Below are 57,671 nucleotides of genomic sequence, written 5' to 3'. Positions count from 1 at the left end.
GGATGGCCCCCTCATCGAAGAGGCCTACATCGTTGATGCGAACGGGATGGTGAGTGTGGAAATCACCGACCTGGAGGCCGCATTCACGATCAGGCGGCCCCTCGGGCGCCAATAGTTCCAAGGCCGCGCAGCCCCCTGTCAATGGGTGTGGGGACCGGATCGAATTCGATCCGGTCCCCACACCCATACGGCTCACATTAGGACGCTGAGCGCTTGGAACGACGTCGCTCCGCCAGCTCATCAACGAACACCCGCCCGGGGCGTTCGAGTGGAAGCTCGGCAAGAGAGCCTTCGACTTCACGCCAAACGCGGCCGACCGCGATGCCGAAAACCCCCTGTCCGCCCTGTAGAAGGTCGATAACTTCATCCGTCGACGTGCATTCGTAGACGGAAGCGCCATCGCTCATGAGCGTGATGGCAGCGAGATCGTCCACTCCCTGGTGCTGGAGAGACGCGACAGCTACCCTCACCTGCTGCAGCGACACACCCGCGTCGAGCAGCTTCTTGACTACCTTCAGGACGAGGATGTCGCGGAAAGAGTAGAGACGCTGGGAGCCCGACCCGCGGGCGGCGCGGATAGAAGGCTGCAGCAAACCCGTTCTGGCCCAGTAGTCCAGCTGGCGGTACGTGATGCCGGCAGCGCTGCACGCAACAGGGCCGCGATAACCCATTTCATCCGTATCGAGTCCCTCGAGCGGATCGCCAAAAAGCATGCCTTGCCTCGGTGCGGCGGCGTTCGCTTCTGCACTCACTGTGGGGCTCCTTGTGGGTGGTACTTGGTGAGAACAGGACTACGGTAGAGCACCGACGCACGGCGGTCAACGATCGTCCCGGCGAGTCTAACCTTCATGCTGAACATGAGAGTTAGTCGTCTTCGTCGGCCAGCGCCGACACGGCAACAGTCAACATGTCCCGGTGCAGCTCAGCGAACAGATCACCAAGCTCGATCGCGCGCGCGCGCGCCCGCTCCCGATCCGCTCCCCGGCCTCGTCCTCGCTGCGAGGACACCGCCTGATCGATGATATCCGCACTGCGCTCCGCGCCCTGACGCACCGCGCGCAGAACGCGCACGTCAACTCCCGCGCATTCCAGGCGTGCGATCGTCGATACGGCCTGAACACACCGCGAGGGGAAATAGCCGGCCAGGTCAGGCGTGATCAGTCCGAGGCGGGTGTAGCGCTCCAGAGCATCCATGTCCACACCGGTCAGATCCGAAAGATCACCTGCCGGAATGGCCCGCCGTCCGCCAAGGGACACAGTTTGCCCCTCCGAGGACACCATCTGCGCAACGCGGCGCCTCGCGGGCGAATGGCCAGCATCGAGCGCATCAAGCTGAGCGCGAATCACACTCAGCGGAGTGAACGAGTCCCGCTGCTCGGTCAACACATAACGCAGACGTTCGATATCCGCGGCGGAGTACTTCCGATATCCGGCACCCGTGCGTGCGGGAGACACGAGCCCCTCGCTCTCCAGGTAGCGCACCTTGGACAGTGAGATCGCGGGGAACTCTTCTTTCAGGGCGTCGACGACCCGACCAATCGACAGCTCGGGCGCGTGATCGACATCGTGTGGCCACGAGATCGATTCCGCAGCGGAATCGGATCGACGCACGCGTGCAACGGCAGCAGACACGCTAGGCATGCTTGGTTGAGGGCTGGTACGTCAGTCGGTACTTCCCGATCTGCACCTCGTCTCCCGGGTGCAATTCAACCGAGTCGACGCGCTCACGGTTCACATAGGTTCCGTTGAGGGAACCGGAGTCGCGCACGATGTGGCCGCCGCCGGAGGCGATGAACTGGCAGTGCTTACGCGACACGGTAACGTCGTCAAGGAAGATGTCGGCCTTCGGTGATCGACCGGCATTCGTTACCTCGGGATCGAGAAGGAAACGCGCACCGGTATTGGGCCCGCGCTGCACGATAAGCAGAGCCGAACCTGCGGGCAGGGCTTCCACGGCCTCGCGATCACGAGCGGACAGCGCGACGGGTGCCTCTTCGGCGTCCTCCGTTACAGGCGTCATGCCAAAGATGGAGGTTGCAGTGGGGTCGAACTGTTGATTGTCAGACATTGTGCGCTCCAAACGGTGATTTCGGTGACTGGGACAAGTGTAAACGTTCACCATCCGTCAGGCGCGGGCACGGTGACTTCCTCGCCCATTATACGTGGGGCGCTCAGTCATATGTCGCGTACTGGGGCGCGCGCGGGGTGGCGACAGAGCGGATCTCGATATCCTTGCTCGGCGTGATGCTGACAACCGCTCCCTTGGCCCTCATCTGTGCCGCCGATCCGGCCTGAATGTCGAGCGCTGTCGCGATCGTCTGTGACTCACCGATGACGTTCCACGTGTACGGCGAAGAGATGGCGGTGCCATCGACGTTGATCGCTCCGGCTTGTCCCGTAAACGCCGACCGCGTCGACAGGCGCACCCCGTTGAGCTCGATGGCCTCAGCTCCCGCGTTGCGCAGTTCCCCGAGCGTTATCACGAACTGAGTGGGGGTCAGATTCGCGCCGGGGTCCGCGACGCTGACCGATACGCCGGGGCCGTGTACGGGGATGGTTCCCGCCGCTATCTGCGCTTGGAGCGCGGCCTTTCGTGACGCCTGTTCACGAGCGTCTGCTTCGTCAGCTGCGCCCTGCAGATCCTCCAGCTCGCGGGCGAGCTCCCCGCGCTTTGTCCGCAGATTCTGCTCCTGAGTTCCCAGCTCGTCGAGGACCGTCACGAGATCCTGCTCGGACAGCCCCTCGAGAGGGTCGGAGCGTTGGGCGCGAACCTGAGTGGCCAGCGCAAACCCGAGAATCATAAAGATGATGAGTATGACGGCATGCAGCCCCCGTGGAAGCGCAAAAAACGCTCCCCTCGCTCGCTCCCACAGGTGTTTCCCACCGCGTGTCTCACCCTTCGCGTCATCGCCGCGATGGGCGGTTCGATCCTCGTGGACGGCGGGGATCTCTTCGTTCGTCTTCTCGCTCATGTCACGCCTTCAGCAGCAATCGACGGATCGATGCGGTATTGGAGAAGATGCGGATTCCCAGAACTACGACCACGGCCGTGGTCATCGCGGACCCCACTCCGAGCTGAGTGCCCAGGAAAACAAGGAGGCATGCGACGACGACGTTCCAAAAGAACGATGTGACAAACACACGGTCGGCAAAACGACCCTCAAGCCACGCGCGCCCGGCGCCGAAGAGGGCATCAAGCCCGGCGACAACCGCGACGGGCAAAAACGGCGTCAGCCATGCCGGAACCGTGGGGTCAAGGAGCACGCCGAAAACTATGCCGATGATCAATCCGATGACGGCGATCACTGAGTACCTCCTTCGTTCGGTGACGTCAGCGGGGATGCGTATTGGGGGACGGTATGGGCGCGCGCGTCCATGGACAGTGTAGCTACGACCTTCGTGGAGACGCTCATGCCGGTCACCGACTGGGCGGCCGAGAGATAATCGCCGGTGGCTCCGCGAACGAGCGCAACCGACAGCGCGTTGGAATCTCCGATGGCGCTGACCTCATAGGGGGAGGACACGGGAGCAACGTTGACGAGGATAACGGAACCCGCCTTGCGCACGAAGGTATCGGGGCCGATCCTTTGACCGTTGATAGAAATCGCATCCGCACCTGCGGCCCACAGCGCGTTGACGACCATCGCCAGATCCTGATCGCGCACGGCTCCGCTGCCTCTGCCGGGACCGCTGCGATCCGTCAACGTGACAGTGATCCCGGGGCCCGATACCGGGGTCGTGGCCGTCGTCATCTCCTGGGCGCTATCGGTAGGCGCCGCGTCCCCGGATTGCGAGAGCTGGTCGATCGCTCTACCGAGAGACTGCACGTCGGCGTTCAGCGCTTCCACCTGGTCAGATCGGGCAGATGCCTGGGCCTTCAGGTCCGCCTTCACGTCACTGGCTGGCCCTCGCAGACAAGCCGTTGCCACGATTGATCCGAAGCCGAGCGCTGCCGCAACCACAAAGACGGCAAGCTTCTCGATGCACCTGGCAGGGTGGGAGCTGTGGTCCGCGTGGTAGTGTTCGTAGCCCGCATCGAGGGGGTTTGCCAGCAGGGAGGTCAACAGGGACATCGAGGCCGCGGGGTCCACGGTCGAGGCCCGGGGCACCTGTCGTTCCTCCCCCGGTGCTTCGTCTCGATGGCCCCGGTGCGTCATTGCTCCTGCTCCCACCGACGCTGCACGCGTTCGCAGCGCTCGAACGAGTCGAGGTGCTCGATGATGATACGGCGCAGCTGAGCCGGAGCGTCTGCGTTTTCCTCAAGCCATGAACGCAGGAGGCAAACGGATTGTTCGACGCTGCCCTCGCGGTCGATGTCGATGCCCAGCGCCAGCACCCCGTTGGCGTAGCGCAGCGCCATGCCGATGGTGTGCGTCTCCCAGTAGGCGCGTATCCTCGAAAGCGCGGTCTCGACTCCTGACTCGCCTTCCCACGACGAGGCCTGCAAGCCCGCCAGGGTCGCGGTGAGGAGGTCGTTCGACAGCGAATCTGCATAGACAGACTCCCACGCGCGCCTCCGGGCGCTTTCTTCGGGCAGCGAGGAAAGCGCCTCAGCGCTCATCCGCGCAGCTTCACCCGACCCATCGGCGTCACGCCATTGGTCGATCGTCTCCTCGTGCACGATTCCCCGCGCCGATAGCGCCCGGCGCGCTCTCCACGCGATGTCAGGGTCATCTGCCCAGGCGAGCCCTTTCACCGTTTCCGCGTAGTTGTCCCCGCCTCGAGCTGAAAACTCGGCGATGAAGGCGCGCGTATACGTGCGCCGGGCATCGGCGTCGGTCGTCTCCTTCGACAGGCGAAGCATGGTCGCCATCACGCGGTCGTGGACTCCGACGCGCGCTCGTCCGGGCAGGAACGACGACAGGGCTTCCGCGACGAACAGGACGAGACGGTCGCGGATAGTGGGTTCCCTCTCCGCGGGAACGGCGGTAAGGACGGCATCGATGAAGCGGCGCGGATCGAGCAGCCCGTCACGCACTGCATTCCACAGCGACGCCCAGACAACCGCTCGCGTGATCGGCGCGTCGATGGTGGCGACGTAGGCCAGAGCGACGTCCGTTGAGCGTTCATCCAGCCGGGCGATCGCGTACGTCAGGTCATCGTCATTGACGACGACGAGGTCAACTAAAGCAGCGCTACCCGACCCCGACAGTACCCCGTCGGGGTCGATCAAGGTCCTCTCCCCCTCTATGCGCACATCGAAGACCCGAGTTTGTTCCAGCTTTCCCCCGGCCACACGCCACGTCGATACGGTTACGCGGTGGGGACGGAGCACTCCCCCACACGCTTGAGCGCTCTGGTGGAGAGTAAAGTCCGAGATGGCTCCGGCTCCGTCGATGGCTCTGGTGGCGAACAGGGTCGAAGGACCCGATGTGTCGAGCCATGCGCTCTTCCACGTTTCCAGTTCCTGCCCCGACGCCTCTTCCAGGGCTTCGAGCAGGTCGTGGAGGCACGTGGCGCCGAATTGGTGTTTCTGGAAGTACCGACGTGTTCCTTCGTAGAACGCGTCCTGTCCGACCCACGCCACCAACTGTTTGAGAACGGAGGCACCCTTCGCGTAGGTGATGCCGTCGAAATTTGTCTTGGCCGCGGCGACGTCAGGGATGTCGGCCGCGATGGGGTGTCTCGTCGGCATCTGGTCTTGCGTGTAGGCCCAGATTTTACGGTTCATAGCGAAATTCGCCCATTCGCCGACATAGCGCGTTGCCGTTGCGATCGCGCTGGCCCCCTGATTTTCTGCAAACGATTCCTTGAGCCACAGGTCGTCCCACCAGGCGGGAGTGGCGAGGTCACCAAACCACATGTGGCACATCTCGTGGAGCGTGGTGTTCGCGCGACGCTGCCGTTCTGCGAAGGTAGGCGTCGAGCGGGAAATGTAGTTTTCGTTGAAGGTGATGCACCCCGGGTTCTCCATGGCTCCGAGGTTGTATTCAGGCACGTAGATCTGGTCGTAGGACCCCCAGGGGAAAGTTACCCCGTAGCGCTCGTGATAAAAGTCCAGCCCCGCTCGCGTGACTTCGAAAACATCCTGCGCATCGAGGTAGCGTGCGAGAGTGCGCCTGCACAGCAGGCGAAGCGCCAAGTCGGTGTGTCCCCCATCGGAGGCACCGCCGCTCCACGTTCCGCCGTCGATGACCGCCCACGGACCGGCGACGATGGCCGTGATGTAGCTGGAAAGCGGCCGCGTTGCGCTGAAGTCGTGACGCACCACCTCCTCCCCGTCGACCGGCTCAGACCGAATCTCAGCGCCGTTGGAGGAGACGACCCATCGCGCGGGCGCGATCACGTGGAAGGTCCACTCGGGCTTCACATCGGGCTGGTCAATGCACGGCCACGCTCGGTGGGCATCGTTGGGTTCGAACTGCGTGTAGAGGTACACCTCCGCGTCTTCGGGATCGACGTAGCGGTGCAATCCCTCGCCGCTGCGCGAGTAGCGGGCGAGCGCACGGATCTCCAGCGTGAAGCTCTCCCCCACGGGCAGGCCGCTCACCCACACGCGGTCCTCGTCGTCTTCGAACGCATGTGCCTGGCCGTTCAGGAATACTCCCGTGACCTCCCCGGCGATATCGATAAAGCTTCGTTCCCCGCGCGAGGTCATCGTCAGCGTGGAACTCACCGGATAGGTTGCCACGGACTCTTTCTGGGCGTCTCGGACGTCAACGACGACGTCAATGGCGGATACGTCCAGCTGGGCCGCGCGATGCGCCGCCTCGTCGCGTGTCAGAATCTGCATGAGTCTCATCCTACTGTGTCGCCGACCTGACGTGTGGAGCGCGACGCCGCCGCGACGAACTACAGTGGTGTTATGACTTCAGTGACTGATATCCGCCCCCCCGTTGATCCGGTTCCGCTCTTCCGAGCTTTGGAAGGCGTCGCGATCCAGGGATTCTACGATGCTGACGCAACCGCAGGGGCAATCGATCGCACGGGAACCACCGTCAGCGGTATCACCGTCTCTTCCAACGATTGCGAACCGGGGTGGATCTTCGTGGCGATCCCGGGCTTGACACAGCACGGGGTGCGTTTTGCCCACGCGGCCGTTGAAGCGGGAGCGAGCCTCATTCTCACGGACGCGGCCGGAAGGGTGCAGGCACACGACCGAGGCCTGGGGGTGCCGGTCGTCCAGGTGGAGGATCCGCGCGGAGTTGTCCCCACGATCTGCAACAACATCTACGGCGCTCCCGCAACCCGCGTCACCACGATGGCCGTTACGGGCACCAATGGCAAGACGACGACGTCATACCTCATGCGTGCTGCGATTTCTTCTCGTTTCCCCGATGCATCGCTGTGCGGGACAGTCGAGACCAGTGTCGGTCCGATTTCCTTTGAGGCAGTCCGTACGACGGCGGAAGCCCCCGTCGTCGCGCGTTTCCTCGCCGCAACCGAACAATACGCGTGCGGTGCGGGGGTCATTGAGCTGTCGGCGCATGCCCTCTCGTTGCACCGGGTCGACACAATCGTCTTCGACGTCGCCGCTTTCACGAACCTTCAGCACGACCACCTGGACTACTACGGCGATATGGAAGCATACTTCGCCGCGAAAGCCCTGCTCTTTACCCCCGAGCACTCTCGCCGCGCGGTCGTGTGCGTCGACGACGAGTGGGGGCGCCGACTTGCGGCCCAGGCCCCCATTCCGGTTACTACCGTGTCTGCACTGACCGATGAGGAGGCGGACTGGCAGGTCTGCGACATCGCACCGGACAAGTCGATTGGGCGCACCGTTTTCACTCTCGTTGCCCCCGACGGCATGGGCCACCGCGTCGCGATGCCCATCCTGGGAGAGGTCAACGTCCAAAATACCGCGGTCGCGATTGTCAGCGCCGTAAGCCTGGGAATCGACCTTCCCGACGTCATCGCCTCCGTTGAGGCCGCCCCTCAGATTCCGGGGCGTATGGAGAAGGTCAATCCCACGCCGGGCGCCCAGCCCCTGGTCATCGTCGATTATGCCCATACGCCCGAGGCTCTTGAATGGACCCTGCGTTCGACGCGCGAGCTCACCAGCGGTAACGTCGTCATTGTCTTTGGCACCGACGGTGATCGGGACGCAAGCAAGCGCGAAGAGCTCGGGGCCATCGCCGCACGCGAGGCCGACATCTTGTGGGTGACGGACGAGAATCCGCGTACCGAGGATCCTCAGCACATTCGCGACTACCTGCTGCGCGGGATCGCATCCGTTCGCCCCGACATGCTCGATGTGTTTGAAGTGACAACTTGCCGTCGTGACGCGGTGCGACGAGCGATTCTGGCCGCTTTGCCGACAGACACCGTCGTTATTACGGGCAAGGGATCCGAGTGGTATCAGGAAATCCAAGGAATTCACCACCGCTACAACGACGTCCCCGTCGCTGCAGAGGTCCTCGCGGGTGACGTGCGTTCGCACGAATAGGAGGCATCAGGCGATGTCCTGGCGCGCCTGGCAGGCCCCATTGGGCCCGGGCGGCGCCTCTCGCCGTAGACTGGACGGGTGAAAGACATTGATGACCGATCCGATGCCCCCCTCAGCTTCTCCGAGGACGCACTCGACTGCGGCGCTGCCCCGGCCACGGCCTCGTTCGATGCGCGCGACCTAGCAGACGCAAACTCCGAGGCGCGCGCCCGCATCATGCGCGCCGACCTCGATCAGTTTGAGCTGGACGAGGAAGACATCGCGTTGCTTTCGGGCCAGGCACCGGCTACGAATGGCCACGACGTTACTGCGGGGTTGCCGGTGCTGGCAGTCGTCGGACGCCCCAACGTCGGTAAATCCACGCTGGTGAACCGTATTCTCGGCCGACGTGAGGCGGTCGTGCAGGACACACCGGGCGTGACACGTGACCGCGTTTCCTACCCCGCGGAGTGGGCCGGACGCAACTTTACCCTCGTGGACACCGGCGGATGGGAAATCGACGTCAAGGGCCTGGACCGCTCGGTTGCGAAACAGGCCGAGATGGCGGTCGATCTGGCGGACGCGGTTGTCCTCGTACTCGATGCAACGGTTGGAGTCACAGCTTCGGACGAACGCATCGTCGAGATGCTGCGGTCCAAGAACAAGCCGATTATCCTAGCCGCGAATAAGGTCGATTCCCCCCTTCAGGAGGCCGACGCAGCCTACCTGTGGAGTCTTGGCCTGGGAGAACCCCACCCCATCTCGGCCCTGCACGGACGAGGCACCGGCGACCTGCTCGATGTCGTCATGGACGTCCTGCCCGACGAGTCGGCCGTCGCCTTGGCACCACCCGCTGGTGGGCCGCGCCGAGTAGCCCTCGTCGGTCGCCCAAATGTTGGTAAGTCCTCGCTGCTCAACGCCCTCGCCGGTGGCGAACGCGTCGTCGTTAACGAACTGGCTGGCACGACGCGTGACCCTGTCGACGAGCTCATTGAGCTTGACGGCAGGCCCTGGTGGTTCATTGATACCGCGGGCATTCGACGCAAGATGCACCGCACGACGGGCGCGGACTACTACGCGTCTATTCGGACTCAGGCGGCTATTGAGAGGGCTGAAGTCGCCCTGGTCCTCATTGACGGTTCCGCCCCGCTCACCGAGCAGGATATTCGCGTCGTGCAGCAGGTGATCGACTCGGGTCGCGCGCTCGTGGTCGTCACGAACAAATGGGATCTGGTTGACGAGGAACGCCAGAAAGAGATCAAGAACCAGCTTCAGCGTGAACTCGTGCAGGTCCAGTGGGCACCGCGCATTAACCTCGCGGCCAAGACCGGTTGGCACACGAACCGGATCGTTCGGGCGCTCGACACCGCCCTGAAGGGGTGGGAGACTCGTATTCCAACCGGGCAGCTCAATGCATTCCTCGGACAGCTGGTTGCCGCCCACCCGCACCCGCTGCGCGGCGGTAAGCAGCCCCGCGTTCTTTTTGGCACTCAGGCTTCCAGCAAACCACCTCGTTTCGTCTTGTTCACAACCGGCTTCCTGGATCCGGGTTACCGCCGCTTCATCGAACGCCGCCTGCGCGAGACTTTTGGCTTTGAGGGAACTCCCATTCAGATTTCCGTGCGTGTGCGTGAGAAGCGCCGGAGGTAGACGCGTGCCCGGTGGGCTCTCCTCCCCCGCCAGGGCGTGATGTCACCGGTCACTGCCGATACATGGATCGGCAGTGCATCCACAGGGACGGGGAGCGACGCGCTCTTTTCCACAGGCTCCGGCGCTTCGCTTGACCGCGCCGATGAGGAGACGCAGGATCACATCATGAACACCTCACACAACGTTCCCGTGGGAGCGCCAAAAACGCTTGCCAATGGCCTCACGCTGTGCGATGACGGCCTGGTCCGCCCAACCTGGGCGTCCCACGACACCCTGATGCGTCTCTACTACGATACCGAGTGGGGCATGCCCGTCCACGACGAGTCGGGGGTCTATGAACGCCTGATTCTCGAGGGTTTCCAGTCGGGCCTCTCGTGGCGCACCGTGCTCACCAAGCGCGCCGCGTTTCGCGAGGCATTCGCCAACTTCCAGCCCGAACGGGTCGCCGGATTCGGCCCACAGGACGTCGAAGCCCTCATGTCGAACGCTTCGATCATCCGTAACCGTAGGAAGATCGAAGCCGCGATCTCCAATGCGCGGGCAACGTTAGCGATTCGATCCTGCGAGGCAGATGCAGCTGCCCGGGACGAGCAGCCGTCGCACCTCGGCGATCTGGTGTGGCGATTTTGCCCCACCCACGATCCCCGGCCCACATGCGCCGCGCAGGTGCCGACGCAGACTCACGAGTCCCGAGCACTCGCCGCGGAACTGAGACGGCGCGGGTTCCGCTTTGTCGGGCCGACAACGATGCTCGCCCTCATGACCGCAATCGGAATCGTGAACACCGACATCATCGGGACGTATCGGCGTCCCCGCTAAGCCGCGGTTCGCACCTCGTACGGGCCATGACATGAGGCCTCCTGCCTCGCGCAATTCTGGCATGATAGAGCTATGGCCATGTCGAAGAAGCTCCTCAGTCAGGACGAGGTCGTCGTCCGTCACATGCACACGCACGTCAAGACCCTCTTGCCCGCGATTATCATTGAGGTTCTCTTGCTCGTAGCGGCTGCCATCGGATCGTTCTACGTGCCTGCGAACGCACGTTACTGGGCGTTGGCAACCATATGGATCACCGTCCTCGTGCTGTCGATTCCGCTCTTTATCGTGCCGTGGGTGAAGTGGTCGATGACAACCTACACGGTCACGACAAAGCGGGTCATCACCCGCACCGGCGTCATTAGGCGGACCGGACACGACCTGCCGCTGACCCGCATCTCCGACATCCAGATCGAAAAGAACTTCGACGATCGTATCTTTGGTTGCGGCACTCTCGCCCTGCAGACATCCGCGAACGATCCCCTCCTGTTGTGGGACGTGCCCAAGGTCGAAATGGTTCAGGTCGAGATATCGAATCTGCTATTTCACGATATTCAGGGAGCCATTGACGCGGATCCGCGGAGTTGATCAGCAGCCGGAAAACCATCCCCTCCCCGGCCCTGGCCTCGTCGTAGCATCGTTGCACGGACGAGACCGGGGCCTCCTCTTGTAGAAGGAAGACCGGCAATAGGCCGGTGGCAGGGGCCGGGTGGAGGGTTAGCAGGTCGAAGTCATCCCCGTTGATGACTTCGACCTGTCAAACAGTTTACTCCAGCCGCGTTCGCAGAATTGATGGAGCGTACGCTTGATGTATCCCCCCTTTACCTGCGTAAACACTCGCAGGAGCGCGCGTAAACGGCCATTTACCAGGGGTAATAAAAGTGCGACATCATCGGTCACATTTCGGTTACAAACCCGACAAACAACAACCGTGAGGGACAGAGGTCCCCCACTCAGCCTTCATCCTGTGAGGGCACGCAAAAACCGCGAGGACAACCCTCGCGGCTCTTTGGTCGGGCTGGCGGGATTTGAACCCACGACCCCTTGACCCCCAGTCAAGTGCGCTACCAAGCTGCGCCACAGCCCGCAAATTAAGATCATCGCCTCGGCGACCTGTAGAACTATAGCGCACCACGAGACCCAGAAGCAAGCCGATGAGAGTGCGCCGCACCACACTGACCCGCAGGGGAATCCGCTCCTCCCGCCATTCACCCATTAATGTCCCGCATTACACCGTGAGATCACTATTGTGCTCCCAGTCTGGACTAGACTGACACGTGTTCGTCCGCTTACCCGAACGCTTGGAGTTATCGTCCCATGACATCGCACCGACTCAGGACATTCGCGGCCGCACTCGCTATCGGCACCGCCGCTATCGTCGCGCCATCCGCTCCGTCGCAGGCCGCCTCCACCTCCTCCACTACCACTACTTGTGTGGTCGCCGTCGCAGACAGCGCCCCGACTGGGCACCCGATCACAACGCCTACAGCGCAGGCGCAGGTAAGCGTTGCCGTTTCTCCCGCACGGCGCCGATTCAGGGTCCGGAACCGTCACCACGGTCCCGTGAGTCCCATCGCCGTCATCATCGCCCTTGTTGTCGGTGGCATTGTCATCTTGTTCGCCCTGCTCTTCCGTTACTTCTACCTAGGGAAAGGCAAGGCGCAGTCACGCGACATGCCCAGTTTCAACAGCCCGAACGGCCCTCAGTACGGGGTCACCGGTGGCCCCAATTACGGGCCGCAGTACCCGCAGGCTGGTACGCCGATGGGAGCTCCGCCGAACCAGGGCTACTCGAACCACGGGGGAACGTCCAACCACACACCAGGAATCGGTTAGGGCGCGAACGGTCGCAACATATCGGCTACTGCACGCGGACACGCGGCCGGTGAAGGTGTCGCGGGACCGGAGGCCACGGGATTCGAACCGGGGTGCCGACGGCGCTCTCCTGGCCATTCTCTCGCCGCTAAAAAGACCGCAGGGACACGACGGCGCGTCGACGATGCTGAGGCTAGACGTCCCGATCCGCGAGATTTTGATCCACGTACCGCATGATCGCATCGCACACTCCCTCGACGTCACGTCCGGTGGAGTCCACCGTGGCCACGCCGGGCGCAGCGACCATAAACTCGGCGACCTCCGAGTCGGCGCGATCCCGTCCCTCGACCTGCTCCCGGACGATCTCCATGTGTTCATCGGTCGCGTCGCCGTACAGCTCGAGCGTCCTCCTGCGCAGGCGCGCCTCCTGATCCGCCAAAAGAAGGATACGAACATCCGCGTTCGGACAAACGACGGTCGTAATGTCGCGCCCCTCTGCAATCATTCCAGAGCCGCTGTGGCGTGCCTCCATCATCCGCCTGCGTTGCTCGGTCGCCATCCACGACCGGACAGACAGATTGGTTGACACGTGCTTGATCGCAAGCGCAATTCGCGGCGCACGAATCTGCTCGGTGACCTCGCAGTCCCCGACCCATACGTGCGGGTCCATCGGGTCGGACACGAGGCGAAGCGGCATCTCGTGAGCGGCCCCGGCAACCGCCGCTGTATCGGCAAAGTCAATGCCCCGCTTGAGGACGTACCACGTGAGCGCGCGATACATCGCGCCCGTGTCGAGATAGCCGATCCCCAGACGCGAGGCCAGTTTCTTTGACACCGTGGACTTTCCAGAACCGGCGGGTCCATCGATCGCAATAGTGATACCAACACGAGAAATCGCATCCCGGCGCATCATGTCGTCCATGTGAACAATCTCCTTACCACAGTCATCCTAGTAGGTGATGAGACGCCATCCCCGCTCCTGCAGGTCGGCGACGCAGCGATCAGCGACCGCCGGATCAATCATGACGCGAGCGACGCCAGCCAGCGCGCCAGCAGAGTGCTCGAGGACGAAATCCTCAATATTGATAGAAGACTCCCCCAGTTCGCTGAACAAGCGCCCTAGCGCACCCGGCTCGTCCGGGATCAAGACCTCGATCTCACGATAGCGGGACGGCGCTCCACCGTGCTTGCCCGGAATTCTCGCAACTCCCCGGTTACCGGCGGTCATCACACGGTTGATCGCCCCGACGCTTCCGCCGCGCAACGGCCCCAACTCGGCCGCTGCGTCCAGGTGAGTGAGTAGGTCATTGAGGTCGCCGCGCAGATCGCGCAAAATCGAGGCGACGGGCCCCGCGTTACCGGCCAGGATCGTCGTCCACAAACGAGGGTCAGACGCAGCAATTCGCGCGGTATCACGCAGGCCCTGACCGGCCAGACCCAGAGCCTGCGCGGGAGCATCAACGAGGCGCGCCGCGAGCATCGAGGACACCAGCTGCGGTACGTGGGATACGAGCGCGACGGCGTGATCGTGCACTCCAGCGTTCATCTCCAGCGGGACCGCGCCCGCGTCTGTGGCCAACACGCGCGCCGCAAGCACCGCGCGTGGGGACGTTGATTCGTGGGCGACAATCACCCACGGCCTGCCGTAAAACAGGTCAGCATCCGCAGCTCCGGCGCCGCTGCGCTCGCGTCCAGCCATCGGATGAGAGCCCACGTAACGAGAAGCATGATCTGTTTGTCCGGCCTGGTCCAACGCAGCCAGGACATCGGCAACCACGGTGCCCTTCACCGATGCCACATCCGTGACGATCGCGCCGGGGAAGCGCAGCAGGGAATCGACGATAACGCGATCCGCCACGTCGGGAGGGGTTGCAACGACAACGATGCGCGGTGCCTCGTAGCCCGGCGCGGCCCCGCCTAATTCCTCCCGCGCAATGCCCGCCTCGTCCATCACGTCCGCGAACGGGCAGCCGGCACCCACGTCGGAAGCCAAACGGAGAGAGGTGGGCGATGCATCCTCCAGATAGACGCCCACTCCCCCGGCGCGCAGTGCCAGTCCGAGTGAGGCGCCCAGCAGGCCCGAACCGATAATCAGCACAGGACCAACGGTTGACACGACGCGAGCGCCGACGCCGCCACCTGCGGTGCTCACAGTCCGACGGCCCCGTACAGGGCGACCAGGGCGTTGCCCTTAACCCGACGCGTGGTCCCCTGTTTCAGGTGATCGAGCGTGACCGGACCAAATCCGGTGCGCACGAGTTCGCGCACCGGATACCCGACCGCATCCATCATGCGGCGCACCAGGCGGTTACGTCCCTCGTGAATAACGATCTCGACGGTCGTAATGTCTCCATACGTATCGACGACGCGGAAAGAATCAACCGCGATCGGCCCGTCCTCAAGCTCGATACCGGCGAGGAGCCGACGCCTCACCCCGGGCTTCACCTCACCGTGTAGGCGCGCCACGTAGGTCTTACGAATCTCGTATGACGGGTGCGTCAGGCGATTCGCGAGCTCCCCGTCATTCGTCAGCAGGAGCAGGCCGGAGGTATCGATGTCGAGGCGTCCCACGTGGTACAGGCGCTCAGGGTAGTCGGCGATCAGATCGGCGATCGATGGCCGCCCCTCCGGGTCGCGCATCGTGGAGACGGTGCCAATCGGTTTGTTGAGAGCCAACACGATGTGTTTCGTCTCATCCAAGATGAGGCGTTCCCCATCGACGTGAATCACCTGATTCGCGGGATCAACGCGAACACCCTGGGTGCGCACGATCTGTCCGTCGACGCTCACCCGGCCATCCGCAATCATCTGCTCGGACGCACGCCTGGATGCGACACCGGCCTGAGCGAGCACCTTCTGCAGGCGCACTCCACCCTCAGTGTAGGGGTTAGCCCTCATAGTTCTTCCTCCAATTCAATCAGCGCATCGGCGTCCGGCAGGTAGGGCGCCAAGGGTAGCAGCTCGGAAAGGCTCGTCATCCCCATTTTCTCAAGAAACTCCCCGGTCGTCCCGTACAGTCGTGCCCCGGACGGTGTCGCGCCCGTCTCTTCGATGAGTCCCCGCGCAAGCAGGGTACGCACCACACCGTCGACGTTCACGCCACGGATGCGGCATATGCGCGCACGCGAAATAGGTTGACGGTAGGCGATGACGGCCAGTGTCTCGAGCGCGGCCTGGGACAGTCGCGCGTGGGCAGAACCCACGACGAAACGCCCCACAACATCGGCGTAGGCGCGCGAAGAATAGATGCGCCACCCACCGGCAACCGCTCGCAGCTCAAAGCCGCGGGCAGGAGAGCCTGTCCGTCCCCTGTACTCGTCGGCGAGGACATGCAGCTGAGACTCGACGTTTGACGCGTCGACTCCCAGGACCGCCGCCAACTCCGACGGTGTAATCGGCTCAGACGCTACCATCAGGATCGCCTCAATGGACGCGCGCAGCGTATGTTCACTCATCGTTCGCAGTGCCTTCCATCGCCGTCGTTACTCATCTTCGATAAGGCCGTGACCGCGTCGGCTAGGGCCTCCTCGTGACAACCAGCGTCCACGTCGATGCCTCCAGCTGCGCCGCTCCACGTTATCGACAGCTTACCGAGCGCCTGCTCCTGCGTGAATTCAACCGCTCCTTCGCGATACAGCTCCAGCAATGCCAAAAAACGGGAGACGACCACGGCGCGGGAGGAAGCGTCGCGAATCAGCTCGCGAAAGGTCATCTGTTTGGCCTCGGCGAGCATCGCAGAGACGATAAGTGCCTGCTGACGGACGGGCACGACCGGATCATGCAAGTGCGCCACCTCGATCGTCGGAGTCGAGGACGAGAGGGCGTTGGAAGCCATGCGGGCGAGGTCCTTAAGGCCTGTGGTCCATGAAAGCTCCGGCAGCAGGGCCGCAAAGTGAGGCTCGAGGGGAACGTTGCGCGCGACGTATGCGCCGAATTCCTCCATCCGCTGCGCGATGTCCCGCGAGGCCTCCTTGTACGCGCGATACTGCAGCAGCCGAGAGAACAAAAGATCGCGTGCTTCCAGGTCCGCTTCGCTGGTGTTGTCCTCGTCCTCCACGTCAGGAAGCAGTCGCGCGGACTTCATCTCGAGCAGCATCGACGCGACCACCAAGAACTCGGTCGTCCGCGACAGGTCGGGCGATGCCCGCATGAAGGCGATGAACTCGTCGGTCACCTGCGCGAGCGCGACCTCGGTAATGTCGAGCTTCTTGCGCGCGATCAGCGAGAGTAACAGGTCGAAAGGCCCCTCGAACACGGGCAGCGAGACAGCGAAGAGATCAAACTCCCCCTGGACCTCGACTCGTTCAGGCTGCGTCGCCACGGGCGACAACTTCCCGCGCCAGACGGCGATATGCGTGAGCCCCCGCGTGGTTCGGCGCGTAGGAAATGATGGGCTCCGTCGCAACGGACGCATCCGGGAACTTAATCGTCCGACCGATGCGCGTGTCGAATACGAGATCGCCGAAAGCCTCCTGGAGCCTCTGCAGGACCTCGCGCGAATGAAGGGTGCGACTATCGACCATGGTAGCCACGATGCCGTCTATCTTCAGACGCGGATTAATACGATCCCTGACCGTTTCGATCGTCTCAACGAGCAACGCGACGCCTCTCAGGGCAAAAAACTCGGCCTCGACCGGGACGATAACGCCGTGAGCGGCGGTCAACGCATTGACCGCAAGCAGGCCCAGCGAGGGCTGGCAGTCAATCAGAATCACGTCATAGTCGGACTCGACATGACGCAGCACGCGGGCCAGCGCGCTCTCGCGCGCGACCTCGTTGACCAGCTGAACTTCCGCCGCGGACAGATCGATATTGGCGGGAATAATGTCGAGGTTTTCCGTGACCGTATGGCACACGGTCGCGCCGACGTCGGCCTTCGGATTCATGAGCAGCGAATAGATCGTCTGCTCCATATCCAACGCGTTAATCCCCAGTCCCACGGAGGCCGCACCCTGCGGGTCAAAATCAACGATCAGGACGCGACGCCCGTACTCGGCCAACGCGGCGCCAAGATTAATGGTTGTGGTCGTCTTGCCGACGCCACCCTTTTGGTTGCACATCGCGATAACACGGGCGGGACCGTGCCCAGCCAACGGCGCGGGCACGGGGAAATCGACCGACTCGTCAGGCAGGTCGGGCGTCAGCGTGGGATGCGATTGTTCGGTCACACCTCCATCCTAAATCATCGTTTCTCAATCTCATTCGTGCCACGCGCTCTGGGGTGCGAGAGAGTAAACACCTCGCGCAACGCAGCCGCCGTGACCTGCGTGTAGATCTGGGTTGTCGCCACCGTCGCGTGTCCCAGCAGCTCCTGAACCTCGCGCACGCTGGCCCCTCCTTCCAGCAGGTGTGTCGCAAACGAATGGCGCAGGGTGTGGGGCGAAACCCGGTCCACCAGGTGCGCAGCCTCGGCGGCGCGACGGATCGCAGTCCACGCGCTCTGGCGGGACAGAGGAGCACCGCGCGAGTTCAGGAAGAATGCGCTCGAGCCTCGACCGCGCGCTGCCAGCGCCGGACGGGAGCGAACTCGGTAGGCCTCGAGCGCGTCAACCGCAAACGAACCGACAGGGACAATCCTTTCCTTTCGGCCCTTGCCGAAGAGCCGCGCGACCGGCATCTGCCCCGCAAGATCCAGGTCATCTGCGCTCAGCGAGACTGCCTCGGACACGCGCGCGCCCGTCGCATACAAAAGCTCCAGCAGCGCGGCGTCACGCAGTCCAACGGGCGAATCATCGGCGTGGGCTGCCTCAAGCAGCCTCCCCACCTCACCAACCGACAGGGCTTTGGGCAGGCGTCGTCCTTGCCGAGGAGCGTGCAGCTGCCCCGTAACGTCGGTTCCCACCACCCCTTCGTTCAGGGCATACCTGTGGAGGCCACGGATCGCAGCTAGGGCGCGCGCCACCGACGAGGCCGCGGCGGGGCTTCCCGATACCTCGCCGGATGCAAGCCGCATCATGTAATCCTCGATGTCTCGGCCAGCCACCTCGTCCAAGCTCAGCGCTCCTCGCTGCTCCATGCTGCGCACGTATCGAGTGGCATCCCTGCGATAGCTCGACACCGTGTGAGCGGACACCCCCTTCTCGACGCGCAAATAGTCCGCCCAATCACTCACGAGGGCATCCATGGAAGTCATAGCGCCAGCGTATGCGAGAAACCGGCGAATGCGTGGGAGCGCTATCCGAGCGCACACAATTTCGCTAGACTGTGACACGGTAAACCTTTTCAAGCCCCAACGCTGGGGCCCAACAGCTGGAGACCGACGTGACACTACAGTGGGACCACATTGACGACGAAGCGGTGAAGACCGCGAAGATCCTGGCGGCGGATGCTGTCGAGCAGGCCGGATCGGGCCACCCCGGCACCGCCATTTCGCTGGCACCCGCAGCCTATCTTCTCTACAACAAGGTCATGAACGTCGATCCTGCGGATCCGCGGTGGATCGGCCGCGACCGCTTCATCCTATCGGCAGGACATTCCTCCCTCACCCAGTACGTTCAGCTCTACCTCACGGGCTTCGGTCTCGAACTGGAGGACATCGAGAAGCTGCGCACCGCCGGCTCATTGACCCCCGGCCACCCCGAGTACGGTCACACCAAGGGCGTTGAGATCACAACGGGCCCCCTCGGAACTGGCATCGCCTCTGCCGTCGGTTTCGCCATGAACGCGCGCCGTGTCCACGGCCTGCTGGACGCCGATACGCCGCTGGGCGAGTCCGTCTTTGACCACCACGTCTACGTGATCGCCGGAGACGGATGCTTCGAGGAAGGCGTTTCCGCCGAGGCGTCCTCGCTGGCGGGTACCCAGGAGCTGGGCAACATCACCGTCATCTGGGATGACAACCACATCTCGATCGAAGATGACACCTCCATCGCCTTCAACGAGGATGTGCTGGCCCGCTACGAGTCCTACGGCTGGCACGTCCAGCGCGTCAACTGGCTCTCCGAGGACGGCTCTTACGACGAGGACACGGTTGCCCTGAGCGACGCGCTCGACGCGGCCAAGGCTGAGACGACGAAGCCATCCCTCATCGCGCTGCGCACCATCATTGGCTGGCCCACCCCCGGCAAGCAGAACACCGGCGGTATCCACGGGTCCAAGCTCGGCACCGACGCGCTCAGGGGCCTAAAGGAGACCCTGGGAGCTGACCCGGACAAGATGTTCGACGCTGACGAGGCGCTCGTGACGAAGGTACGCGAGCGGGCCGCTACCCGCGCCGCCGAGTATCGTCGCGACTGGGACGCTCGCTTCGAGGCGTGGAAAGGCTCGCACCCCGAGCAGGCCGCGCTCCTTCAGCGCCTCGCCGAGGGACGCCTGCCCGAGGGCTGGGCGGACGCCCTGCCAACCTTCGAAGAGGGAAAGGCAATCGCCACCCGTGCCGCCTCCGGTCAGGTCCTCAACGCGATCGCACCCGTCCTGCCGGAACTGTGGGGGGGCTCCGCCGACCTGGCAGGATCGAACAATACCTTCGTCAAGGGCGAGCCGTCCTTCCTGCCCGCACACCGCTCATCGAGCGCGTTCAGCGGTAACGAGTTCGGCCGAAACCTGCACTTTGGCGTGCGCGAGTTTGGGATGGGTGCCGCCCTCAACGGCATCGCCGCCGACGGCTTTACTCGCGCCTACGGCGGCACGTTTTTCGTGTTCTCCGACTTCATGCGCGGGGCAGTGCGCCTGGCCGCCCTCATGGACCTGCCTGTCACCTACGTGTGGACCCACGACTCTATCGGTGTCGGCGAGGACGGGCCGACCCACCAACCCATTGAGCACCTCGCGTCCTATAGGGCGATTCCGAACCTCGCGGTTGTCCGCCCCGCAGATGCGGCCGAGACGGCCGCCTCCTGGAAGGCGATCCTTGAGCAGTCCCACCCCGCGGCCATCATCTTGTCCCGCCAGAACCTGCCCAACCCCGCGCGCGGCGAGAACACTCCCCTGGCTGGAACGGAGAACCTCAACAAAGGCGCCTACGTCTTGGCGGACACCGAGGGAACGCCCGACGTGATCCTCATGGCGTCCGGTTCCGAGGTAGCCGTCGCGCTGGAAGCGCGCGAGACCCTCGCCGCCGAGGGCGTCGCCGCCCGCGTCGTATCCGTCCCCTGCCTCGACTGGTTCGAGGCGCAGGATCGCGACTACCGCGACGAGGTCCTGCCGCCCTCCGTGCGAGCACGCGTTTCCGTCGAGGCTGGCATCGCCCTGCCCTGGTACCGTTGGATCGGAGATGCCGGACGCGCGGTATCGATCGAGCGCTTCGGGGCGTCCGCACCTGGCACCGTTCTCTTCGAGGAATACGGAATCGACGCCAAGCACGTGGTTGCCGCGGCGAAGGAGTCCATCGAGGAGGCTGCCCGGTCGTGACTTTCTAGTCACAAGAAGTCGAGGAGGGGCTGCTGGCGCGCAAGGAGCGCGTCAGCAGCCCTATTCTCTAAGTCATATGGGTCTGGCCCCACCTCCCAACAGGCCTCGGGGCCACGGCCTCGTCCCCCGAGCGAATGGAGGAAGATTCGTGGCCAGCAACATCCCCACCCTGCGCGACCCCGAAGACCGCAGGCTCCCGCGCATCTCGCCGCCCTGTGGCCTCGTCATCTTCGGCATCACCGGCGACCTCGCACGCAAGAAACTGCTCCCCGCCATCTACGACCTGGCCAACCGAGGCCTGCTCCATCCGGCGTTTTCACTGACCGGATTCGCTCGGCGCGATTGGAGCCCCCGGGACTTCGAGGAGTACGTGCGGTCGTCTATCGAAGCCAACACTCGCACCGGTTTCAGCGATGGGACCTGGAACCAGTTGCGCTCCGGCCTGCGTTTCGTCTCCGGCACCTTCGACGATCCAGGCGCCTACCGTCGGCTGGCGGACACCGTTGCGGAACTGGACCGCTCGCGCGGTACGGGCGGTAACCACGCGTTCTACCTGTCCATCCCGCCCTCGTATTTTCCCGTCGTCGCGAAGCACCTGTCCGATACGGGCCTGAACAGGCGCCGCGGCCGGGAATGGCGCCGGGTCATCATCGAGAAGCCCTTCGGGAACGATCTCGATTCGGCGCGCGTGCTCTCTGCCGTCATCTCGCAAATTTTCAACGAGTGCGACGTCTTTCGTATCGACCACTACTTGGGCAAAGAGACGGTCCAGAACATCATGGCGATGCGCTTCGCGAACGCCATGTTCGAACCCCTGTGGAAAGCGAACTACGTCGACTCCGTTCAGATCACCATGGCCGAGGACATCGGTATCGGAACGCGCGCCGGATACTACGACGGCATTGGCGCGGCCAGGGACGTCATTCAGAATCACCTGCTTCAGCTCATGGCCCTGACCGCCATGGAGGAACCCGTTCACTTCACGCCCGAAGAGATCCGAGCTGAGAAAGAAAAGGTCCTCTCAGCGGTGCGCCTGCCCGAAGATCTGGCTTCCAGCACCGCTCGCGGACAGTACGCGGGCGGATGGCAGGGCGGCGCGCAGGTGCGCGGATACCTGGAGGAGGACGGTATTCCCGCCGATTCGACGACGGAAACCTTCGCGGCCATCAAACTGTACGTCGACACGCGCCGCTGGGCGGGCGTGCCCTTCTACTTGCGTGCGGGCAAGCGTCTGGGTAAGCGCGTCACCGAAATCGCCGTTATCTTTAAGCGCTCCGCGCACGTTCCCTTCGCTAACTCCGACCTGAGCGAATCTTTCCAGAATGCCCTTGTGATCCGCGTTCAGCCCGACGAGGGCCTGACTCTTAAGCTCGGCGCGAAGGTACCGGGCACGGAGATGCAGGTCCGCGACGTCACCATGGACTTCGCCTACGGCCACGCCTTCACCGAAGATTCCCCCGAGGCCTACGAGCGCCTGATCCTCGACGCGCTCGTAGGTTCCGCTCCCCTTTTTCCGCACCAGCGCGAGGTTGAGGCCTCATGGACAATACTCGATCCTATTCTCTCCTTCTGGGAATCCCAGGGGCAGCCAGAGCCCTACGCGCCCGGCACGTGGGGGCCCAGATCCGCACGCGACATGCTGGCCCGTGACGGCCGTTTTTGGAGGCTTCCGTGATTATCACCCTGAAGAACACAACGTCCGCGAAGGTCGCGTCCCGAATCATCGAGTTGCGCGACGAGCGCGGATCCGCCGCACTGAGCCGTGTCCTGACCCTGCTCATCTGTGTGCCCGACCTCATTGACGTTGACAACGCGATCGAGGTTTCGGATGCCGTTTCGCGCGAACACCCGTGCCGCGTGATCGTTGTGGTCGAACCATCATCCACCCATGGTGAGGCGCGCCTGAACGCCCAGATTCGCGTCGGGGATGCCGCCGGGCTTTCGGACATCATTATTCTAGAGCCGCGCGGCGAGGCCGCGTCGAACATCGATTCGTTGGTGGCGCCGCTGCTGCAGTCGGACACGCCCGTCGTCACCTACTGGCCGGTCACCCCTCCGGAGAATCCCGGCCAGCACCCCCTGGGGCGCCTCGCGGTCAAGCGAATCACCGACTCGCGCGCGACCAGCTGCCCGATGGAGACGCTCGTTGCGCTGTCGGCGGTGTACACGCCCGGAGATACCGATCTGGCCTGGGCGGGCGTGACGCTGTGGCGCGCTCTTTTGGCCGCGATCGCCGAGGACTTCGACCGTCCGCCGACCTCAATCCGGGTCTCGGGCAACGCCACGCACCCATCGCCTTTCCTGGTCGCCGCGTGGCTGCACCACCAGTTGGGTGTTCCCGTGGAGCGGGTCGTGGACCGCGATGCTCTCACGATCACGGAGATCACCTTCTTCTTCGACGATGACACCACTGTGTCCCTGACGCGCAGCGTCTCCTCATCCGTGGCGCGCCTGTCGCGTCCCGGCCTCGAGGATCGAAACGTGAACCTCGCCCGCCGTTCCGTTCGAGATTCTCTCATGGAGGATCTGCGTCGCCTCGATCCGGACGTCTACTACGGGGAACTGCTCACCGGGGAGATTCGGCCCCTGGCCACGTGCGACGAGGACCAGTGATATGCCGCAGATCCACACGCTCGCAGTGCGTGAGAGCACGCGGGAGCTGAACGAAGCCGTCGGGCGGGCGTTTCTTCACCGACTACGTGAGCTGGTTGACGAGGCGGGGCCGGGCAACAGGATCAACCTCGCGATCTCCGGGGGCGGCATCACCACCTCCGTCCTGCCGTCGCTGCTCCCGCGCATCGGCGACGTCGATTGGTCTCGCGTGCGCGTGTGGTTGGTGGATGAACGCTACGTTCCCGCGGGCGACCCGGAGCGCAACGACGACCAAGCCTGGGACGGATTTTTCCACGCGGCAACGGGCGTCGAGTTTGTTCACATGCCGACCTCGGACCAAAGCGCCCCGGGCGCCGGATCTCTGGATGATGCAACAGCAGCCTATGGCGCGACGTGGACGAAGCTGATGGGTGAGGAATCCTTCGACATCGCCCTGATCGGCATGGGTCCCGACGGGCACATCTGTTCACTGTTCCCCGGACGCGTCGATTTAAACGCCTCCTCCCCCGTCCTGGCCGTCCGCCATTCGCCCAAGCCCCCTCCCGAGCGCATCACCGTTTCCATGCCCGTCATGCGCCGCTGCCGCGAGGTGTGGCTGGTCACGACCGGAGCCGCCAAGGCCGACGCACTGGGACGTGCCTTCGCGGGAGCATCGCCTCGCGACCTGCCCGTTGCCGCCGTCCTCTCCCCCACGACGCGCGTCTACCTCGACGAGGCCGCTGCGGCCCACATCGATCCGGCGCTGCTGTGATGCCGGTGGTTGCCGGCGCAGATGCTGTCTTTGCCGACTATGCGAGGATCGTTCGCACCGCCCGTGGGCGCCACCAAAATGGCTCCCCACACGTGAGTGGGGAGCCACGAGGCGGTATCGTCCGAGGCAGTCAGCCGCCGAACTTGGCCAGGAGCGCGTATCCGATGATGCACACCAGCCAGATGAGCAGGGTGCCCAGCGTAATGCGGTTCAGGTTGCGCTCGGCCACGCCGGATGAACCCGCAGAAGAGGAAATGCCGCCACCAAACATGTCCGATAGGCCGCCACCTTGTCCCTTGTGCATGAGGACAGTGAGGGTCAGCAGGATGCTGGTCAAAAAGATCAGCACGATCAGCACGTTGTTCAAAATGGTCACGGTGAATCCAACTTCTATCGCAGTTTCGCTCCGTACCGGAGCACACACGGTTTCATTTTAACCGAGAATGCCGGTGGGGCCAACCGGCACACCGGTTGGCCCCACCTCGCGTCCGCTCCGCCCCCGTCATCCGAGGAGACGGATCCGCGCGTCATTGCATCTCAGGCGTAGAAGGTCGCCATGGCGGCGAAAGAGTCGGCCTTGAGGGACGCGCCGCCGACGAGACCGCCGTCGACGTCGGGCTGCGCCATGAGTTCCTTGATGTTGCCGGGCTTGGCGGAGCCGCCGTAAAGAATGCGCGTGGCCTCCGCGGTCTCGCTGCCGAAGTCCTTCGCGAGGGCGGCGCGGATGGCTCCGCAGACCTCCTGCGCGTCCTCGGCGGACGCGGTCTCGCCGGTGCCGATTGCCCAGATGGGCTCGTAGGCGATGACGATCTTGGCGACCTCTTCGGCCTTCCACCCGGCGAGGGCGGCGCGAATCTGGCCGAGCACGAACTCGACGTAGGTTCCAGCCTTGCGAACCTCGAGGGCCTCGCCACAGCACAGGATGGGCGTCATGCCCGCGTCGAAGACCTTGCGGGCCTTGGCGCCAACCAGTTCGTCGGACTCGCTGTGGTATTCGCGGCGCTCGGAGTGACCCATCACGACGTACGCGCAGCCGAGCTTGGTGAGCATGTCGGTAGAGATCTCGCCGGTAAAGGCGCCATTGTCGTGGACGGAAACGTCCTGAGCGCCGTACTTGATGCCGAGCTCGTCGGCGTCAACGATCGTCTGGACGGTGCGGATGTCCGTGAAGGGGGGGATAACCAGGACCTCGCACTTGGAGTAGTCGTGACCCGCGTCGGACAGGGCCATTGCCAGGCCTTGGACGAGGTGGTTGGCCTCGAGGTGATCGAGGTTCATCTTCCAGTTACCGGCCATGAGGGGGGTACGTGCCATGAGTCAGTCCTCCAGAACTGCGATACCGGGCAGCACCTTGCCCTCGAGGAGCTCGAGGGAAGCACCGCCACCAGTGGAAATGTGGGAGAAGGTGGACTCGTCGAAGCCAAGCAGGCGCACGGCTGCGGCGGAGTCCCCGCCGCCGATGACGGAGAACATGGCGCCCGTCGAGAGGGCTGCGGCGACGGCGCGGGTGCCACCGGCGAAAGCATCGAACTCGAAGACTCCCATGGGGCCGTTCCAGGCCACGGTCTTTGCGGTGGCGATCTTATCGGCGAACAGCTTGCCCGACTCGGGGCCGATGTCGAGACCCATCTGGTCATCGGGAATCGTGTCGACCGTCACGACGGTGGCCGGAGCGTCGGCCGCAAACTCGGGAGCGACGACCACGTCAACGGGCAGCACCAGGTCAACGCCGCGCTCGGCGGCCTCAGCGATGTAGCCCTTGACCGTGTCGATCTGGTCTTCCTCGAGGAGGGACTTGCCGACGGAGTACCCCTGGGCGGCAAGGAAGGTGAAGGCCATGCCCCCGCCGATGAAGAGCATGTCGGCCTTCTTCAAAAGGTTGGCGATGACGCCGAGCTTGTCGGAAACCTTGGAGCCACCGAGGACGACCCCGTAGGGACGCTCGGGATCGCCGGTGACCTTGGACAGGGACTCGATTTCCTTGAGAACGAGGAGGCCGGCAGCGGAGGGCAGAAGCTTCGCGATGTCGTACACGGAAGCCTGCTTGCGGTGGACGACGCCGAAGCCGTCAGAGACGAAGGCATCGCCGAGCTTGGCGTACTCACGGGCCAGTTCCGCGCGCTCGTCGTCGACCTTGGAGGTCTCGCGAGCGTCGTAGCGGACATTCTCAAGCAGCGCGATCTCGCCCTCGCCGAGGGCTGCGACGGTCTCGGTTGCGGAGGGGCCAACGGTATCGGCGGCCAGCGTCACCTTGACTCCGGAGAGCTCGGCGAGGCGCGTCGCGACGGGGGCCAGCGAGAACGCCGGATCGACCTGGCCCTTGGGCCGACCGAGGTGTGCGAGGATAACGACCTTCGCGCCGGCGTTGGTGAGGGTCGTGAGGGTAGGCAGGGCGGCGCGGATGCGACCGTCGTCGGTGATGGCGCCGTCCTTGAGCGGAACGTTAAAGTCGGAGCGAACCAGGACGCGCTTGCCGCGCAGGTCGCCCAGGGTGGAGATGGTCCTCATGAGAGGGTCCTTTCGATCGAAGACGTTGGCGACAGACGAGATGCCCGTGCACCCTCGTGCACGGGCATCTCGCTGATCAGCTCATGGCTGGGTTGTCAGCAGCTCAGGCGAGCTTGGAACCGATGAGAGCGGTGAGGCGAACGAGAGCGTTCGAGTAGCCCCACTCGTTGTCGTACCAGGACAGGACCTTGACGAGGTTGCCGATGACCTTGGTCTCGTTGGCATCGAAGATCGAGGTGTGCGGATCGCCCATGATATCGGTGGAGACGATCGGATCCTCGGTGTACTCCAGAACACCCTTGAGCTCACCCTCGGCGGCGGCCTTGACGGCGGCCTTGACGGCCTCGACGGAGACCTCCTTCTTCGCGATGAAGGTGAGGTCAGTGAGAGAGCCGGTGGGGGTCGGAACGCGGACGGCCAAACCGTCGAACTTGCCCTCAAGCTCGGGCAGGACCAGGGCGACGGCCTGGGCGGCACCGGTCTTGGTGGGGATCATGTTCAGGGCGGCGGCGCGAGCGCGACGAAGGTCCCCGTGGGGGGCGTCGAGGACGCGCTGGTCACCGGTGTAGGAGTGGATCGTCGTCATGATGCCGCGCTCAATGCCGAAGTTCTCTTCGAGAACCTTGGCCAGGGGGGCGAGGCAGTTGGTGGTGCAGGACGCGTTCGACACGATGTTCATCGTCGCGTTGTCGTACTTGTCCTCGTTAACGCCCATGACGAAGGTGCCGTCAACGTTCTTCCCGGGGGCGGAGATAACGACCTTCTTGGCGCCACCCTCCAGGTGAGCCTTGGCCTTCTCGCCATCGGTGAAGAAGCCGGTGGACTCGACAACGACCTCAACGCCGAGCTCGCCCCAAGGCAGGTCCGCGGGATTACGCTGCGCGAGCACCTTGATGTGCTTGCCGTCGACGATGATTCCCTCGTCGTCGTAGGAAACCTCACCCTGGAAACGACCCTTGATGGAGTCGTACTTCAGCAGGTGAGCGAGGGTCTTGTTGTCGGTCAGGTCGTTCACGGCAACGATCTCGATATCCGCGCCCTGCTCGATAGCAGCGCGGAAGAAGTTGCGGCCGATGCGGCCGAAGCCGTTGATGCCAACGCGGGTGGTCACTATGTTCCTCCTGCTCGTGCCCACACGGGACACGCTCTTCGATGCAACCGGGCTCGCGGGTTGCCAGCCCGGCCCGCAGATGTCTGCGGTTCCAGCAGTCCCTAATTTACACCCGGAAGCGGATTCTGTCACACCCCAATTTCAGAATTCGCGCGTGGGGTAATTCTCGTTTAAAACGCGACGAATAACGCCGAACTAAGGACCTCAGTCCTCGTCGAGCATGTCGAGCGTGAGGGCGGATTCGGTATCGGGGATCCCGCGTTCGTGCGCAACCTTGTCGGCGAGCGCGAGCAGCCGTCGAATGCGTCCCGCGACGGCATCCTTTGTCAGCGGCGGGTTCGTGTGCTTACCCAGTTCCTCAAGGGATGCCTGCTTGTACTGCAGACGCAGCGTGCCCGCTTCGAGCAGGTGCGTCGGCACGTCGTCACCCAGGATCTCAAAAGCGCGCTCGACGCGCGCGCCCGCTGCGACGGCAGCCCGCGCCGAACGTCGCAGGTTAGCGTCGTCGAAGTTCGCCAGCCGATTGGCGCTGCCGCGCGCTTCGCGTCGTTCGCGGCGCTCCTGCCACGCCTCGAAGGTCGTCGGTGCACCCATTGCAGAGATCAACGTGCCGATCGCATCCGAGTCGCGCACGGACACGCGGTCGGTGCCACGCACCTCCTTCGAACGTGCTGCGGCGCCGAGCTTACGCGCGCATCCGACCATCGCCAGGGCAACCTCGGGCCCCGGGCAGGTGATCTCGAGAGAGGAGGAACGCCCAGGTTCCATGAGGGAGCCGCGCGCGAGGAAAGCGCCTCGCCAGATCGCCGCCGCCTCGGCGGTGCCCGAAGCAACCAGAACGGGAGGCAGGCCGCGTACGGGACGGCGAAGCGAGTCGACCAGGCCGGTGAGCCTAGCGAGCTCATCGGCTTTGTGGACAACGCGCACGACGTATCGCTTGCCTCGGCGCAGGGAGGACCCGGATACGACGACAACCGACGAGTCCGCGTTGAACAGGGCCTGGAGATAGGTACGCAGTCGCCGCGCAGCGACGGGCGAGTCGAGTTCTGCTTCGACGAGGATCCTCCCGCCGACGAGGTGCAATCCACCGGCGAAACGCAGCGTCGCGCTCACCTCGGCGGCCACCTCGGACGGGGTGGTGATGACGGCGCGCGCGAGTTCGTCCTTCATGTCTGATGTCAGGGACACGGATTCCCCCTACGGTGTGATGTCGTGAATCGGCGGGCAACAGGTTCTAGGGTAACCACGTTTCGGGCTGGCCAACCTCGCCAAGGAAGCCGTCGAACGCGTCACGCAGCGCCGCCGCAAGACGGAGGGGGTCGTGGTGGGGCGCCCCGTCCCCGGTGCGCACCTGTCGCAGCAGGACCCTGGCCCCGAGCTCCTCAGCAGCCACGATGAGGTCATCGATATCGTCGCAGGCGGTGGGGTCCGCGACGACGACGTCTAGCTTGAGCATGGGGGCATACTCGCGGAGGACCCGCACATGGTCCGCCGTCGACATGAGATCCGTTTCGCCGCGCTGGCGCGCGAGGTTGAGCACGAGCGCGCGGTGCGCGTCGGTCGTCGCGAGCGCGCGATTGATGTGAGGCACCAGCAGATGCGGGATGACAGAGGTGTACCACGATCCGGGGCCGAGGACGACCCAGTCGGCTTCGGAGATCGCCTCTATGACCGCGCTGGGCACATCGGGAGCTTTAGGGGTGATACGCACGTGTTCGACGGTGCCGGGCGCCACGGCTACCTTGGATTGCCCGGAGACAACGTATCGGCGCTCGCCGTCCAACATGTCGGCTTCGATGTCAATGGGCGTCGCCGACATGGGCAGGACGCGTCCCTGGGCGCCCAGTAGCCGCCCAACCCAGTCGAGTCCCTCAACGGGATCATCGAGGAGCTGCCAGAGTCCTGAGATGAGCAGATTACCGAGCGCATGACCGTTGAGGGGACCCGTGGTATCTAGGCGCAGCTGCATGACATCGCGCCATGTAAGCCCCCATTCGGATTCCTCACATAGGGATGCCAGGGCCATGCGCAGGTCGCCGGGAGGCAGGATCGGCATCTCTTGCCGGAGCCGACCGGAACTGCCCCCGTCATCGGCGACGGTCACCACGGCGGTCAGGGCGTGGGTGATGTGGCGCAACGCCCGCAGTGTCGCGGACAGGCCATGACCACCGCCGAGGGCGACGATGGACTGGCCGGATTCTCCTCGTTGAACCCAGCCGGCTGCATCAAGATAGGGCATCAGTCTCTCCCAATGTCACGGTGCATCACTCGAACCGTATGTCCGTGTGTGCGCAGGCGTTCAGCGATGGCCTCGGAGCAGGCAACGGAACGGTGTTTACCGCCCGTGCAGCCGACGGCGATCGTGACGAATGGTTTCAATTCTGCCAGATACCCGGCCAGCATGGGAGCCAGTAGATCGGCATATCCCAGCGCGAAGTCCCGCGCCCCCGGCTGGGACAGGACGTAGTCGGCGACGGCCTGATCTCTTCCGGTCAGGTGTCGCAGCTCGTCCACCCAGTACGGGTTCTTCAAGAAGCGCACGTCCACCACGTGGTCCGCGTCCAGGGGAAGCCCGTGCTTGAACCCGAAGGACTCGACGGTGACCTGAAGGAGCCGCTCCTTGCCCGCGACGATGTCGCGAATCCTGCGGGTCAGGTCATGGACGCTCATATCCGAAGTGTCGATGACCTCGTCTGCGCTGCGACGCAGGGGGGCGAGCAAGCGTTCCTCGGCCTTGATGCCGTCCATGAGGGTTCCCTTCCCCTGGAGGGGGTGTGGGCGACGGTTCGACTCGTAGCGCCGGACAAGGGTTTGAGCATCGGCCTCGAGGAAGAGCACGCGGTAGGCGATCCCGGCCATCTTTAGCTGGTCAAGCGTCGAGGACAGGTTCGCGAAAAACGTGCGTGAGCGCACGTCCACTCCAACAGCCAGGCGATGGACGCCGACGGCCGGATCATTCGACATCATGCCCACGAGGGCTGGCAACATCGTCGGCGGCAGGTTATCGACGACGTACCAATCGAGATCCTCCAGTGCGCGCGCCGCGCCCGTTCTGCCGGCGCCCGAGTAGCCGGTGATAATGAGGACTTCGTTGGATGCTCGAGGTTCGTGTTTCGCCGCAACGATGTCGCGCGCGGGGATGCCCTCGGGGAAGGTGGGGGGATTCTCGTCGTCCATTGACGTGGCCGCGGCATCGACTGTGCCGCGCGCATCGTTGGGTGCGTGGTCGGGCATGGTGTCCTCCTGGCGGATTGTGTGAGCGGGTGGTGGGCTGGCTTATGCGGCGGGCGCAGCGAGGGGTCCCATATGTCCTCGTGTCCTCCCGCGCTCCTCGGCCGCGATCAGCGTCTCGGTGACGATTGCCTCGACCCCGGGGACGATCGGGTTAATGTCGATGTCGTCGAGGACGTCGCGAGAGGTCTGCGGGCCGCGCATGTCACAGACACGGGCAGAATCCGCGACCTGCATCGCGGAGGCATTCGGGCAGGAGTCGCACGCAATGACGGTGACGCCGCAGCGCCTGAGGGCGATGCCCGGTTCCTCGCCGAGTTCTCCGGAACCCAGCAACAGGACACGCGCGGGCAGCGCCGTTGGTAGCGTCGCTGTCATGGTGTTTCCTCCCTCAACGATGTGTGTAGCCTATCGTGGATCAGCTGGGCCAGGAGGACTCCCACGCCCGCGACTTGCGCAATCTGCTCGGGCGTTGCCTCACGCAGGCGCTTCACGGAGCCGAAGTGTTTCAGCAACGCGGCCTGTCGCGCCGGTCCAACCCCCGGGATGGAGTCCAGGACGGAACGGCGCGTCGCCCGCGAACGACGCTTACGATGCTTGGTGATCGCGAATCGGTGCGATTCGTCGCGCAGGTACTGCAGCAGATAGAGGGCCTCGGAGGTACGCGGTAGGATCAGGGGGAATTCGTCTCCGGGAATCCACACCTCTTCAAGGCGTTTGGCCAGCCCGACGACCGCCACATCCGCGCCCACGGCGTCGAGCGCAGACCGGGCGGCGTTCACCTGGGGAAGACCGCCGTCGACGACGACCAGGTCGGGTCGGTAAGAGAATCGCTTGGGGCGTCCCGTCGCCGCTTCGATGGGGCCCGAGGCGTAGGGGACTCCGTCTTCGTCCTCCCCCTCAAGGCCCGCTTCCTCGGCGAGAAGGCGGCTAAAGCGTCTCGTTAAAACCTCGCTCATCGCGCTCGTGTCGTCGGGGGTTCCCGTGCCGTCCTGGCCGCGAATGTTGTAGGTACGGTACGCGTCCTTGCGCGGCATGCCGTCCTCGAAGACGACCATCGAAGCGACCTGGTTCTCACCCCCCGTATGCGACACGTCGTAGCACTCGATACGCAGCGGCGCTCCCGGCAGATTGAGACTCTCCGCCAGCTGTTCGAGGGCCTGTGAGCGGGCGGTAATGTCCCCGGCTCTCTTCGTGCGGTGCAGGGTCAACGCCTGGCGAGCGTTCTCCGTGACGGTGTCCATGAGTTGAGCCTTCGGTCCCCGCCTGGGAACGCGAACCGCCACGGAAGCGCCGCGCAGCTGTCCCAACCACCGTGCGATGAGTTCCTTCTCCTGTGGATCAACAGAGACCAGCACCTCCCGAGGCACAGCGGAAGTGGGGGTATGGGCCACGTCGTCCACGCTGACGGCTGCCACCTTCTCCGCTTTCCCGGCCTCGGGCTGACTACCCGAGGCTAAGGAGTACACCTGCTCCAGCAGTCGCGACATGAGGGCCGCGTCGTCGGCCTCGTCCACGCGTTCAATCACCCATCCTCGCGTGCCCCGGATACGCCCGCCGCGCACATGGAACACGTGGACGGCTGCGTCCAGCTCATCGCTCACCAGGGAAAACACATCCGCGTCCGCGCCGTCGTCCAGAACAACGACGTTACGCTCAAGCACAGTTCGCAGGGCAATCACGTCATCCCGTAGCTTCGCGGCACGCTCAAAGTCGAGCTCAGCCGACGCCGCGCGCATCTGGGCCTCCAAGTCACGGATCACCGGACCCGTTCGCCCCTCCATAAACTGACACAACCCCTCGGCCAACTCCCGGTGATCCTGCGCCGAGATGCGTCCGACGCACGGCGCCGAGCACTTGTCGATGTAGCCCAGCAGGCACGGGCGCCCCTGCGCCTTCGCCCGCACAAACACCCCCGTCGAACATGATCGCATCGGAAAGACACGCATCAGCTGGTCAATCGTCTCCCGGATCGCCCACACCTGCGTGTAGGGGCCGAAGTAGCGCGAACCCGCGCGCTTGCGTTCGCGAGTCACCTGGACTCGCGGGAAAGACTCCCCCATCGACACAGCCAAATAGGGGTAGGATTTATCGTCTTTAAATATGACGTTGAAGCGCGGATTGAATTCTTTGATCCATGTGAACTCGAGCGTGAGCGCCTCGACCTCGGAGCGAACGACGGTCCACTGCACGGCGCCCGCACTCGTCACCATCTGCTGGGTGCGCGGGTGCAGGTTCGCTAGGTCCTGGAAGTAGCTCGTCAGCCGGTTTCGCAGGTTCTTGGCCTTGCCAACGTAAATGACTCGGCCGCAAGGATCCGAAAAGCGATAGACGCCCGGAGAGGTCGGGATGTCTCCCGTACGGGGGCGGTACGTTAAAGGATCTGGCACTCTCTCAGGGTACGAGGCCCCGCTCGGTCGTGCCCAACACTCACTGAGTGCGTGCAATATGTCATGAAACCCCTATAGGACGAAACCGCATCCCGGCGACGACGCCCGTAGGCATATACTGACCTTGGCCACGAATTGACCCGTTCTTGACCGATGAGTTATCACCACTGCACAAAGAAGGACGTTCATGTTCACCTCCACCCAAGAGGTCGCAGACTTTATCTCCGAACAGAACATTGAACTCGTCGACGTCCGTTTTTGCGACGTCCCCGGTGTTCAGCAGCATTTTACGATTCCCGTGAGCGAATTTTTGGACGCCGCCGCCTCCAACGGCCTCATGTTCGACGGCTCTTCGGTACGCGGTTTTACCGCCATCCACGAGTCCGACATGAAACTCGTTCCCGATATTGCCTCGGCCTTCGTCGACCCCTTCCGCAAACGCTCAACCCTCGTCGTCAACTTCTCGATCGTCGACCCCTTCACCGACGAACCATTCTCACGAGATCCCCGTCAGGTCGCCGCGAAGGCCGAAGCCTACCTGCGCTCGACCGGAATCGCCGACCAGTGCTTCATTGGGGCCGAAGCCGAGTTCTACCTCTTCGACGACGTGCGCTACCAGGTCGCCCCACACAACACGTTCTTCTCCGTTGACTCTCCCGAGGCCTATTGGAACACGGGCCGCATGGAAGAGGGAGGCAACACGGGTTACAAGGTCCCCATCAAGGGTGGTTATTTCCCCGTCTCCCCCGCCGACAAGTACGCCGACGTGCGCGACGAGATGAGCCGCCTGCTCAAGCAGGTCGGCCTGATGGTCGAGCGCGCACACCATGAGGTCGGCTCGGGCGGGCAGCAGGAGATCAACTACCGCTTCGCGACCCTGCAGACCGCGGCCGACGACATGATGAAGTTCAAGTACGTCATCAAGAATGCGGCCCTGGAATTTGGCCACTCGGCGACCTTCATGCCCAAGCCCCTGTTCGGCGACAACGGCTCCGGCATGCATACGCACATCTCGCTGTGGAAGAACGGCGAGCCGCTGTTTTACGATGAACGCGGCTACGGTTCTCTCTCGGACACTGCCCGCTGGTTCATCGGCGGACTGCTGGAACACGCCCCAGCCCTGCTGGCCTTCACGAACCCGTCGGTGAACTCTTTCCGCCGCCTGGTTCCCGGCTTCGAGGCGCCAATCAACCTGGTTTATTCCGCTCGCAACCGTTCCGCGTGCATCCGCATTCCCGTGACCGGGACGTCACCGAAGGCCAAACGGGTTGAGTACCGAGTTCCCGACCCGAGCGCCAATCCTTACCTGGCCTTCTCCGCATGCCTCATGGCGGGCATCGACGGCATTAAGCACCGCATCGAGCCGGCAGCGCCGATCGACAAGGATCTCTACGAGCTGCCTCCGGCCGAGTACCAGGACATCGCGAAACTGCCCAGCTCGCTTGAGGGCGCCCTCGACGCGCTGCGCGAGGATTACGAGTTTCTCACCGAGGGTGACGTCTTCACCCAGGACCTCATCGACACCTGGCTGGACTACAAGGAAAATAACGAGGTGGCCCCTATGCGCGCCTACCCGCACCCCTACGAGTACCAGCTCTACTACGACCTGTGATCTAGTCGTCACTTCAGCCACCCTCACCCCTTTTGCGGGACAGGGGTCGCCTCGTAGCGGATAGACTCGCATCGAATCTGTTGTTCAGTCTTTGAACCGACACCCGGAGGGACACGATGAAGCGTATGCGCGACGGCTCCTACACGATAAAGCCGACATACACGGTGGGCGACCACGACATCGTCCCCGACATGCTGATACAGCGGGCCCTCGCCCACCCCGACCAGGTGGCCGTCGAACAGCGCTCCTCCGTCGGCGCGGCGCGCCACCTGACCGCTGCCGAGCTACAGCGCCAGGTCGAGTACACGGCCTGTGGGCTCATCGGACTGGGAATCGAATCAGGTCACGCCGTCGCGATCCTGGCCCCAACCTCGTACGAGTGGCTGCTGCTGGACCTCGCCCTCCTGTCGATCGGTGCGATCACTGTTCCCATCTACGAATCTGACTCGGCCGCGCAGATCGAACATATCCTGACCGACGCCCACGTCACCCGCGTCTTTACGGCTACGACCCAGCAGGCTGAGCTGGTACGAACGGTCACCCCATCCTGCACGATCTCCGTGGATTCCTTCGACCGCGGCGCCCTGCGAAAGGTCGCGCGCGCCGCCGCCGATGTCACGATCGAGGACGTGCAGCGCCGTCGGGCCACAATCGCCTCTCGTGACGTAGCGACCATCATCTACACCTCGGGCACGACGGGCACCCCGAAGGGCGTCGCCCTGACGCACGCGAACTTTATCGCGACCGCGCAAGGCGCACGCCAGATTCTCGGAAACGTCATTGATTCCCCGTCAACGCGGCTCCTGCTCTTCCTGCCCGTCGCCCACGTCCTGGCCCGCCTGGTCATGCACGTCGCTCTCTCCGGCCAGGGCGTGCTCGGATTCTCCCCCAACATCAAGAACCTGCTGCCCGACATCCAGGCGTTCCAGCCATCGGTTCTGCTCGTCGTGCCCCGCGTCCTTGAAAAGGTCTACAACGCCGCCAGCGCCAAGGCCGGTGGCGGCCTCAGGGGCCGTGTCTTTGCGTGGAGTGCCAAGCAGGCGCGCTCCTACTCTCTTGCCTCCGAGAAGGCTTTTGGGCCAGGTCCCATCAAGAGGATGCGCCACGGACTGGCGGATGCCCTGGTGCTGAAGAAGATCCGCTCGATCCTGGGCCCCAACCTGCGCTATATCGTCTCGGGTGGCGCTCCGCTGGCCACCGACCTCGCGCACTTTTACTCCGGCATGGGCTTCACCCTGCTGCAGGGCTACGGCCTGAGCGAGACCACGGGACCGATCGCAGTCCAGCACATCGGCAAGAACCCGGTCGGAACGGTCGGACTCCCCCTGCCGGGCAACTTTATCAAGATCGCGAAGGATGGCGAGATCCTGGTGCGCGGCCAGTCCGTCATGCCGGGCTACTATCACCTACCCGAGCAGACGGCCGAGGTCATGACCGACGGTACCTGGTTCCACACAGGCGACCTCGGCTCCATCGACCGCAGGGGCCAGCTGACCATCACGGGCCGTAAGAAGGAGCTTATCGTCACAGCGGGAGGCAAGAACGTCTCACCGGAGGTCCTGGAGGATGCCCTGGCCACTCACCCGCTCATCGCGAACGTGATCGTCGTCGGCGACCAGCGCCCCTACGTCGGTGCCCTTTTCACCCTCGATGCCGACATGCTGCCCACCTGGCTGTCCAAGCATGGGCTCCCCACGTATTCTCCCACCGAGGCCGCTGCCCTTCCGCAGGTCCGCGATTCCCTGGAGAGGGCCGTCGAACGCGCCAACAGGGTCGTTTCTCGTGCGGAGTCAATTCGTAAGTTCCGTATCATCGACGCTACTTTCACCGTAGAGAACGGCTACGTGACGCCCTCCATGAAGCTTCGTCGCCGCAAGGTGCTCGCGGACTACGCCTTTGAGGTTGATGCGTTGTACGGCGGGCCCGTGTCGGCGGAGCCGACCAAGAAACGTCGTTTCTTTGGCTTGGGCAAAAAGAAATGAACGGTATAGAACAACCCCGGGAAGGGACTGGAATGACGGTACGCAGGCTCGCCGACGGCTCGTGGGAGTCAATCGCCACGCGCGAGGCCACCGAGGACATGAACCTACCGAAGATGCTTCACCAGCGCGCGGCCTCGCATCCCGGTCAGGTCGCGATCGAACGACGCTCGAACGTGGGGGCGTGGCGCCGGGTGACGATGGAGGAGTTCCTCGCGGAGGTTGATTCCATCGCGCGCGGCCTCATCGGTATCGGCCTGCAGGCCGGCGAACACCTGGCGATCCTGGCGCCGACATCCTACGAGTGGGCTCTCATGGATGCCGCTGCCCTGTCCTGCGGGGCGATCACGGTCCCGATCTACGAGACCGATTCTGCCGCCCAGATCGCCCACATCCTGGCTGACGCGGACGTGCGAATCGTCATCACGGCGACCACACAGCAGGCCGAGCTGGTCGAGTCCGTGCGAACCGAGAGAGTGCGCCAGATTCTCTCCCTCGATCGCGGCGCCGAGCGGGAGCTGAGCGGCGCGGCGCAGGGCGTGTCCGTCGACGAGGTGCGCGTCCGCACCGACGCCGTCCGCCTCGGCGACGAGGCAACGATCATCTACACCTCTGGGACCACGGGGAAACCCAAAGGGGTCATCCTGACGCATGGCAACTTTATTTCGCCGATGCTCCAGGCCTATGACTTCCTGCCGCTTCTCATCAACGATCCGAAGTCGCGTTCCCTGCTTTTCCTGCCCGTCGCCCACGTCCTGGCGCGTTTCGTCATGTACTGCCTTCTCGCCGGCCAGGGCGTCGTCGCGTTCTCTCCGGACACCCGCAACCTCGTCAGCGACATCGCGAGCTTCAAGCCAACGATGCTCCTCGTCGTACCCCGCGTCATGGAGAAGGTGTACAACGCGGCCGCAGCGAAGGCTGGAGGTGGCGTGAAGGGACGTCTGTTCTCCTGGGCGGCCAAGCAGGCGCGCGCGCTGTCTCAAGCGAGCGCCTACGCGGACACTCCCCTGCCCGAGTCAGCTGTGGCCGGGCCGGGGCCGGATACGACTCCCGTTCCCGACGCCTCGGCGACGCCATCACCCGGCCCGTCGACGGCGCTGAAGCTGCGCGGGCGCGTCGCGGACGCGCTGGTACTGTCGAAGGTCCGTGCCATCCTGGGCCCCAACCTGCACACGATCATCTCGGGCGGCGCCCCCTTGGCCGTCGACCTGGCGAACTTCTACCGCGGCCTGGGCATCACCCTGCTGCAGGGCTACGGCCTGAGCGAAACGACCGGACCCGTCTCTGTGGAGACTCCGCAGGATTTCCCCCCGGATTCGGTCGGCTTCGCTTGGCCGGGCAACCGCTTAAAGATCGCTGCCGACTCCGAGCTCCTGGTCCGGGGCATCTCCGTGTCCAAGGGCTACCACAACCTGCCCGAGGCGACCGCCGACGCTTTTGTTGATGGCTGGTTTAAGACGGGCGACCTGGCATCGATCGACGATCGCGGACACCTGCGTATCACGGGACGTAAGAAGGAACTGATCGTCACCGCGGGCGGTAAGAACGTGTCGCCGGAGGTCCTCGAAGAGTCTTTATCGACGCACCCGCTCATCGCGAACATTGTCGTCGTGGGCGAGGGCCGCCCCTACATCGGTGCCCTTATCGCCCTGGACACCGAGATGCTGCCCGAGTGGCTGACCCGCCACGGTCTGTCGGTCGTTGACGCCGCGCAGGCGGCGGATCTGCCCGAGGTTCGCGCCTCCCTGGAGAAAGCAATCGCGCGCGCCAATAGGGCGGTCTCCCGCGCCGAGTCGATCCGCCGATACCGGATCGTCAACGCGGCGTTCACCGTGGAGAACGGCTACATGACCCCCTCGCTCAAGCTCAAGAGGAGCCGCGTCTTAGCGGACTTCGCGTCCGAAGTCGACGCGCTCTACGCCTCGGGCGAGACAGCCAATGACAAGGAGTAATCCCCACCCCCGCGAGGGAACGCTGACGCGCAGAAGTGGCTCCGGTCTCGCACCCATCACGGACGAGGCCGGGGTGCGCCGCGGGCGCGCGCCTAGTCGCGACCGCGCCTGCCCGCGATGTACGCGCAAAAAACCGCAAGGAGGACGGCGGTTGCCGCCACCGGCAGGGGAATCCAATACGTCAGGCGCCAGGCGAACTCCATGATGCCGGCAATGACCATCGCGGCCAGCAGAAACAGGTGGAAGGCACGCGACCAGAGGAAGCCATCCGAACCGGCGCTCCACAAGGAAGCGAGCGTCACCAGCAAGAACACGCCCGCAACGGTATAGAGCGCACCAACCATGCCCAGCTGCCACGTGTGTCGGGCCTCCGCCTGCACGAGGACGCACAGGCTCAGGTTCCCGACACCCGCGACGAAACCACAGGACAGACCAAAGACACGCGATCGTTTTGCCGCCCGAGCCATAAGAGCGGCGATCGTCAGCGCAGCGGCAACGCCAATGAGCGCGTTAACCAGGAGGTGAACCCACGTGGGCCAGTAGTACGTGTGTCCGAAATACCGATATGCCGGAAGCATAAGTCCCATCCTAGACGCTGCTATGCACCCGCTGCGTCGCGCGCGGCTTCCTTCGCGAGCACCTCGGCCAGGTACTGCCCGGTAAAGGAATCCTCCACCCGCGCCACCTGTTCGGGAGTGCCCTCTGCGACAACCGAACCGCCACCGGCTCCGCCCTCCGGCCCCATGTCGATGATCCAGTCGGCGCTCTTGATGACATCTAGGTTGTGCTCGATGACGATGACGGTGTTGCCCTTGTCCGCCAGCGACTGCAGCACCAGCAAAAGCTTGCGGATATCCTCCGAGTGCAACCCCGTCGTCGGCTCATCCAACACGTAGACCGTGCGCCCCGTGGAGCGCCGCTGCAGTTCGGAGGCGAGCTTCACGCGTTGTGCCTCGCCGCCTGACAGCGTCGTGGCGCTCTGGCCGAGCCTGACGTACCCCAGGCCCACCTCGACCAGCGTGTTCAGGTGCCGAGCGATGCGGGAGATAGGCGCAAAGAACTCGGCGGCCTCGGCGATCGGCATGCCCAGCACGTCCGCGACCGTCTTTCCCTTGTACTCGACCTCCAGGGTCTCGCGGTTGTAGCGAGCCCCGTGGCAGACCTCGCAGGGCACGTACACGTCTGGCAGGAAGTTCATTTCGATCTTGAGGGTGCCGTCGCCCTTGCAGGATTCGCAGCGGCCACCCTTGACGTTGAAGGAGAAGCGGCCCGGACCGTACCCGCGCACCTTTGCCTCCTGCGTCTCGGCAAAGAGCTTACGGATCTGGTCCCACACGCCCGTGTAGGTCGCCGGGTTCGACCTGGGGGTGCGGCCAATCGGGCTCTGATCGACGTGCACGACCTTATCCAGCTGCTCGATCCCCGTTATCGTGCGATGGCGTCCGGGCACCGTGCGCGCCCCGTTGAGGCGCGAGGCCAGGGTCCGGTACAGGATCTGGTTGACGAGCGTCGATTTGCCCGAACCGGACACGCCGGTCACGGCGGTGAAGACCCCGAGCGGGAAGGACACGTCCACGGTCTTCAGGTTGTGCTCGCGAGCTCCCTTCACGGTCACGACGCGCTTCTCGTCGATCGGGCGGCGGGTCGGTGGCACGACGATACGGCGCTTGCCGCACAGGTACTGCCCGGTCAGTGACTTCCGATTCGCCATCAGTTCCGAGAGCGGCCCGGAGTGGACCACCCACCCGCCGGTTTCACCCGCACCGGGGCCGATGTCGACGATCCAGTCTGCCGCCTCCATCGTCTCCTCGTCATGCTCCACGACGATGAGGGTGTTGCCGAGGTCGCGCAGGCGTTCCAGGGTGGCGATGAGCTTGCGGTTGTCGCGCTGGTGCAGGCCGATCGACGGCTCGTCCAGCACGTAGAGGACACCGACCAGCCCGGAACCGATCTGGGTGGCCAGGCGAATGCGCTGCGCCTCGCCGCCCGAGAGGGTGCCCGCGCCGCGCGAGAGGGTCAGGTAGGTGAGCCCAACGTCCACGAGGAAGGCCAGGCGCGCCTCGATTTCCGTCAAGATGGGCGCGGCGATCGAGCGGGCGCGCTGCTCCAGCTCAACGTCGGCCAGGAAGGCGCGCGCGTCCGCGATCGACATGTCGGAGAGCTCGGCGATCGACACGCCGCCGATGTGCACGGCCAGGACCTCCGGCTTCAGGCGGGCACCGAGACAGGTTGGGCACGGGATCTCGCGCATGTAGGAGTCGAGTTTCTCGCTGACCGCTACAGACTCGGTTTCCTTGCGCTTTCGTTCAATGTAGCTGATCGCGCCCTCGAAGCCCGTCGTATAGGATCGCTCGCGCCCCCACCGGTTGCGAAACTTGACGGTCACCTCGTAGTCCTTGCCGTACAGGATCGCGTCCTTAACCTTTTTCGGCAGGTTCTTCCACGGCGTGCCCATCGCGAAGCCCAGCTCCTTGGACAAGGATTCGAGCAGCTTCATGTGGTACTTGTTATTCGCTGTCCAGGGGATGACCGCCCCGTCCGCCAGCGAGAGTTCCTCGTCGGGAACGACCAGCTCGGGATCCACCTCCAGGCGGAAGCCCAAGCCCGCGCAATCCGGGCACGCCCCGTAGGGGGCGTTGAAGGAGAAGGTGCGCGGCTCGATCTCGTCGAGGGCCAGCGGGTGGTCGTTGGGGCACGCGCGCTTTTCGGAGAAGCGGCGGCGGCGATCCGGATCGTCTGCATCCAAATCAACGCAATCGATAACGACGAGGCCATCGGACAGACGCAACGCCGTCTCAACGGAGTCCGTCAGGCGCTGACGCACGCCCTCACGTACCACCAGGCGGTCAACAACGACCTCGATCGTGTGTTTGAGCTTCTTCTCCAGCTTCGGTGCGTTCTCCAGGCGCACTGCCTCGCCGTCGATGATCGCACGCGTGTAGCCGTCCGATCGAAGCTCGTCGATGAGGTCCTGGTACTCGCCCTTGCGCCCACGAACGATGGGTGAGAGCACCTGGAAACGCGTCCCGTCCTCCATCGTTCGCACGCGATCGACGATCTGCTGCGGGGTTTGTGCCTGGATGCGGGCGCCGCATGTCGGGCAGTGCGCGACGCCGGCGCGCGCGAAGAGCAGTCGCAGGTAATCGTGAATCTCCGTGATGGTGCCCACGGTGGAGCGCGGGTTGCGCGACGTCGACTTCTGATCGATCGACACCGCGGGTGACAGGCCTTCGATGAAATCGACGTCGGGCTTATCCATTTGCCCCAGGAATTGGCGGGCGTACGAGGACAGCGATTCGACATAGCGTCGCTGTCCCTCGGCGAAAATCGTGTCGAAGGCCAGCGAGGACTTCCCCGATCCCGACAGTCCCGTGAAGACGATCATGGAGTCGCGGGGAAGCTCGAGACTCACGTCCTTCAGGTTGTGTTCGCGGGCACCCTGGATGATTAGCTTGTCATGCACCCCTCGATACTATCCGCCGCCTGGGAAAATCAGCGGATGAGGGCTACTGTTACGGGTATGGCATACTACGCAGTCGAATACGTCTATAACCCCACCATGACCGAGACGATGGATGAGGTCCGTCCACGCCACCGCGCTTTCTTGTCCGGCCTGCTTGAGCAGGGCGTCAATATCGCGTCGGGCCCGCTCCTCGGGGAGGTCCCCGGAGCCCTCATCCTCGTGAGCGCTCCGGACCAGGAAGCCGTCGAGCGTATCCTCAACGAAGATCCTTTCTACGTCGCCGAGGTCATCCAGGCGCGCCTGATCCGCGAGTGGAACCCCGTCATACGCGTTTTCTGAGCGCCCCGCGAACGATGCTGGGGCCGTCTGCTTCACAGGGGCCCGACCTCGCCGCGCGCCTATTCCCGAAGCGATCGGGCAAATTGCCGCGCGTAGAAGACGCGCTGCGCGCACTCGATGAGAACCGCCGCACACGCGCCAACGCCGGCGACCGCCAGCCACTCGCCTCCGGTGGGCAGCACCATCGAGAAGAAAACGCGGACCGGCGAGATCATGACCCCACCGATGGTCGCCGTCGTAACGCTCGCGAGCAGCACCCACTTCCAGGGCGACAGCGGGCGTGACGTGATCACCAAAAGCCAGATAGCGCCCAGCATCAGCGACAGGATTGCCGCAGTAGATTCGCGCGCCTGAGGCGGCCCTTCGACAATGCCAAAGGCAACCAGGGCGGCAGCTGACAAGACCAGGCCCGTCGGCATCGCGAGGGACAGTGTTCGCTTCAGGAAACCGGGCACGTACCTCCTGGTGTTTGGCCACAGTGCCAGGAAGAACGCGGGGATACCGATCGTCAGGGAGTCGATGTAGCTGAACTGGCGAGGCAGGAACGGATAGCGCCAGCCGACCAGCGCAGTCACGATCACGAGGACGGCGGCGTAGGTCGTTTTGGCCAGGAACAGCGAGGACACTCGCTCCATGTTGGCGATGATGCGCCTCCCCTCGGACAGGACACCCGGAAGCACCGAGAACTTCGAGTCCACCAGCACAATCTGGGCGACCGCCTTCGTGGCCTGGGTACCGTTGCCCATGGCGATACCCAGATCCGCGTCCTTCAGGGCCAACGCATCGTTCACCCCGTCGCCGGTCATCGCGACGCAGTGATCGCGTGCCTGCAGGGCGCCGACCATCGCGCGCTTCTGCTCGGGGGTGACGCGCCCGAAAACGTCGTGCGCCTCAATTGCGTCGATAAAGGCTTGCGAGGTGAGATCTTCTGGGAGATCGCGGGCGTCCATCAGGCGAGCCGGGCTGCCTTCCGGCGCAGTCAGGCCCGCCTGGGCCGCCAGCGCGCCCACGGTCGTGGGGTTATCCCCGGAGATCACGCGCACGTGGACTCCCTGGGACCGGAAGTAGTCCAGCGTCTGCGCGGCGTCGGGCCGCAGGTCTTCCTCTAAAGTGATCAGCGCGGCGACGTCACGCTGGCAGGGCAGCTGGTCGTCGATCACTTGAGCGTCGGCGTGCACGAGCGCGACAACACGCGCGCCCCCCTTGGCGATGCCGCGCACGCGCTCCAATAGGTCTCCGTTGCCAGCAGCGGACTCGTTGATGACGATCTCTGGCGCCCCCAGTATCCAGGATTCTGTTTGCGTGCCCCAGGCGCTCCACTTGCGCGCCGAAGAGAAGGGTACGCTCCACTCAGCCCGGTCCTGTGCTCCGGCGAGGCTCTTTCCATCCAGGTGGTCCCAGATCGCCTGCGCGGTCGCGTTCGTCCTGTCGCTCGCCACGCTGGCGAGCGCACGGCGCACCGTCTCCTCGTCCCCAGCCACGACCTCGACGCCGCGAACGCGGATGCCGCCCGTCGTGAGTGTTCCGGTTTTGTCCAGGCACAGGCAATCGACGCGAGCAAGCACCTCGACAGCTGGCAGCTCCTGAACGAGCACCCCGCGACGTGCCAGGGTCGCTGACCCAATCGCGAAGTTCATGGACGTGAGCAGCACCAGGCCCTGAGGGATCATACCGATCACGGAGGCGACGGACAGGACGAGGGCCTCGCGCCAATCGCCGCCCGCCCCACCGGCAATCCGATTCTGCGAGTAGAAGGTCAGGACGACGATCGGCACCAGCAGAACAGATACCACCTGCAGGACCCTGTTGATCGACAGCTGGATCTCGGACGCTGTGCGCGTAAAGGCGCGGGCCTGCTCGGATAGGCCCTGGGCATAGGCACGCTCACCCACAGCGGTGGCTATCATGCGTCCTGATCCAGCGACCACGCTGGTCCCCGCGAGCAGCGGATCTCCCGCCCTTTTCTTCACGGGGCGTGACTCCCCCGTCAGCAGGGATTCGTCAATCTCAAGGCCCGCGAAAGACAGCACCGTGCCGTCCACGCTCACCTGGTCACCCAGCGACAGCTCGATGACGTCGTCGAGCACGACATCACGGGCAGGAACCACCACCGCCGTCCCATCGCGCAACACGGTCGATTGAGGGGCATCCACGATGGCCAGAGAATCCAAGGTCCGTTTGGCCCGAAGTTCAGAGACGATTCCGATGATGGCATTAATCACCATCACGCCGCCAAAGATCCCATCCCTCACGTCGCCGAACAGCAAAACGATGATGGAAGCCGCGACGATGATCGCGTTGAACAGCGTCAACACGTTTTCACGCACGATGGAGGCCACCGAGCGGGACGTCCTGCTCTTCACCCGGTTCACCGCTCCGCGCGAGACCCTCTCTGCGACCTCAGCTGCGCTCAGGCCGTTCTCGGCGGATGCATGTACATCAGCACTCACGTGCTTCCCCCTCATTCATCGCGCTGCGTATCAGCGACGCAACCACAGTCGCCACGAGGGTCACCACGATGACCCCCAGCGACACTGACACAGAAATGACGGGCACCCACGACACGCCCCGGCCACCGTTGATGAACGGGAGGGTGTTTGCGTGCAGCGCCTCAAGAATGAGCTTGACGCCGATAAAGCTCAAAATCACGCCCAGCCCATAACCCAGGTAGACGAGCTTACAGAGCAGAGCATCCACGAGGAAGAACAGCTGGCGCAGCCCCATCAGTGCAAAGACGTTGCACGCGAACACTAAGAACGCCTGCGATGTGATGCCAAAGATCGCGGGAATCGAATCAAAAGCGAACATCAGGTCCGCCGATCCCAGGGCAAGCACGACCACGAACAGCGGGGTCAGGTAGGTGCGTCCGCCGTGGCGGTAGATCATCCGGTTTCCGATGAATCCATCCGTCACCGGCAGGATGCGGCGCACGAGGCGGATGAACGCATTCTCGTGGTATTCCTCTTCGTCCTCCCCTCCCGTCGCCGTTTCCTTGACCTGGACGAAGGCGGTCCACAGCAGCCATACGCCAAAGATGAAGAACACCCAGGAAAAACTCGACACCAGCGCGGCCCCCGCGAGGATGAAGACCAGCCTGAGCAGCAGCGCGATCACGATGCCCAGGAGCAGCGCCTTTTGCTGATTATCGCGCGGAACGCGGAAGGCCTTGAGGATAAGAATGAAGACGAAGAGGTTGTCGATGGACAGCGACCATTCCATGGCCCATCCCGCGTAGAATTCCTGGGCGTACAGCCACCCGTTGGTCAGCCAGACACCGACCCCAAACAGGCCGGACAGGCCCACGTAAAACGCGGTCCACCGCGCGGCCTCGGATGCCCTGGGCGGGTGTGGGTTACGAGCGTGTCCAAGGAAGTCGAGTGCGACCAGGCCGATCGCGACCAGCGCGAGAACGCCCCAGGCCCACGGGTGAATGACCATAAATACCTCTTAACTATACGTCCGTGGTATTCTACCGCCCTCCCGCGCCGATCTCTTCGTTCCCGCTGCGTGCCCACGAAACCGCGAGGGAGGCCACGACCGTGATGAGAATCGTAACGACGATAAACCCCAGGGAGAATGCGATCGTAGGTTCGGGCAGAAGCGTCACCTCGCGGCCACCGTTGATGAAGATCAGCTCGTTGGTGTGCAGCGCGTGGTTGATGAGCTTGAAACCGATAAAACCAAGGATCACGGCCAGCCCGTAGTGCAAAAATACGATGCGATTGGCCAGCCCGTCGATGAGGAAGTAGAGCTGTCGCAGGCCGAGCAGCGAGAACGCATTCGCGGCGAACACAAGGTAGGCCTCGGCGGTCAGGGAGTAGATCGCTGGGATCGAATCGACCGCGAACATGACGTCGGCGGTACCGATAGCCAGGACGCACAGGAGGAGCGGGGTGATGTACGTGCGTCCGCCGTGGCGATAGAGCATGCGTGAGCCGATGAATCCATCGGTGACAGGGACGATCTTGGACACCCAGCGCACGAGTAACGGGGGCTGGTACTCCTCCTCTTCAACGTCGTTCCCGGCACCTTCACGGACTTGGCTGATGGCGGTCCACAGCAGCCAGGCTCCGAAGATGTAGAACACCCACGAGAAGTTTTCGATGAGGGCCGCGCCAGTCAGGATGAACAGCAGGCGCAGAACCAGAGCAATCACGATGCCGGCCAGCAGTACCTCCTGCTGGTTCTTGCGTGGAACCCGGAAAGTGGACAATATGATGACGAACACGAAGAGGTTGTCGATGCTCAGCGCTTTCTCGGTGATGTAGCCACCCAGGTATTCCTGTCCGTACTGGGCGCCCCAGACGGCCCAGACGATCGCGCCGAAGACGAGGGCGATCGCTATGTAGGCGACCGACCAGGACGCGGCCTCTGTGAGGGTGGGTTCGTGGGGTGTGCGAACGTGGCCGACGATGTCAACGACGATCATGGTCAAGATGATGGCTGCGAGGATGATCCAGGCGAGCGCGTGCACGTGCATACGTGAAGCCTCCGGTACGAGTCGGGTACCGGAGGTCTCCTCCCGCCAGAAGCTTCTGGCCGGTGACGCCGGAGGCCGCGCCGCACGGGCGGGCCGTCGTGGTGACGACGCCACTGTTGGTGGGAGTACTCCCCTCCGCTTACGCGCCCATTCTAGTCGGCGGCTCACGCTCGCGCGCACTTCGTCGCGAGTGTCATCGGTCGCCTGAGCGAGGCGGATCGCCCGCACGCTGCCCAGAGGCCCCCGGTCCCTGTGCGGTGAGTAGGAACTCGGATCAGTGCGCCCGCTTCATCCCACGCAGTTCCTTCTTCAGATCTTCGATCTCGTCGCGCAGCCGGGCCGCGACCTCAAATTGCAGGTGCTCGGCGGCGGTCATCATCTGAGCGGAGAGTTCCTCGATGAGTTCGGCGAGTTCCGCCTCCGCGCGCTGCCCCGGCTTTAGTGGCGCGCCGCCCATGCGGCGGGCGGCGGCGCGGTCCTTCGCACTCTTCTCGCACCGATAGCCGCCTTCGAGGAGGGTCTGCGTATCGACCTGTTCGCGCGCGAGCATGTCCGTCACGTCGGAGATCTTCTTGCGAAGCGGCTGGGGATCGATGCCGTGTTCCTTGTTGTACGCGATCTGGATCTCTCGCCTGCGCATTGTCTCGGAGATGGCCTCGTTCATTGAATCCGTCACGTTGTCCGCATACATGTGGACCTCGCCGGAAACGTTGCGTGCGGCGCGGCCGATCGTCTGGATGAGGGAGCGGGTGGAGCGCAGGAAACCCTCCTTGTCGGCGTCGAGGATGGACACCAGGGAGACCTCGGGCAGGTCGAGGCCCTCGCGCAGCAGGTTGATGCCGACCAGGACATCGAAGGAGCCCAGGCGCAGTTCGCGCAGCAGCTCGACGCGGCGCAGCGTGTCCACGTCGGAGTGCAGATACTCCACCTTGACGCCACGCTCGGCGAGGTAGGTGGTGAGTTCCTCGGCCATCTTCTTGGTGAGCGTCGTGACCAGCACGCGCTCGTCGCGTTCGACGCGCAGGCGCACCTGTTCCAGCAGGTCGTCGATCTGTCCCTGCGTCGGCTTGACGACCACGAGTGGGTCGACGAGGCCCGTGGGCCGGATAATCTGCTCGACGACGCCGTCGGAGCGCTCGAGCTCGTAGGGCCCCGGCGTTGCGGACAGGTAGACGGTTTGCCCGATGCGCTGGGTGAACTCGTCCCATTTGAGGGGGCGGTTATCCATCGCGGAGGGCAGGCGGAAGCCGTAATCGACGAGGGTTCGCTTGCGCGACATATCCCCCTCGAACATCGCGCCGATCTGCGGGACGGTCACGTGGGACTCATCGATGATGAGCAGGAAGTCCTCGGGGAAGTAGTCGAGCAGCGTGTGCGGCGGTGTGCCGGGCCCTCGCCCGTCGATGTGCCGTGAGTAGTTCTCGACCCCCGCGCACGATCCGATTTCCTTGAGCATCTCCAGATCGAAGGTGGTGCGCATACGCAGGCGCTGTTCTTCGAGCAGCTTGTTCTGGGCGTGCAGCCACGCCAGGCGGTCGTCGAGCTCCTCCTCGATTGACTTGATCGCTTTCTTCATGCGTTCCTCGCCCGCCACGTAGTGCGACGCGGGGAAGAGATAGGTGTGGTCGACCTCGGAGATGACGTCGCCGGTGAGTGGGTGAAGCACGGCCAGGGAGTCGATCTCGTCGCCGAACATCTCGATGCGGATGGCGAGCTCCTCGTAAACGGGGATGATCTCGATCGTGTCTCCACGCACGCGGAAGGTGCCGCGCGTGAAGGCCATGTCGTTACGCACGTACTGCATGGCCACGAACCTGCGCAGCAGCGCATCGCGGTCGATCACCATTCCGCAGCTCAGCTCGATCATCCGCGCCACGTATTCTTCGGGCGTTCCCAGGCCGTAGATGCAGGAGACCGAGGAGACGACGACCGTGTCGCGCCTGGTCAAAAGCGAGTTTGTGGCGCTGTGGCGCAGGCGCTCCACCTCGTCATTGATGGAGGAGTCCTTCTCGATGAAGGTGTCCGTTTGCGGCACGTAGGCCTCGGGCTGGTAGTAGTCGTAGTAGGAGACGAAGTACTCAACGGCGTTGTTCGGTAGGAGCGCGCGGAACTCCGCAGCCAGCTGCGCGGCCAGGGTCTTGTTCGGTTCGAGCACCAGCGCGGGACGCTGCAGCTCCTCAATAAGCCACGCGGTGGTCGCGCTCTTGCCCGTGCCGGTCGCCCCCATGAGGACGACGTCCTGCTCGCCGTCGCGGATGCGTGCGGCCAGCTCGCGGATCGCCTTGGGCTGGTCGCCTGCCGGCGTGTACGGGGAGATTACCTCGAAGGGCTTGTCCTGGCGGATGACGGGTTCTTCGCTCACGCTACTACGCTACAGGCCGCCCGTCCCCGACGCCTGGAGGAGGGGACCCCACCGACAACACCACCCCGCGCAAGACTCGCCCGTCCCCGACGCCTGGAGGAGGGGCCCGGGTTCGCGACCAGTGTCACTGCCTCGGCCTGGACAATGGGCGCCCGCCATAAGGGGACAGCCAGCGCTCGTAGGCCTGTGCAGAGACGTTCTCCAGGTCGGCAATGCTCCCCCGGTTATCAATCCACACGTTTGCCGCGGCACGCCTTTCCTCTGACGAGGCCTGGGCGCGGATCCGGGCGCGTGCATCCTCAGGCAACATTCCCCTCCCCGCCAGGCGGCGGATCCGTTCCTCTTCGGGGGCATCCACCATGATGACGGCATCGAACAGGTCGATGCCGTCGCCCTCGACGAGGAGGGGGATGTCGTAGACGGCGAGGGCTCCCTCGGGAGCACCGTTCAGGATTGTCCAGGCACGCTCGGTAATGGCGGGGTGAGTGATCGCGTTCAGCTCCCGAACGCGCCCGTCGCATGCAAATACCCGGGACGCCAACAGCGAGCGATCAAGGGTTCCATCCGAGCGGATCAGGTCCGCTCCGAAGTGTTCGGCAACCTCACGCAACGCCCGAGTTCCGGGCTGGAGTATCTCGCGAGCGATCGCGTCGGCATCCGCCACAACCGCACCTAACGAGGCAAAAGTCCGCGTCACCGACGACTTCCCGGATCCGATTCCCCCGCTCACCGCGACGATGCGTGCGGGGCCGTTCAGGCGCAGCGGTCGGATAGGGCGCAGGAGGGAGGCCGCGCATCCTCCGCTGTTCAAGGAGCTTCTCACCCACCCAGCCTAGCCCGCCAGCGGTTGCGGTTGCGCGCCCTCATGAAAGAATTGATGCCGTTAAAGACCCCACACCAGCAAGCGAGTAGCAGTGACCCAGACAGTCAAGGACGATTCCACGCGGCGTTCGGGCACCGCAGCGCTCATCGCAACCTCGCTGACGCTGTTCTCCATGTTCTTCGGAGCCGGCAACCTGATCTTCCCCCCGATCATGGGCGCGTCGGCGGGAAGTAACCTCGGTCCTGCCATGATCGGATTCCTCATCGGCGGCGTCGCCCTGCCCGTCGTGTCGATCATCACGATCGCCCTGTCGGGAACGGATATGCGAGATCTGGTGAGCCGGGCTGGCAGGCCCTTCGGCCTCGCCTTCTCCTGCCTGGTATACCTGTCGATCGGAGCGTTCTACGCCCTGCCGCGCACGGGTGCGGTGTCCTTCTCGACGGCGGTGGCTCCCATCATTGGTTCCCAGTCGACCATCGCCTCGCTCGTCTTTAATCTGATCTTTTTCGGCATCGCGTTCTACCTGTCGTGGAATCCGTCGCACGTGATCGACAGCCTGGGAAAGGTGCTCACCCCCCTGCTGCTCGGCCTCCTTGTCCTGCTCGTCTTTCTGTGCCTCGCCTCGCTTCCGGCCTCGCATGATGCTCCGACCGGAACGTACGTGAGCACTCCCCTCGCGGCTGGATTGCTGGACGGGTACATGACCATGGATTCCATCGCCGCGCTGGCGTTCGGCATCATCGTCGTCACTTCGCTGGGACACACGGGCGGAGGCATCGGCGCGAAGGTTGTCCGACGCACGTCCCTGGCAGCTGCCATCGCGGGGTCGCTCCTGGCGCTGGTCTACGTCGGACTGGGGCTCATCGGGCACGTCATCCCTGGGGGTCAGGACTACACCGACGGAGCCAGCCTCCTGGCCGATGCGGCCCAGATGACGATGGGCTGGCCGGGGCAGCTCGTTTTCGGCCTCATTGTTTTAACGGCTTGCATGACGACCGCCGTCGGCCTGATCGCGGCAACCTCCGAGTTCTTTCACCGCCTGATCCCCGCCGTCTCCTACCGGACGTGGATCGTCATCTTCACCCTCATCTCGTATTTCCTCGCCTCGGCGGGACTGAGCTCAGTCCTGGCCGTCGCGGTCCCCATCATCACCTTCCTCTACCCCATCGCCATCACGGTTGTCGCCGTCACCATCGCCGCGCATCCTCTCCGCCTCCTGACCCCCGCGCAGTGGACCTTCCGGCTCGCGGCGTGGACAGCCACGGCGTGGTCGGGTGCAACCACGCTGGCACAGATCGGCGCCGGAGGCTCCTTCCTCGACGCCGTCCTAACGTGGAGCCCAGGCCAAGGCCTACAGCTCGGCTGGATCCTCCCCACGCTGATTGCATCCGCCATCGGCGCGTGCATCGACGCCAGGCTCATCACGCGCGCCGATAGGTGACGGAGCCGTTCGCCGCCCTACGACGTCCGCCCGTTTATATGTCGCGCAAACGTCGATCGTGGATCGCGCGACAGGAGAGAGCAACCTATTTGCAGCAGTAGTCGACCCGTGGCAGGGACCGTTCCCGCGCGCCAAGGCTCTCTGGCATGCGCCAGATCGGCCCGCGTAAAGCCAAGTGGTGGCCCCAGGATTTTCCTGGGGCCACCACTTGGCTTTACTTGCGTGAAATAACCGACTAGTTGTTCGTCAGCTTCTCACGCAGCGCGGCCAGTGCCTCGTCGGAGGCCAGGGTGCCCTCATTGTCGACCGGGGTCGAGTAAGAGGCCTGCTCCTCGATCGAGGGAGCAGCCTCGGCGTCCTCCTCGAGGGCCTTGCGTACCTGGGCCTTGTGGGCCTCCCAGCGGGCCTGAGCCTCGGCGTACTGAGCCTCCCAGGCCTCGCGCTGGGCGTCGAAACCTTCCATCCACTCCTGGGTCTCGGGATCGAAGCCCTCGGGGTACTTGTAGTTGCCGTTCTCATCGTACTCGGCAGCCATGCCGTACAGCGAGGGATCGAACTCGTCGGAGTTCGGGTCCACGCCCTCGTTGGCCTGCTTCAACGACAGGGAGATGCGACGACGCTCAAGGTCGATGTCGATGACCTTGACGAAGACCTCTTCGCCGACCTTGACGACCTGGTCCGGCAGCTCAACGTGACGCTGAGCCAGCTCGGAAATGTGCACCAGGCCCTCAATGCCGTCCTCGACGCGCACGAACGCGCCGAAGGGAACAAGCTTGGTGACCTTGCCGGGCACAACCTGGCCGATCGCGTGCGTGCGCGCGAAGGCCTGCCACGGATCTTCCTGAGTGGCCTTGAGCGACAGGGAGACACGCTCGCGATCCATGTCGACGTCGAGCACCTCGACGGTGACTTCCTGGCCGACCTCGACGACCTCGGACGGGTGATCGATGTGCTTCCAGGACAGCTCCGAGACGTGAACCAGGCCATCGACGCCACCGAGATCGACGAACGCGCCGAAATTGACGATGGAAGAGACGACGCCGGAACGCACCTGGCCCTTCTGGAGGGTGTGCAGGAAGTTCGTGCGGACCTCGGACTGGGTCTGCTCCAGCCACGCGCGGCGGGACAGGACCACGTTGTTGCGGTTCTTATCCAGCTCGATGATCTTCGCTTCGATCTCACGACCGATGTAGGGGGCGAGGTCGCGGACGCGACGCATCTCGACGAGGGAGGCGGGCAGGAAGCCACGCAGACCGATGTCCAGGATCAGGCCGCCCTTGACGACCTCGATAACGGTGCCGGTAACGACGCCGTCCTCTTCCTTGACCTTCTCGATCTTTCCCCACGCGCGCTCGTACTGCGCGCGCTTCTTCGACAGGAGGAGACGGCCTTCCTTGTCTTCCTTCTGGAGGACGAGCGCCTCGATCTGCTCGCCCACGGTGACGACGTCGTCCGGGTTGACGTCGTGCTTGATGGACAGCTCGCGAGAGAGGATGACGCCCTCCGTCTTGTAGCCGATGTCAAGGAGGACCTCGTCGCGGTCGACCTTGACGACAGTGCCCTCGACGATGTCGCCATCGTTGAAGTACTTGATGGTCTCGTCAATGGCTGCGATCAGGTCTGCTTCCGAACCAATGTCGTTGATAGCGACCTGCGGCGTATTGGTGGTCATGTAGTAGTTTCTCCGAAACGGACTGGATAGTAGATGGACAGTTCCAGCGCCCTCGAACTGATGCGGATGCACCAGTCCCCAGACACCGTGACTCAGTCTAGCAGCCTCAGGGCCATAAATGTGACGAAATTAGCGACACTTTGCGTGGTGTGTGTCGCGAAGTAGCTTCTCTAGTGTGCGGCGAGCTGCCACGAGGGGCCGACCCCCACGGCCACGTCCAGCGGGACAGACAGCTTCACGGGAGACGCCATCCTATCGCGAACGATCGCTTCCACCGCGCGCGCCTCTCCCGGCGCGATCTCCACGAGGAGTTCGTCGTGGATCTGCACGAGGAGTCGTGAGCTAAGCCCCGCATCGGACAACGCCGACACGACATCCAGCATCGCGATCTTGACGATATCGGCGGCGCTGCCTTGAATGGGCGCGTTAAGCGCTGCCCGTTCAGCCATCTCACGGCGCTGGCGATTCGACGAACGCAGGTCGGGCAGGTAGCGCCTGCGACCGAACATCGTCTCTGTGTAGCCGTCGGCGCGCGCCTGAGCGACGAGCCCATCAAGGTAGTCACGCACCTTCCCGAATCGTTCAAAGTAGCGCTCGCGGAGCGCAGCCGCCTCGGGAACCGGGATACCGAGTTGCGCGGCGAGACCGTAGGCCGACAGCCCGTAGGCGAGCCCGTAGGAGGTGGCCTTGATCCGCGACCGTTCCTCGCCGCTCACCTCGTTGACGGGCGTACCAAACACCATGGATGCCATGGTTCGGTGGAGATCCTCCCCCGAATTAAAGGCCTCGATGAGCGCCTCATCACCAGACAGGTGCGCCATGAGCCGCATCTCGATCTGCGAGTAGTCGGCGCTCATGAGTGATGAGTACCCCTCACCTGCGATAAAGGCTCCGCGGATGCGCTTGCCATCGACGCTGCGGGCGGGGATGTTTTGCAGATTGGGATCCGAGGAGGCCAGGCGTCCCGTTGCCGCGGCCACCTGCGAGAAGGTCGTGTGGATGCGTCCGTCCGATGCGACGGTGGCGGTCAGCGAGTCCACCATTTGCTTGAGCTTGATGCGGTCGCGGTGCGTCAGCAGATGCCCGAGGAACTCGTGTCCCGCTCCCCCGCTCGCTTCGGTTTTCACCCACAGATCCGCCAACGCGTCGGCGTTCGTCGTGTACCCCGTCTTCGTCTTCTTGGTCTTGGGTAACCCGAAGTGGTCAAAGAGTATTTCCTGGAGCTGCTTGGGGCTCGACAGGTTGACCTCGCGGCCCGCGGCCGCCCACGCGCCCCGCCGAGCGGCCTCCACGTCGGCCCCCAGTTCGGTCGATAGGGATTCAAGGACGCACACATCTGCGGCGATACCCGTCTGTTCCATGTCTGCGAGCAGGCGGGAGAGGGGCATTTCCATCTTCGTGAGAAGCGCGCTTCCCGAACCCTCTTCAAGTGTGTCGCGTAACCTGGCCGCCAGGAGGTGCAGCTGCGCCGCCAAGTGCCCTGCGCGCACCTGCGCGGCGCTCGGCCCCTCCCCGATTTCTCCCAGGTCGAACAAGGTATCAGACTCACCCTCCTCATCGACCCGGGTGCCCAGGATGCGCGATACCAGGTCCTCAAGCTTGTGGGAGCGCTGATCCGGGTGCGCGAGGTAGGCCGCCAGCATCGTGTCGAAGGAAACGCCCCCGAGGCCCCACCCGCGCGATGCGAGCGCGTGACGGGTGCCCTTCGCGTCGTGAACGATGAGGGACGAGGCCTGGGCGAGAACAGACGCGAGGGCGCGATCCTGCGCGGGGCCAAGTTCGGTCGGTTCGATGACGAGCGCATCGCTCTCGCTGGCGAGGACGAGCCGTGTCACCTCGCCGCGCGTCGGTCGCGTATCGCCTTCGACCAGCAGGCCGAGGCAATTATGCTCGCCGACCCACCGGGCAATATCGCAGGTCGCATCGGCCAGGCGAACCGTGACCTGCATGTCGCCCCAGGAATCTTTAACGGCCTCGTCGGGTGCCACATCCCCCATCCCAATGCCCGAGACCTCGCGGACCTTCCTCCGCAGCCGTCCGAATTCGAGGGAGTCGAAGAGCCTGTCAATCGCTGCGACGTCTGTCGCGCGGCGTGCGAGGTCGCTCGGGGCAACACCCAGGTCCATATCCGTCACGAGCCTGTTGAGTCGGCGGTTACGCACCACGTCATCCATATGTTCGCGCAGTGCCGCTCCCCGCTTACCGCCGATTTCATCGGCCCGCGCGAGCAGGTTATCCAGTCCGTCAAACTTGTTGATCCACTGAGCCGCTGTTTTCGGCCCCACCCCGGGCACGCCCGGCAGATTGTCCGAGGTCTCGCCTACGATGGCGGCGATCTCGGGGTATCGATGTGGCGCAACGCCGTACTTGTCCTCGACCGCCTGCGGCGTCATCCGGCGCAGATCTCCAGGACCCGTGCCCGGGTACAGGACCGTGACGTTCTCGGTCACAGTCTGGAAGGAATCGCGGTCTCCCGAGACGACCAGAACGGTCGCTCCGTCGTGTCCGGCTCGGTAAGCCAACGTCGCCAGAATGTCATCGGCTTCAAAGCCGTCGCGCGACAGCGAGACGATTCCCATCGCCTCTAAGACCTCGCGGATGAGTTCCACCTGCCCCTTGAACTCTTCGGGAGTCGCATCCCGAGTGCCCTTGTACTCCGGATACTCCCGCGTGCGAAATGAGTGCCTGGACACATCAAATGCTACGGCCACGTGGGTCGGACGTTCCGTTTCAAGCAGCCGCGTCAGCATTGATACGAAGCCATAAACCGCGTTCGTGTGCTGGCCCGTCGCCGTGACAAAGTTGTCGGCGGGCAGCGCATAGAATGCGCGATACGCCATCGAATGGCCATCGATAATCAGCACGGTGTCACTCACACATGACACCCTAGATGCCATGACACACGTTGACCAGACGAAACACAATCGTTCCTCCTTACCCGACCCTCTCGCCCACGGAGGATGGGTGGGAGCGCACTGGCCCGGCTCCCTCATGGAGGCCACCGGAATGGAAGTTCTCGAGCACGCCGCTGCGCGCACCGTCATCTCGATGCCCATCGACGGTAATCGGCAAAACGCGGGGATCCTGCACGGCGGCGCGTCCGCGGCACTCGCGGAGACGGCCGCCTCTTTTGCCGCCCAGATCCACGCACGCGAAACCAACCCGGGGAAGCAGGCCTACGCGGTCGGCACTGAGCTCAACGCGTCGCACATCAGCGCCGGACGGCAGGGAACGATTACGGCAACGGCGACGGCCGTTCACCTCGGCCGTTCATCCACGGTCCACACCGTCGAGATTCGTGACGAGGCCGACCGACTCATCTCAATCGCGCAGGTCACCAATCGCATCCTGGTTCGTTCCAGCCACAACTAGCTGTGCTCGCCCAGGGCGAGATGGTGGTGGGTGGGGGCGTCGCCCCCACCCACCACCATCAATAGCGATCAGTCATCCACCTGATTGATGACCGCATCGGCGACCTCGCGCATCGACAGGCGGCGATCCATCGACGTCTTCTGGATCCAGCGGAAGGCTTCCGGTTCGCTCATCCCCATATTCTTCATGAGCAGGCCCTTCGCGCGGTCCACGCGCTTACGCGTCTCGAAACGATCGCTCAGATCAGCGATCTGGTCCTCAAGAGATTCAATCTCCGCGTGGCGAGACAGCGCGATCTCGACAGCCGGTATCAGGTCGGAAGGACTAAACGGCTTCACGACGTAGGCCATCGCGCCGGCGTCGCGCGCCCGCTCCACGAGCTCCGTCTGCGAGAAGGCGGTCAGCATGACGACCGCGCACGACAATTCTTGGAGAATCTTCTCAGCCGCAGTGATGCCATCCATCTTCGGCATCTTGACGTCCATCACACACAAATCCGGTTCGAGTTCCAGCGCCAGCTCGACCGCTTCCTCGCCGTCGGCAGCTTCGCCGACGACCTCAAACCCCGCCTGGGTCA

General features: G+C 64.0%; 49 protein-coding genes and 1 tRNA gene (2 of these 50 running past the window's edge). 16 read left to right on the top strand and 34 right to left on the bottom strand.

Annotated elements, in window-relative coordinates:
• Positions 1 to 115: the end of an Hsp70 family protein gene (locus tag BLT68_RS01790; RefSeq protein WP_074632587.1), read on the top strand. 1,400 nt of this gene lie to the left of the window's left edge; the window shows 115 of its 1,515 coding nt (coding positions 1,401–1,515); its start codon lies beyond the left edge, outside the window; it ends in the stop codon at positions 113 to 115.
• An 82-nt stretch (positions 116 to 197) separates the two neighbouring features.
• On the opposite strand, the gene BLT68_RS01785 is transcribed toward BLT68_RS01790, so the two are convergent.
• The 7 genes from BLT68_RS01785 to pepN all read right to left on the bottom strand — a co-directional run bounded on the left by BLT68_RS01785 (position 198) and on the right by pepN (position 6,733).
• Complete coding sequence (locus tag BLT68_RS01785; protein WP_173546189.1) at positions 198 to 752, bottom strand: MerR family transcriptional regulator; 555 nt, start codon at positions 750 to 752, stop codon at positions 198 to 200.
• A gap of 112 nt (positions 753 to 864) precedes the next feature.
• Positions 865 to 1,632, bottom strand: coding sequence for a transcriptional regulator FtsR (ftsR, locus tag BLT68_RS01780; RefSeq protein WP_074632586.1), 768 nt, complete (start codon positions 1,630 to 1,632; stop codon positions 865 to 867).
• Position 1,633: 1 nt separating this feature from the next.
• Positions 1,634 to 2,068, bottom strand: coding sequence for an FHA domain-containing protein (locus tag BLT68_RS01775; RefSeq protein WP_050694747.1), 435 nt, complete (start codon positions 2,066 to 2,068; stop codon positions 1,634 to 1,636).
• Between the two features lie 103 nt (positions 2,069 to 2,171).
• A complete protein-coding gene (locus tag BLT68_RS01770) occupies positions 2,172 to 2,972 on the bottom strand; it encodes a DUF881 domain-containing protein (RefSeq protein WP_074632584.1) in 801 nt (266 codons plus the stop codon).
• 1 nt (position 2,973) lies between these two features.
• Positions 2,974 to 3,306: a small basic family protein gene (locus BLT68_RS01765; RefSeq protein WP_050694745.1), complete on the bottom strand. Its 333-nt coding sequence runs from the start codon at positions 3,304 to 3,306 to the stop codon at positions 2,974 to 2,976.
• Complete coding sequence (locus BLT68_RS01760) at positions 3,303 to 4,157, bottom strand: DUF881 domain-containing protein (RefSeq protein ID WP_074632583.1); 855 nt, start codon at positions 4,155 to 4,157, stop codon at positions 3,303 to 3,305. The genes BLT68_RS01765 and BLT68_RS01760 overlap by 4 nt, the downstream gene beginning before the upstream one ends.
• Positions 4,154 to 6,733, bottom strand: a complete 2,580-nt coding sequence (gene pepN / locus BLT68_RS01755; RefSeq protein WP_074632581.1) for an aminopeptidase N — start codon at positions 6,731 to 6,733, stop codon at positions 4,154 to 4,156. Before pepN ends, BLT68_RS01760 begins: the two co-directional genes overlap by 4 nt.
• Positions 6,734 to 6,805: 72 nt before the next feature.
• Between pepN and BLT68_RS01750 the strand changes: the two genes are divergently transcribed.
• From BLT68_RS01750 to BLT68_RS01735, 4 genes are all read left to right on the top strand, one after another.
• Complete coding sequence (locus tag BLT68_RS01750; RefSeq protein WP_074632705.1) at positions 6,806 to 8,386, top strand: Mur ligase family protein; 1,581 nt, start codon at positions 6,806 to 6,808, stop codon at positions 8,384 to 8,386.
• Positions 8,387 to 8,464: 78 nt separating this feature from the next.
• Positions 8,465 to 10,015, top strand: a complete 1,551-nt coding sequence (gene der / locus BLT68_RS01745; RefSeq protein WP_074632579.1) for a ribosome biogenesis GTPase Der — start codon at positions 8,465 to 8,467, stop codon at positions 10,013 to 10,015.
• Between the two features lie 165 nt (positions 10,016 to 10,180).
• Complete coding sequence (locus BLT68_RS01740) at positions 10,181 to 10,834, top strand: DNA-3-methyladenine glycosylase I (protein WP_074632578.1); 654 nt, start codon at positions 10,181 to 10,183, stop codon at positions 10,832 to 10,834.
• 72 nt (positions 10,835 to 10,906) lie between these two features.
• Complete coding sequence (locus BLT68_RS01735; RefSeq protein WP_050694740.1) at positions 10,907 to 11,419, top strand: PH domain-containing protein; 513 nt, start codon at positions 10,907 to 10,909, stop codon at positions 11,417 to 11,419.
• Between the two features lie 422 nt (positions 11,420 to 11,841).
• Here BLT68_RS01735 and BLT68_RS01730 read toward each other — a convergent pair.
• Positions 11,842 to 11,918: transfer RNA gene (locus tag BLT68_RS01730), tRNA-Pro, on the bottom strand.
• A gap of 476 nt (positions 11,919 to 12,394) precedes the next feature.
• Here BLT68_RS01730 and BLT68_RS01725 point away from each other — a divergent pair.
• Positions 12,395 to 12,667: a hypothetical protein gene (locus BLT68_RS01725; RefSeq protein WP_050694739.1), complete on the top strand. Its 273-nt coding sequence runs from the start codon at positions 12,395 to 12,397 to the stop codon at positions 12,665 to 12,667.
• Positions 12,668 to 12,839: 172 nt separating this feature from the next.
• Here BLT68_RS01725 and cmk read toward each other — a convergent pair whose 3' ends face one another.
• The 7 genes from cmk to BLT68_RS01690 are packed head-to-tail and all read right to left on the bottom strand — an operon-like array spanning position 12,840 to position 18,779.
• Positions 12,840 to 13,568, bottom strand: coding sequence for a (d)CMP kinase (cmk, locus tag BLT68_RS01720; protein ID WP_074632576.1), 729 nt, complete (start codon positions 13,566 to 13,568; stop codon positions 12,840 to 12,842).
• 27 nt (positions 13,569 to 13,595) lie between these two features.
• Positions 13,596 to 14,798, bottom strand: coding sequence for a prephenate dehydrogenase (locus BLT68_RS01715; protein ID WP_074632574.1), 1,203 nt, complete (start codon positions 14,796 to 14,798; stop codon positions 13,596 to 13,598).
• Positions 14,795 to 15,544, bottom strand: coding sequence for a pseudouridine synthase (locus BLT68_RS01710; RefSeq protein WP_050694736.1), 750 nt, complete (start codon positions 15,542 to 15,544; stop codon positions 14,795 to 14,797). The genes BLT68_RS01715 and BLT68_RS01710 overlap by 4 nt, the downstream gene beginning before the upstream one ends.
• Positions 15,541 to 16,101 (bottom strand): SMC-Scp complex subunit ScpB, encoded by a 561-nt coding sequence (gene scpB, locus BLT68_RS01705; RefSeq protein ID WP_050694735.1) that lies wholly within the window; start codon positions 16,099 to 16,101, stop codon positions 15,541 to 15,543. Before scpB ends, BLT68_RS01710 begins: the two co-directional genes overlap by 4 nt.
• A complete protein-coding gene (locus tag BLT68_RS01700) occupies positions 16,098 to 16,967 on the bottom strand; it encodes a segregation and condensation protein A (RefSeq protein ID WP_074632573.1) in 870 nt (289 codons plus the stop codon). The genes scpB and BLT68_RS01700 overlap by 4 nt, the downstream gene beginning before the upstream one ends.
• Complete coding sequence (locus BLT68_RS01695; protein WP_074632571.1) at positions 16,951 to 17,814, bottom strand: ParA family protein; 864 nt, start codon at positions 17,812 to 17,814, stop codon at positions 16,951 to 16,953. The genes BLT68_RS01700 and BLT68_RS01695 overlap by 17 nt, the downstream gene beginning before the upstream one ends.
• Positions 17,815 to 17,828: 14 nt before the next feature.
• Positions 17,829 to 18,779 carry a site-specific tyrosine recombinase XerD gene (locus BLT68_RS01690; RefSeq protein WP_083332349.1) on the bottom strand — a complete coding sequence of 317 codons (951 nt, stop codon included), beginning with the start codon at positions 18,777 to 18,779 and terminating at the stop codon, positions 17,829 to 17,831.
• Between the two features lie 128 nt (positions 18,780 to 18,907).
• On the opposite strand from BLT68_RS01690, the gene tkt reads away from it, so the two are divergent.
• From tkt to pgl, 4 genes are all read left to right on the top strand, one after another.
• Positions 18,908 to 20,995: a transketolase gene (gene tkt / locus BLT68_RS01685; protein ID WP_074632568.1), complete on the top strand. Its 2,088-nt coding sequence runs from the start codon at positions 18,908 to 18,910 to the stop codon at positions 20,993 to 20,995.
• A 148-nt stretch (positions 20,996 to 21,143) separates the two neighbouring features.
• A complete protein-coding gene (gene zwf, locus BLT68_RS01680; protein WP_074632566.1) occupies positions 21,144 to 22,670 on the top strand; it encodes a glucose-6-phosphate dehydrogenase in 1,527 nt (508 codons plus the stop codon).
• Positions 22,667 to 23,608, top strand: a complete 942-nt coding sequence (locus tag BLT68_RS01675) for a glucose-6-phosphate dehydrogenase assembly protein OpcA (RefSeq protein ID WP_050694729.1) — start codon at positions 22,667 to 22,669, stop codon at positions 23,606 to 23,608. The genes zwf and BLT68_RS01675 overlap by 4 nt, the downstream gene beginning before the upstream one ends.
• 1 nt (position 23,609) lies before the next feature.
• Entirely contained in the window at positions 23,610 to 24,359 is a 750-nt protein-coding gene (gene pgl / locus BLT68_RS01670) for a 6-phosphogluconolactonase (protein ID WP_050694728.1), read from the top strand.
• 130 nt (positions 24,360 to 24,489) lie between these two features.
• Here pgl and secG read toward each other — a convergent pair whose 3' ends face one another.
• The 9 genes from secG to uvrC all read right to left on the bottom strand — a co-directional run bounded on the left by secG (position 24,490) and on the right by uvrC (position 33,599).
• The gene (gene secG / locus BLT68_RS01665; RefSeq protein ID WP_050694727.1) at positions 24,490 to 24,735 is read right to left on the bottom strand and encodes a preprotein translocase subunit SecG; all 246 of its coding nucleotides are present in this window, start codon (positions 24,733 to 24,735) and stop codon (positions 24,490 to 24,492) included.
• Positions 24,736 to 24,896: 161 nt separating this feature from the next.
• Complete coding sequence (gene tpiA / locus BLT68_RS01660) at positions 24,897 to 25,673, bottom strand: triose-phosphate isomerase (RefSeq protein ID WP_074632565.1); 777 nt, start codon at positions 25,671 to 25,673, stop codon at positions 24,897 to 24,899.
• A gap of 3 nt (positions 25,674 to 25,676) precedes the next feature.
• Positions 25,677 to 26,867 carry a phosphoglycerate kinase gene (locus BLT68_RS01655; protein WP_050694725.1) on the bottom strand — a complete coding sequence of 397 codons (1,191 nt, stop codon included), beginning with the start codon at positions 26,865 to 26,867 and terminating at the stop codon, positions 25,677 to 25,679.
• 103 nt (positions 26,868 to 26,970) lie between these two features.
• Positions 26,971 to 27,978, bottom strand: coding sequence for a type I glyceraldehyde-3-phosphate dehydrogenase (gene gap, locus BLT68_RS01650; protein WP_050694724.1), 1,008 nt, complete (start codon positions 27,976 to 27,978; stop codon positions 26,971 to 26,973).
• A 204-nt stretch (positions 27,979 to 28,182) separates the two neighbouring features.
• Positions 28,183 to 29,166: a DNA-binding protein WhiA gene (gene whiA, locus BLT68_RS01645; RefSeq protein ID WP_050694723.1), complete on the bottom strand. Its 984-nt coding sequence runs from the start codon at positions 29,164 to 29,166 to the stop codon at positions 28,183 to 28,185.
• 46 nt (positions 29,167 to 29,212) lie between these two features.
• Positions 29,213 to 30,217, bottom strand: a complete 1,005-nt coding sequence (locus BLT68_RS01640) for a gluconeogenesis factor YvcK family protein (protein WP_050694722.1) — start codon at positions 30,215 to 30,217, stop codon at positions 29,213 to 29,215.
• Positions 30,217 to 31,212, bottom strand: a complete 996-nt coding sequence (gene rapZ / locus BLT68_RS01635) for an RNase adapter RapZ (protein ID WP_050694721.1) — start codon at positions 31,210 to 31,212, stop codon at positions 30,217 to 30,219. Before rapZ ends, BLT68_RS01640 begins: the two co-directional genes overlap by 1 nt.
• A 42-nt stretch (positions 31,213 to 31,254) precedes the next feature.
• Positions 31,255 to 31,587: a hypothetical protein gene (locus BLT68_RS01630; protein WP_050694720.1), complete on the bottom strand. Its 333-nt coding sequence runs from the start codon at positions 31,585 to 31,587 to the stop codon at positions 31,255 to 31,257.
• Complete coding sequence (gene uvrC, locus BLT68_RS01625) at positions 31,584 to 33,599, bottom strand: excinuclease ABC subunit UvrC (protein ID WP_050694719.1); 2,016 nt, start codon at positions 33,597 to 33,599, stop codon at positions 31,584 to 31,586. Before uvrC ends, BLT68_RS01630 begins: the two co-directional genes overlap by 4 nt.
• Before the next feature lie 187 nt (positions 33,600 to 33,786).
• Here uvrC and glnA point away from each other — a divergent pair, with 187 nt between their 5' ends.
• The 3 genes from glnA (at position 33,787) to BLT68_RS01610 (ending at position 39,142) form a co-directional block, all read left to right on the top strand.
• Positions 33,787 to 35,211, top strand: a complete 1,425-nt coding sequence (glnA, locus tag BLT68_RS01620; RefSeq protein ID WP_050694718.1) for a type I glutamate--ammonia ligase — start codon at positions 33,787 to 33,789, stop codon at positions 35,209 to 35,211.
• Between the two features lie 116 nt (positions 35,212 to 35,327).
• The gene (locus BLT68_RS01615; protein ID WP_050694717.1) at positions 35,328 to 37,193 is read left to right on the top strand and encodes an AMP-dependent synthetase/ligase; all 1,866 of its coding nucleotides are present in this window, start codon (positions 35,328 to 35,330) and stop codon (positions 37,191 to 37,193) included.
• A 32-nt stretch (positions 37,194 to 37,225) separates the two neighbouring features.
• A complete protein-coding gene (locus BLT68_RS01610; RefSeq protein WP_050694716.1) occupies positions 37,226 to 39,142 on the top strand; it encodes an AMP-dependent synthetase/ligase in 1,917 nt (638 codons plus the stop codon).
• Between the two features lie 92 nt (positions 39,143 to 39,234).
• On the opposite strand, the gene BLT68_RS01605 is transcribed toward BLT68_RS01610, so the two are convergent.
• Together BLT68_RS01605 and uvrA are read right to left on the bottom strand one after the other, a co-directional pair.
• Positions 39,235 to 39,729 (bottom strand): hypothetical protein, encoded by a 495-nt coding sequence (locus tag BLT68_RS01605; RefSeq protein ID WP_050694715.1) that lies wholly within the window; start codon positions 39,727 to 39,729, stop codon positions 39,235 to 39,237.
• Positions 39,730 to 39,740: 11 nt separating this feature from the next.
• On the bottom strand, positions 39,741 to 42,605 hold the full coding sequence (gene uvrA, locus BLT68_RS01600; protein ID WP_074632563.1) for an excinuclease ABC subunit UvrA: 2,865 nt from the start codon (positions 42,603 to 42,605) through the stop codon (positions 39,741 to 39,743).
• A 57-nt stretch (positions 42,606 to 42,662) separates the two neighbouring features.
• Here uvrA and BLT68_RS01595 point away from each other — a divergent pair, with 57 nt between their 5' ends.
• Positions 42,663 to 42,944, top strand: coding sequence for a YciI family protein (locus tag BLT68_RS01595; protein WP_050694713.1), 282 nt, complete (start codon positions 42,663 to 42,665; stop codon positions 42,942 to 42,944).
• Between the two features lie 59 nt (positions 42,945 to 43,003).
• On the opposite strand, the gene BLT68_RS01590 is transcribed toward BLT68_RS01595, so the two are convergent.
• From BLT68_RS01590 to coaE, 5 genes are all read right to left on the bottom strand, one after another.
• Positions 43,004 to 45,409, bottom strand: coding sequence for an HAD-IC family P-type ATPase (locus BLT68_RS01590; protein WP_131800058.1), 2,406 nt, complete (start codon positions 45,407 to 45,409; stop codon positions 43,004 to 43,006).
• Positions 45,384 to 46,382, bottom strand: coding sequence for a TerC/Alx family metal homeostasis membrane protein (locus BLT68_RS01585; RefSeq protein ID WP_050694711.1), 999 nt, complete (start codon positions 46,380 to 46,382; stop codon positions 45,384 to 45,386). The genes BLT68_RS01590 and BLT68_RS01585 overlap by 26 nt, the downstream gene beginning before the upstream one ends.
• A gap of 31 nt (positions 46,383 to 46,413) precedes the next feature.
• Positions 46,414 to 47,424 (bottom strand): TerC family protein, encoded by a 1,011-nt coding sequence (locus BLT68_RS01580; protein WP_070779015.1) that lies wholly within the window; start codon positions 47,422 to 47,424, stop codon positions 46,414 to 46,416.
• Between the two features lie 274 nt (positions 47,425 to 47,698).
• The gene (gene uvrB / locus BLT68_RS01575; protein ID WP_050694709.1) at positions 47,699 to 49,786 is read right to left on the bottom strand and encodes an excinuclease ABC subunit UvrB; all 2,088 of its coding nucleotides are present in this window, start codon (positions 49,784 to 49,786) and stop codon (positions 47,699 to 47,701) included.
• A gap of 124 nt (positions 49,787 to 49,910) precedes the next feature.
• Entirely contained in the window at positions 49,911 to 50,543 is a 633-nt protein-coding gene (coaE, locus tag BLT68_RS01570; RefSeq protein ID WP_050695759.1) for a dephospho-CoA kinase, read from the bottom strand.
• A gap of 157 nt (positions 50,544 to 50,700) precedes the next feature.
• Between coaE and brnQ the strand changes: the two genes are divergently transcribed.
• Positions 50,701 to 52,050, top strand: coding sequence for a branched-chain amino acid transport system II carrier protein (gene brnQ, locus BLT68_RS01565; protein WP_074632558.1), 1,350 nt, complete (start codon positions 50,701 to 50,703; stop codon positions 52,048 to 52,050).
• 235 nt (positions 52,051 to 52,285) lie between these two features.
• Here brnQ and rpsA read toward each other — a convergent pair whose 3' ends face one another.
• Both rpsA and polA read right to left on the bottom strand, forming a co-directional pair.
• Positions 52,286 to 53,722, bottom strand: a complete 1,437-nt coding sequence (gene rpsA / locus BLT68_RS01560; protein ID WP_050694708.1) for a 30S ribosomal protein S1 — start codon at positions 53,720 to 53,722, stop codon at positions 52,286 to 52,288.
• Positions 53,723 to 53,892: 170 nt separating this feature from the next.
• Complete coding sequence (gene polA / locus BLT68_RS01555) at positions 53,893 to 56,619, bottom strand: DNA polymerase I (RefSeq protein ID WP_173546188.1); 2,727 nt, start codon at positions 56,617 to 56,619, stop codon at positions 53,893 to 53,895.
• Between polA and BLT68_RS01550 the strand changes: the two genes are divergently transcribed.
• Positions 56,618 to 57,094: a PaaI family thioesterase gene (locus BLT68_RS01550; RefSeq protein WP_074632557.1), complete on the top strand. Its 477-nt coding sequence runs from the start codon at positions 56,618 to 56,620 to the stop codon at positions 57,092 to 57,094. The two genes, polA and BLT68_RS01550, sit on opposite strands and share 2 nt — an antisense overlap.
• A 68-nt stretch (positions 57,095 to 57,162) precedes the next feature.
• On the opposite strand, the gene BLT68_RS01545 is transcribed toward BLT68_RS01550, so the two are convergent.
• Positions 57,163 to 57,671: the 3' portion of an ANTAR domain-containing response regulator gene (locus tag BLT68_RS01545; RefSeq protein WP_009211600.1), read on the bottom strand. 82 nt of this gene lie beyond the right edge of the window; the window shows 509 of its 591 coding nt (coding positions 83–591); its start codon lies off the right edge, out of view; it ends in the stop codon at positions 57,163 to 57,165.

The sequence above is a fragment of the Schaalia meyeri genome, assembly GCF_900105015.1.
Lineage (GTDB): Bacteria > Actinomycetota > Actinomycetes > Actinomycetales > Actinomycetaceae > Pauljensenia > Pauljensenia meyeri.
The sequence above is the reverse complement of the archived record's forward strand: the minus strand, read 5'-3'. Positions and strand labels throughout refer to the sequence as shown.

Bases quoted from the DNA above. Each gene is read 5' to 3' on its own strand.
- BLT68_RS01735 (WP_050694740.1), top strand. From the start codon at position 10,907: ATGGCCATGTCGAAGAAGCTCCTCAGTCAGGACGAGGTCGTCGTCCGT.
- rpsA (WP_050694708.1), bottom strand. From the start codon at position 53,722: ATGACCACCAATACGCCGCAGGTCGCTATCAACGACATTGGTTCGGAA.
- polA (WP_173546188.1), bottom strand. From the start codon at position 56,619: ATGGCATCTAGGGTGTCATGTGTGAGTGACACCGTGCTGATTATCGAT.
- pepN (WP_074632581.1), bottom strand. From the start codon at position 6,733: ATGCAGATTCTGACACGCGACGAGGCGGCGCATCGCGCGGCCCAGCTG.
- BLT68_RS01595 (WP_050694713.1), top strand. From the start codon at position 42,663: ATGGCATACTACGCAGTCGAATACGTCTATAACCCCACCATGACCGAG.
- BLT68_RS01550 (WP_074632557.1), top strand. From the start codon at position 56,618: ATGACACACGTTGACCAGACGAAACACAATCGTTCCTCCTTACCCGAC.
- BLT68_RS01585 (WP_050694711.1), bottom strand. From the start codon at position 46,382: ATGGTCATTCACCCGTGGGCCTGGGGCGTTCTCGCGCTGGTCGCGATC.
- BLT68_RS01655 (WP_050694725.1), bottom strand. From the start codon at position 26,867: ATGAGGACCATCTCCACCCTGGGCGACCTGCGCGGCAAGCGCGTCCTG.
- BLT68_RS01770 (WP_074632584.1), bottom strand. From the start codon at position 2,972: ATGAGCGAGAAGACGAACGAAGAGATCCCCGCCGTCCACGAGGATCGA.
- BLT68_RS01690 (WP_083332349.1), bottom strand. From the start codon at position 18,779: ATGACTTCCATGGATGCCCTCGTGAGTGATTGGGCGGACTATTTGCGC.
- BLT68_RS01760 (WP_074632583.1), bottom strand. From the start codon at position 4,157: ATGACGCACCGGGGCCATCGAGACGAAGCACCGGGGGAGGAACGACAG.
- pgl (WP_050694728.1), top strand. From the start codon at position 23,610: ATGCCGCAGATCCACACGCTCGCAGTGCGTGAGAGCACGCGGGAGCTG.
- BLT68_RS01740 (WP_074632578.1), top strand. From the start codon at position 10,181: ATGAACACCTCACACAACGTTCCCGTGGGAGCGCCAAAAACGCTTGCC.
- rapZ (WP_050694721.1), bottom strand. From the start codon at position 31,212: ATGCCCGACCACGCACCCAACGATGCGCGCGGCACAGTCGATGCCGCG.
- glnA (WP_050694718.1), top strand. From the start codon at position 33,787: ATGTTCACCTCCACCCAAGAGGTCGCAGACTTTATCTCCGAACAGAAC.
- BLT68_RS01605 (WP_050694715.1), bottom strand. From the start codon at position 39,729: ATGGGACTTATGCTTCCGGCATATCGGTATTTCGGACACACGTACTAC.
- BLT68_RS01615 (WP_050694717.1), top strand. From the start codon at position 35,328: ATGAAGCGTATGCGCGACGGCTCCTACACGATAAAGCCGACATACACG.
- scpB (WP_050694735.1), bottom strand. From the start codon at position 16,101: ATGAGTGAACATACGCTGCGCGCGTCCATTGAGGCGATCCTGATGGTA.
- BLT68_RS01630 (WP_050694720.1), bottom strand. From the start codon at position 31,587: ATGACAGCGACGCTACCAACGGCGCTGCCCGCGCGTGTCCTGTTGCTG.
- tpiA (WP_074632565.1), bottom strand. From the start codon at position 25,673: ATGGCACGTACCCCCCTCATGGCCGGTAACTGGAAGATGAACCTCGAT.
- BLT68_RS01710 (WP_050694736.1), bottom strand. From the start codon at position 15,544: ATGAGGGCTAACCCCTACACTGAGGGTGGAGTGCGCCTGCAGAAGGTG.
- BLT68_RS01775 (WP_050694747.1), bottom strand. From the start codon at position 2,068: ATGTCTGACAATCAACAGTTCGACCCCACTGCAACCTCCATCTTTGGC.
- BLT68_RS01590 (WP_131800058.1), bottom strand. From the start codon at position 45,409: ATGAGGGGGAAGCACGTGAGTGCTGATGTACATGCATCCGCCGAGAAC.
- BLT68_RS01640 (WP_050694722.1), bottom strand. From the start codon at position 30,217: ATGCCCTATCTTGATGCAGCCGGCTGGGTTCAACGAGGAGAATCCGGC.
- BLT68_RS01750 (WP_074632705.1), top strand. From the start codon at position 6,806: ATGACTTCAGTGACTGATATCCGCCCCCCCGTTGATCCGGTTCCGCTC.
- cmk (WP_074632576.1), bottom strand. From the start codon at position 13,568: ATGGACGACATGATGCGCCGGGATGCGATTTCTCGTGTTGGTATCACT.
- BLT68_RS01580 (WP_070779015.1), bottom strand. From the start codon at position 47,424: ATGCACGTGCACGCGCTCGCCTGGATCATCCTCGCAGCCATCATCTTG.
- BLT68_RS01610 (WP_050694716.1), top strand. From the start codon at position 37,226: ATGACGGTACGCAGGCTCGCCGACGGCTCGTGGGAGTCAATCGCCACG.